Genomic DNA, 57,671 nt, shown 5'->3' with positions numbered 1-57,671 from the left:
GGTTCGAGGTGCACCCGTGGGCGATCGGCGGCGCCACCGGCGAGGCGACGCGCCGCGCCGGCCTCGAGGTGCTCGCCATCATCGATCACGCCATCCAGGACGGTCGCCTGCCCGCCGCGCCTGCCGAGGAGGCCTGCACCTGGTGCGACTTCCGCGCCGTGTGCGGGCCGGACGCGCAGCAGGTGCCCCGCACGAAGGATCGCCGGGCCCTCGAGGAGCTCACGTTGCTCCGGAGGATGAAATGAACGGAACGCGTCCACCGCTGGTCGACCAGGCCGACCGCGACTGCATCCGCACGGCGCTCGACAGCACGCTGGTCGTGGAGGCGGCGGCCGGGACCGGCAAGACCACCGAGCTGGTGGCGCGCATGGTCAACACGCTTGCCGAGGGGCGGGCGCGGATCGGCGAGATCGTCGCCGTGACGTTCACCGAGAAGGCCGCCGGCGAGCTGAAGCTGCGCCTGCGGGAGGAAATCGAGCACGCCCGCGCGATCCGCGAGGGCGAGGCGCGCCAGCGGCTCGAGGACGCGCTGGCCCACCTCGAGGACGCGCACGTCAGCACCATCCACGGATTCTGCGCCGACCTGTTGCGCGAGCGCCCCGTCGAGGCCGACGTCGATCCGCGCTTCGAGGTGCTGCTCGAACCGGTCGCTGCCCAGATCCTCGACGGAGTGGTGGACGAGTGGCTGCGCGAGATCCTCGAGGCGCCTCCGGAGGGCGTCCGCCGGGTGCTGCGGCGCGCCTACCGCGACGATGACGAGGGCGAGGCCGGACCGCGTGCGGCGCTGCGCCGAGCCGTGCAGTCGCTCGCGGAGTGGCGCGACTTCGCCGCGCCGTGGCGTCGCGACCCGATCGACAGGCGCGCGCTCCTCACCGATGCCCTGCAGGCGATCCACGCCTTCGCCGCCCTCAGCGCCAGGGGCAGCGGCGCCGACAACCTGTTCGCCGACACGGCGCCCATCCGACGCTTCGCGCGCCTGCATCCGGGGCCCATTCCGGCAGGAGCGGCCGGCGAGGAGGTGCTCGACGGCCTCGAGGCGCTGCTCGGCCCCCTGTCGCGCGACAAGGCGTTCACGAGGTGTCGCACCGGGTACGGCAGCACGTACGCCGTCGGTGTTCCGCGCGCCGAGGTCAGGGCCCGACACGCCGACCTCAAGGCGCTCCTGCAGCAGACCATGGCGACACTCGAGGCCGACCTGGCGGCGTGCCTGCAGCGGGAACTGCAACCGTGCCTCGAGCGCTACGACGCGGCCAAGCAGGCGCGCGGCGCCCTCGACTTCACCGACCTGCTGGTGCGGGTGCGCGACCTGCTGCGCGACGACCGCGCGGTGCGCGAGGACTTCCAGGCCCGCTATCGGCGGCTGTTCGTCGACGAGTTCCAGGACACCGACCCGATCCAGGCCGAGATCCTGCTGCTGCTCGCCGCCGACGACCCGGCCGAGTCCTCGTGGACCCGGGTGCGGCCGGTGCCCGGCAAGCTGTTCATCGTCGGCGATCCCAAGCAGGCGATCTACCGGTTCCGTCGCGCCGACGTGGAGACGTACTGGCAGGTCAAGCGTCAGCTCGAGGCCGTCGGGGCGTTGTCGTGCCAGCTGCGCACGTGCTTCCGGAGCGTGCCCTCGCTGCAGCGCGCCATCAACCACGTGTTCGCGCCGGTGATGGACGGCGATGCCTCGTCGGCGCAGGCATCGTACGTGGCGCTCGAACCGGTGCGCACCGACGTCGCGACGCAGCCTGCCCTCGTGGCCCTGCCCGTCCCGAGGCCCTACAAGTCGAGGTTCGTCAGCTACGAGGCCATCGAGGCGTCGCTGCCCGACGCGACCGGCGCCTTCGTGCACTGGCTGGTGCACGAGAGCGGCTGGACCGTGTCGGAACGCGCCCCCGGCGGGCGCGAGACGCGGGTGCCGATCCAGGCCAGGCACGTGGCGATCCTGTTCCGGCGCTTCACGAGCTGGGGCGAGGACGTGACGCGGCCGTACGTGGCCGCGCTCGAGGCCAGGCACGTGCCGCACCTGCTGGTCGGCGGTCGCAGCTTCCATGCGCGCGAGGAGGTCGACGCCCTGCGCGTCGCGCTCTGTGCCATCGAGTGGCCCGACGACGAGCTCTCGGTGCACGCGACGCTGCGCGGTGGCTTCTTCGCCTTCGCCGATCACCTGCTGCTCGCGTACCGCGAGGCGCACGGCGGCCGCCTCTGGCCCATCGGCGTCCCCGAGGCTGCCGGGCGTGGCGAGCGCGACCCGGCCGACGACGAGGCCATCGAGGATGCGCTGCGCCTGCTGCGCGACCTGCACCGCCATCGCAACCGCGTTCCCGTGCAGGACACGGTGCAGGCCCTGCTGCGCGCGACGCGCGCGCACGCCGCACTCGCGTTGCGCCCCGGTGGCGAGCAGGCCCTCGCCAACGTGCTGCACGTCGTGGAACTGGCGCGGCAGTACGAAGCGACCGACGGGGCGTCCTTCCGCGGGTTCGTCCAGCGGTTCCTCGACGAGACGCACACCGAGGCGGCCGAGAGCCCGATCCTCGAGGAAGGCACCGACGGCGTGCGCCTGATGACCGTGCACAAGGCCAAGGGCCTCGAGTTTCCTGTCGTCATCCTCGCCGACCCGACCTGCCGGCTCGCCTCGGACCGGCCCTCGCGGGCCCTCGTTGCCGCCCGGGGCCTGTGCGCGCAGGTCCTGGCCGGGTGCACGCCGCTCGAACTCCTGGAACTGCGCGACGAGGAGATCGCCCGCGACCGCGCCGAGGGGCACCGGCTGGCCTACGTCGCCGCCACGCGGGCTCGCGACCTGCTCGTGGTGCCGGGCGTCGGCGACGAGCCGTACCCCAACGCCAAGCAGGGCGAGAAGTGGATCGGCGTGATGAACGCGGCCCTGTACCCGGATCGTCCGTGGCCGGCGCCGGAGGCGGCGGTGGGGTGTCCGCCGTTCGACCGCGACACCGTGCTCGAGCGCCCCGATGAGGAAGCCGCTGCGTACGCGACGCCGATCCGCCCGGGCCGCTACACCCTTGGCGACGCGAGCGCGCCCTTCGACGTCACGTGGTGGGATCCGGCGGTGCTCGGCCTCGGCGTGGAGCTCTCGTTCGGCGAGCGGCAGCGTCTCCTCATCGAGAAGAGCGCCCCCGCCTCTCGTGTGCAGGAAGGTCTCGAGGAGGTCGCCCGCTGGACGCAGCTCCACGAGGCGCGCCTCGCGTCGGGGGCGGTGCCGCACCTGCGCGTCCAGCGCGTCACCGACGCGGCGCGCGAGGCGGTCGTCGCGGCCGACGACGTCCGGGTGGAGCGGGTGGACGGCGCGGCCCGCCGCGCCGGCGGGCGGGCCTTCGGCGCCCTGGTGCACGAGGTGCTCGCGGAGGTGGCGCTCGAGGCGACCGAGCAGGCGGTCGCCGCGCACGTCGCCTTCAAGGCCCGCGTCCTCGACGCGACCGACGTCGATCAGGCGGCGGTGGTGGCCGCGATCCGGGGTACCCTGCAGCACCCGTTGCTGCGCGCCGCGGCGCTGGCGGAGGCGCGCGGGCAGTGCCGGCGCGAGGCGCCGGTGACGCTGCGCCTGCAGGATGGCACGTGGATCGAGGGCCAGCTCGATCTCGCGTTCGAGGATGCCGACGGATGGACCGTGGTGGACTTCAAGACCGACGCCGAACTCGACGAGGTGAGTCTGGACGCGTATCGCCGTCAGGTGGCGCTGTACGCGCGGGCGCTGACCACGGCCACGGGGCGACCGGCGGCCGGCGTCCTGTTGCGTGTGTGACCGGGGCATGCGCCCGGTGACCACCCTGGCGCGCACGATCACCGTCCGCGGGCTGACCGCGAGCCTGTTCAACATGACGGTCGGCGGCGGCATCTTCGCGATGCCGGCGCTGGTCGCGCAGATGCTCGGTGCGTCGGCCGTGCACGCCTATTTCGCCTGCGCGCTCGCCATGCTCTGCATCCTGCTGGCCTATGCCGTGGCGGGCAGCCGCGTGCCACGCGCCGGCGGCGTCGCCGCCTACGCGGATGCGGCGTTCGGCCCGCTGGTGGGGTTCCTCGGCGGCGCACTCAACTGGCTCAGCGACACCCTCGCCGGCGCGGCGGTGCTCGCCGGGCTGACGGCGGCCATCGCCGTGGTGGCGCCGGCACTGGCCTCGCGCGGCGCGCAGGCGCTGGTGCTCGCCGCCATCCTCGGGACGCTGGCGTGGGTGAACGTGCGGAGCGTGCGGCACGGCACCCACGTCGTCGAGATGATGACCGTGGCCAAGCTGCTGCCCCTGCTGGCCCTGGTCGGCGCCGCGGCGTGGGTCGGCGGGACGGGCATGTGGCGTCTCGGGCCGCTGCCGGAACCGACCGCCATCGGCCGCGCGACGCTGGTCCTCATCTTCGCGTTCTCCGGATCGGAGAGCGTGATGGGCCTCTGCGGCGAGGTCCGACGCCCGACGCGCACGATCCCGATCGCCCTCCTCCTCGGGCTGGCGCTCGTGACGTCCCTCTACGTGGCCGTCCACCTGGCGGCACGCGTCGGGCTGGGCGAGGCGCTGCCGACGACCCCCGACGCGACGCTGGCCGCGGCGGCCGGCGCGCTGATGGGACCGCGCGGACGCTGGCTGCTGCTGGTCGGGACGGTCGTCTCGATGGCCGGCTTCGCGAGCGCGGCGGTGATGTCCACCCCGCGCATCCTGTATGCCGTCGCGCAGCGTGGCCTGCTGCCGGCGTGGCTGGCGCGGGTGCACCCGCAGTTCCGCACGCCCCACCCGGCCATCGTCGCGCAGGCGATCGCGCTCTTCGTCGTCGCCTCGTCGGGTACGTTCGACGCCCTCGCCGGCTTTGCCAGCGTCGCCGTGGTATCGGGCTACCTGCTGGCCTGCGTCACCGCGATCACGCTGCAGTGGCGCGGCGTGCGCGTCGTCGATGCCGGCGAAGAGGTCGACAGCGAGTCGCGGCCGCTCCACGTGCCGACGGTCGTGCTGGCGATCGGCGCAGCGTTCTGCGTCGCCCTGTTGGCGCAGGCGACGCGGGCCGAGCTGCTGGTGGAAGTCGGTCTGCTGGCCGCTGCCACCGCCTGGTACGCCGTCCGCGCCCGTGCGCGGCGCGTGTCCACTCCGGCCTCCTGATCCGCCCGAGCCTCGGGACCCGAGCCCCGCATCCTCGACCTCGGGTTGGCCCTGCTCTTGCTCATCCCTGCGCCATGGCCCTGGATGAACCCGTCGTCGAGAAGCCTCCGTCCGGCAGCGCGGACGTGGCGCGGGAAGAGCACATCCCCACCGTGTCGTTCCCGGCCAGTGGCCGGAGCGTGGCGCTGTCGGTGCTCGCCGTCATCGCGGCGACGTGGGGACTGTACGCCGCGCAATCCCTCTTCGTGCCGTTGCTGGTCGGGGTGGTGATCAGCCTGGTGCTCTCCCCGCTGGTCGAGGCGCTCCGGCGGGCACGCCTGCCTCGCGCGCTCGGCGCGACCATCGTGCTCGGTCTACTCCTGGCCACCATCGGCGGGATCGGCTACCAGCTGTCGGCGCCGGCCGCGGACCTGGCCAACGAGCTGCCGCAGGTCGCGCGTCGCGTCCGGCAGGCGATGGTGCGCAGCGCCGTCGATCGTGACAGCGCCGTGGCCAACATCCAGGAGGCGGCGCAGGAGCTCACCACCGCCGCGACGGCGACGCCGCGCGATCGCAGCGGTGCGCAACCGGTGCGCGTCGTCGAGCCGCCGGCGCGCGTGCAGGACTACGTCTTCACGGGCACGGCGCTCGCCGCGCAGGTGCTGCTGGTGCTGTTCCTGGTGTTCTTCCTGCTGTCGGCCGGCGACCTCTACAAGCGGAAGTTCGTCAAGCTCACGGGGCCATCGCTGACGCGCAAGAAGATCACCGTGCAGATCCTCGACGAGATCAAGGACCAGATCGGCGTCTACCTCCGCACGCTGGTCTTCGTGAGCGTCATCGTCGGCACCGCGACGTGGCTGGCCTACCTCGCGGTGGGCATGCCGAACGCGGCGGTGTGGGGGCTGCTCGCGGGGGTGGCCAACGTCGTGCCCTACGTCGGCCCGACGCTGGTGGCCGGCGGGGCCAGCGCCATGGCGTTCGCGCACTTCGGCAACGTCGGCTCGGCCCTGCTGGTGGGTGGCATCCAGTTGGTGATCACCTCGCTCGAGGGCTTCCTGCTCACGCCGATGCTCATGAGCCGATCGGCGCGCATGAACCCGGTCGCGATGTTCGTCGGCCTGCTGTTCTGGGGCTGGCTCTGGGGCACGATGGGCGTCGTGCTCGGCGTGCCGCTGCTGATGGCCATGAAGGTGATCGCCGACCGTGTCGAGGACCTGCACGGGCTCGGCGAACTGCTCGGGGACTGAAGGTCCGCAGTCGGGAGTCGGGAGTCGGGAGTCGGGAGTCGGGAGTCGGCGGCCCGGTCGCGGCACTGGCACGCCGTCTGAGCCCTGAGCCCTGAGCCCTGAGCCCTGAGCCCTGCGCTCTGTGCCGTAAGCCGCAAGCCGATGGCGTCGTCCGCCCGCCGGCTCAGCGCGGGGTCGTTGCGCCGCGCTCGTCGAGCACCCGACCGACCACCTTGATCACCTGGTCGGGCGTGAACGGCTTCTGGATCACGGCCGCCGCGCCCATGGCGCGCGCCACCTCGAGGAACCCGCCGTCGAACGCCCCCGACATCGCCACGACCGGGATCTCCGGGCGTTCCTGCCGCATCCGGCGGATCGTCTCGAGTCCTTCCTGATCGGGCATCACCAGGTCGGTCAGCAGCAGGTCGACGCGGCCGCCCGCGCACAGACGCACCGCCTCGAGGCCGTTGGTGGCCTGCAGCACCTCGTACCCGGCGCCGTTCAGCGTCGCCGCCAGCAGCAGGCGCAGGCCGGGCTCGTCGTCGGCCACGACGATGCGCCGGGGGCCCGGCGCGACGGCGGGCGGGGCGGGCGCCGGACGCTCGACTGCCGCCGGTGACGGCGTGCGTGCCGACAGCACCTCGCGGACGCGCGCCAGCAGTTCGCCCGGCGTGAAGGGCTTGGCGAGGAACTGCAGCCCTGTCTCCAGCGCGCCGTTCTGGACGATGGCGGTCTGCGTGTAGCCGCTCATGAACAGCACGCCGATCCCGGGCACGAGCTTCTGCAGGGCCGTCGCCACGTCGCGCCCGCTCATCCGCGGCATGATGACGTCGGTCAGCAGCAGGTCGATGTGGCCGCCCCGCGCCTCGACCAGCGCGATGGCCTCCATGCCGTGCTCGGCCACGAGCACGTGGTAGCCGTGCGCGCGCAGCACGTCGGCGGCCAGCCGGCGCACCGCCTCGTGATCCTCGACGACGAGCACGGTCTCGTGCCCTGACAGGTCGGAGACGCTGGCCGGCGGGGCCCCCCGCTCCTCGGCCGGCCGTTCGTCGGCCAATGGCAGGTACACCGTGAAGGTGGAGCCCTGGCCTTCGCTGGTGTGCACCACGATGTTGCCGCCGCTCTGCTTGACGATCCCGTACGCGACCGGAAGCCCGAGGCCCGACCCGCGCCCCTTGGACTTGGTCGTGAAGAACGGCTCGAAGATCCGCCCCCGGGTCTCCGGATCCATGCCGACGCCGCTGTCGGCCACCGACACGGTGACGTACAGCCCCTCGGGGATGCCGTCGCGTTCCGCGGTCTCGGCGTCCACGAACGCCTCGCCGGCCTCGATGGCCAGCGTGCCGCCTTCGGGCATCGCATCCGAGCCGTTGATCGCGAGGTTGAGGAGCACCTGCTCGAGCTGGACCGGGTCGACCATCACCGGCGGCAGCGAGGAGGGCAGTGTCGTGCGCACCTCGATGTCCTCGCGGAGGAGGCGGCCGAGCATGGGACGCAGGTTGTCGATGATCGCGCCGACGTCGAGCGCCCGCGGCTGCAGGACCTGCCGGCGGCTGAAGGCCAGCAACTGCTGCGTGAGCGTCGCGGCGCGCTCGCCGGCCTGCAGGATGTGCCCCGCGTCGACGCGCAGCGGGTCGGCATCGTGCAGGCGCGACATGAGCAGCTGCGCGTAGCCGTTGATCACGGTCAGCAGGTTGTTGAAGTCGTGCGCGACGCCGCCGGCCAACTGGCCGATGGCTTCCATCTTCTGCGCCTGCACCAGCTGCTCCTCGAGCTGCTTCTCGGCGCTGACGTCGGTGGCCAGCACCAGGCGCGCGTGGCGGCCCTGGTAGATGGTCGGGTACGACGACAGGCGCACGAAGAGCAGCGAGCCGTCCTTGCGGAGGTGTCGCCACGGGCCGCTGCGGAAGACCGCCTGCGGCGCCGAAGCGATCGAGGCGCGGACCTTCTCGACGTCCTCGCTCGGGCGGATGTCGAGGATGGTCCTGGCCAGGAACTCGTCGTGCGAGTAGCCGTACATGACCTCGGCCGCGGCGTTGACGTCGAGGAAGGCCAGCGTTTCCTGGTCGTAGACCCACATCGGCTGCGGGTTGTCCTGGAACAGCAGGCGATAGCGCTGCTCGCTCTCCTGCAGTTCCTCGAGCTGCCGGTGCCGCTCGCTGGTGTCGCGCTGCACCGAGACCCAATGCGTGTACCAGCCGGTCGGGTCGGCGACCGGCACGATGTTCAGCTCGCTCCAGAACGTCGTGCCGTCCTTCCGGTAGTTCAGCACTTCCTCGCGCACCGGTTCCCAGCGCTGCAGGCTGGCCTTGATGCGATCGAGCGCCCCGCGGTCGCTGCCCGGACCCTGCAGGATACGCGGCGTCTTGCCCAGGATGTCCTCGGGCGCGAACCCGGTGATCTTGGTGAACGCCTCGTTGCAGAAGATCACCTCGGGGCCGTCCGGGCCGTCGATCGGCTCGGCCCTGGTGATCAGGATCGCGTCGAGGCTGGCCCGCGTCGCCATCGACGCGAGCTCGAGCTGCTTTCTGTTCGCCTCGAGTTCCGCGGTACTGCGACGCAACTCCAACTGGTCGACGACGAGGGCCGCGAGATCGCGCAGTTGCTGCTGCTGGTAGGGCGTCAGGCCGTCGACGTGGGCCTTGCGGTCGATGACGCAGAGCGTGCCGAGCCGGTAGCCGTCGGGCGTGGTCAGCGGCGCCCCCGCGTAGAAGCGGATGTCCGGCGACCCGGTGACCAGGGGGTTGGCCGCGAACCGCTCGTCGGCCGTCGCGTCGGGCACTACCAGCACGTCGTCGCCGAGGATGGTGTGGGCACAGAAGGCCTGGTCGCGCGGCGTGTGACGAACGCCGAGGCCCAGTTCCGACTTGAACCACTGGCGCGACTCGTCGATCAACGAGATCAGCGCGATGGGCGTGCCGAGGATCGAGGAGGCCAACCGCGTGAAGCGATCGAAGGTCTCCTCTGGCGCCGTGTCCAGCACGCCGTACCGGCGCAGCGCCTCGAGGCGCGCCTGCTCGTTCTCGGGAAGGGGGGCTGGGGGCACGGACCGTCTCAGCGGCGGGCGCCGCTCAGTTCCTCGTCGATGATCGCGGTGAACGCCTCGATCGGCTGCGCGCCCCGCACCTCACGCCCGTTCACGAAGAATCCGGGCGTGCTGCTCAGGCCCAGTGCCTCGCCCTGCGCCAGGTCGCGGGCCACCGCCTCGCGCGCCTCGGGCCCGGCCAGGCAGGCGTTGAAGGCTGCCGCGTCGAGGCCGGCCGCGGTGGCGTACCGCGCCAGGGTGGCCTCGCTCGCGTCGCTGCTGGCGTCGGCGTAGACCGCGTCGTGGAACGCCCAGAACTTTTCCTGCCTGGCCGCGCAGTACGAGGCTTCCGACACCCGCCGCGCGTTGGGGTGCAGTTGATCGAGCGGCAGGTGCTTGTACACGAGGCGCACCTTGCCCTTGTACTTCTCGAGCAGCGCCGTGAGCGTCGGCTGCACGCGCCGGCAGAACGGGCAGTGGAAGTCGGAGTACTCGATGATCGTCACCGGCGCGGCGACGTCGCCGCGCACCGGGGCGCCGGCGATGTCGACCTCGGCGCGGAACGGCGCCGGCGGGGCGAGGCGCACGTCCACGGTGGCCGCGGTCCGCAGGCCCTCGACGACCGCGGCGCGACGCTGCTGGCGTTTCTGGTCCTGCAGGAACTGGCGGATCTGCGGCCGCAACTGCACCACGTCGCCACGGATGCGCGCCCGGTTGGCCTCGATGAACGCGTCGATCTCGGGCTCGGTGACGACGCCCGCCTTGGCGGCGACCTCGGTCTCCTCGAACTGCTGCGGCGTGACGCCGCGCCGCCTGGCCTCGGCCTCGAACAGCCGCAGCGCGATGAGGCCGTCGAGCTGGTCCTTCCGCATCTGGTAGAGCTGCTCTTCGAGACGCGCGAGCTCGAGGCCCGCGACCTTGCGCAGGTCGGCCTCGGTGATCGGCGCGCCGTTGACGAGAGCCAGCACCTCGGGGGCGGCCGGCGCCGCGGCCGCAGGGCTCTGGGCCCGCGACGCGGAGGGACCGGCGCAGCCAGCGGCCACCAGCACGGCCAACAACAGGGAACTCACACGCATGCCATCTTCGTTTCCCCGGGCCCGCTCACGGCTGGACCCGGCTGATTGCGTACCCCCCGACCTGCAGCAACTGCGGCAGGTTCTCGGGGCCGACCAGGTGAAGGGCGCCGACCGCCACGAACAGCGTCTCGGCGGGCGCCTCCCGCCGCAGGGCGTCCACCCGGGATGCCATGCGGTGATTGCGCTTGACCAGCACCTCGGTCTCGAACTTCTTGGCGAGGGCTTCGTCGTCCGGCGTCCCGGCCAGGGCCGTCGCCAGCTTCTCCGCATCGCCGGCGAGGTACCACTCCACCAACTGTGCGCCCGTTGCCGACTGCCCGGGCGTCTCGAGTTCGTGCAGCGCCTCGTCGAGCAGCCGCCCCTGTTCCTCGGGCGTGAAGGCGTCGAACGTCCCGGCCTGCTCGGCCACGGTCTCCAGGCCGCCGACCGCCTTGCCCGCCTTCTCCGCGTCGGCGTACAGGGTCGCATCCAGCGACGTCCGTCCCGCGAGCAGGTCCGGCAGGTAGTCGAGGGTCGCCAACTGCGCCATCGCCGCCCAGGGCTTCAGGCGATCGAGCATGCCGCCGACCAGGGGCGCGATCTCCGGGGCCTTCGATGCCAGGACCGCGCGCACGCGCGCATGCAGTCGGGCAAAGCGCGCCTCACCGATGATCGCACGCAATCGTTGATCCGGAGGCAGCAGCAGCGCGGTCGCCATCTGGGCCTGCGACTGCGCACTCAAGGGGATCTCGGTCACGACCCGGTCGGCGCGGTCGAACGCGGCCTTGACCGCCGGGGGCAGGGCCAGCACCCGCGCGTCGGGCACATGGATGGTCCCGAACAGCGCCACACGATGGGTGCCCTGCTGGCCGAGCCAGAGAAGCGGCGCCGCTTGCGCCCGGGCCGCCGGCCGAGCCGGCAAGGCCAGCACCAGCGCCAGGATGGCCGCCAGCACGCCTCCCGTCGCGGTGATCCTCGGCATTGGTGCGCTCATCCTGACACAGGTGTGCTCGCGGGCACGATCCGGCTCGCCGCTGCCACACCCGCCGCCGTCCCGCTGGCCCATGCCCACTGGAAGTTGAATCCGCCGATACGTCCGTCCACGTCGCAGAGTTCCCCACACACGAACACGCCGGGGCGCATTCGTGCTTCGAGTCCTGGCGTGAGGGCCGCCAGGGGCACGCCGCCGGCCGTCACCTCGGCCACTTCGAACCCCCGCGTGCCCGTCACCGGCACGCGCCACGCGGTCGCGGCGGCGACCAACCGTCGTCGCGATTCCCGGTCGAGCGTCGCCCCGGATTGATCGGGCGAGACCTCGGCGAGGTGACAGACCGCCTCGGCCAACCGCTCGGGGAGCGGGGCGAGTGCCCGACGCACCGGCTTCGGGCCATGGTCGCGTAATCGGCGATCGAAGGCTTCCGGTCCAACGCCCGGGATCCAGCCGAGGAGGAGGCCGGCCCCGGGGTCGTCCTGGACGGCGGCCTGCCAGTGCCGGCTCACGTCCAGCACGGCCGGCCCCGACAGGCCGGTGTGTGTGCAGAGCACGCTGCCCTCGACCACTCGCAGGTGGCGGCCGGTGCCCGACACCACCGTCAGCCGCGCGTCGGTGGTCAGACCCGAAAGGCTGCGGATGAGATGGCCGTCCGGGAGCAGGAGCGGCACGAGCGCCGGGAAGAGGCGCGGCGTGAGGGGCAGCCCCAGGCTGGTCGCCAGGGCGTAGCCGCTGCCGTCCGAGCCGGTCTTCGGCACGCTGCGGCCGCCGGTGGCCAGGATGACGGTCGCGGCACGCATCGCGCCCTCGGCGGCTGCGCCGCCGGACGCGCCCGAGTGGCGCACGACGAAGCCCTCGTCGTCGGGGGTGATGGCGGCGACGCGGCAGGGATGCGCGAGCGCGACGCCGGCCCGCCGGGCCGCGGCGAGCAGGGCGTCGAGCACGTCACGCGCCCTGTCGGACACGGGGAAGAGCTTGCCCGTCGGCTCTTCCTTCAGCATCACGCCCTCGGCCTCGAAGAAGGCGCGCGTGGCGCCGACGTCGAAGCCGCGCAGGATGCGACGGATGGCGGCCGGCGTGGACCCGTTGAAGTCACGCGCCTCGACCTGCCGGTGCGTGACGTTGCAGCGCCCGCCGCCGGCGATCAGGATCTTGGCGCCGAGGCGCGCCGCGCCGTCGAGGGCACAGACGCGCGCCCCCGGGGCCACCCGGGCCGCCGCGATCGCCGCCATCAGGCCTGCCGCGCCGGCGCCGACCACCGCGATTTCGACATTTTTCATCCTTAACAATCTTTTAGCTGGCCCTTAACCACTCCGGGCCTCCCGGGATCGTCCAATGGAAGCGAGCCCAAGGGAAGGGGCTGGTTCGCGGTGGCGCCTGCGCTCCCCGCGGCTGTCAGGGACGCAGGAGTCCGAGAGGACGAGGGCACAGAGATGCAGACGAAATTCATCACGACGACGGCGATGGCCGCGCTGGTGAGCCTGGGCATGGCGAGCGTGGGCCTGGCGCAGGCCCCGGCGGCCCCGGCCGCCGAGGCGCAGCCGGCTCCGGCCGGCAAGGGCGACCCGGCCAAGGCCCAGGAAGTGCTCAAGGCAGTCGGCAAGGCGCAGGGCGGCGACAAGCTGGCCAAGCTGACGACGTTCACGGCCGAGGGGGAATACCGGCGCGTGATGGGCGAGCGCGAGATGACCGGCGGCCTCGAGATCGCGGGGATGCTCCCGGACGCGTTCCAGGTCACCCAGCAGTTCATGCGCCCTGACGGCATGGCCGGCCCGAGCATGAGCCAGACGATCAAGGGGACCGAGGCCTTCCGCGACATGACCGGCATGGGCGGGGGCGGCGGTTTCATGATGCGCATGGGTGGTCCCGGCGGCCCCGGTGGCCCGGGTGGCCCCGGTGGCCCGGGTGGCCCCGGTGGGGCACCGGGCGCGCCCGCGGCTGGTGGTCCTGGCGGGCCCGGCGGCCAGCGGCAGGACCCGGCGGTGCCGATCAAGGCGGAACTGTACCGGACGCTGCTCGGCATCATGCCGACGTCGCCGATGCTGTCGGGGCTCACCTTCACGCACGTGGCGGAGGCCGAGGCCCCCAATGGCGTGGCCGACGTGATCGACGTCACGGGGCCCGACAACTTCCGGGCTCGCCTGTTCATCGATCAGGCCGAGCATCGCCCTCTGATGCTGAGCTACATGATGCGGCAGCCCCGCATGCGGCAGATGACGCAGCCGCCCCAGTTCAAGAACGACGAGGAGCGTCGCGCCTACTTCGAGGAGATGCGGAAGAAGTTCGAGGCCGAGCCGCCGCCGCCCCTCGTCGAGGCCAACGTCTTCTACAGCGACTACAAGAAGGTCGATGGGGTCATGCTCCCGCACAAGATCACCCGTCAGCTCGAGGGGAAGGTGCAGGAGGAGTGGACCATCGAGAAATACAAGCTGAACGTCCCGCTGAAGGCGGAGCAGTTCCAGAAGAAGTCGAGCAACTGACATGACCACCCTCCGTTCGATCCTGGCGGCGCTGCTGCTCGCCGCCGGGTTCACGTCTGCGGCCGTCGCTCAGGAGCGCCCGGGCTCGATGACGGTCACCGTCTACGACACGACGGGCGCGGCCATCGCCGCGGCCAACGTGAGCCTCACCCGGCCCGATGGGACGGTGGAGCAGCAGCTGGCCGACGACAAGGGCACGTACACGTTCCAGGCCCTCGTGCCGGGGAAGTACCTGGTCGTCGCCGAGTTCCCCGGGTTCGAGGCCAATGCGCCGCTCGAGCTGCAGGTGCGTGCCGGCCGCAACACGAAGCAGGACATCACCCTCGAGATCGCCGGCTTCGTCGAGCAGGTCGACGTCGAGCAGGACACGTCCGATCGGGCGGTGACCGAGTCGTTCTCGACGGCGCTCAGCGCGTCGCAGATCGAGGCGCTGGCCGACGACCCCGACGAGATGCAGCAGCAGCTCGAGCAGCTGGCGGGCCCGGGCGCGCGCATCCGCGTCAACGGCTTCGAGGGCGGGCAGCTGCCGCCCAAGTCGCAGATCCGCGAGATCCGCTTCCGCTTCGATCCGTTCGCCGCCGAGAACCACAACGCCGGCTTCCCGCGCGTCGACATCATCACCAGGCCGGGCAACGGGCCGATCCGCAACAACATGACGTTCGGCTTCCGCGACAACCAGCTGGACTCGGCCAACTACTTCTCCTGCGATCGCTTCGCCTCGCCTGACTGCACCCCCGTCAAGGGCCAGGGGCAGACGTACCGGTACGGCTGGTCGATGGACGGCCCGCTCGTCAAGGGCCGCACCGGGTTCTCGCTGAACGTGCGCAGCAACAACGAGTACGACGTCCAGACGATCGTCGCGGCGACGCCGTCCGGGACGTTCAACGGCCTGGTCAACCAGCCCTCCGATCGCCTCAACATCGACTTCAACGTCGAGCACGTGCTCACCAAGACGCACACGCTGCGGTTCTCCTTCGACCGCGACACCAACAGCGCGGAGAACCTCGGGATCGGCAACTTCGACCTCGAGACGCGCGGCTACGCCCGCGAGGGCTTCACCAACACCATCCGGGTGTCGGACGTCGGTTCGTTCCGCAAGAAGTACCTCAACGAGATCCGCGTGCAGTACTCGTGGCAGGAATCCGACTCGATCTCGGTGAGCGACGCCACCACCATCCGCGTGCAGGACGCCTTCACCGATGGCGGCGCCCAGATCTCGGGTGGCCGGAAGTTCTGGCAGATGCGCGTGGCCGACAACCTCGACATCCCGGTCGGCAAGAAGCACAGCGTGCGCACCGGCATCGAGCTGGAGACGGGCAACTACATCGGCGACGAGCTGCGCAACTGGAACGGCACGTTCACCTTCCCGACGATGCTGTCGTTCGAGCAGGGGCGGCCCAACAACTACACGATCCGGCAGGGCAACCCGTACGTGGAGTACGACAACACCGAGCTCGGCGTGTTCGTGCAGGACGACTACCGCTTCAAGAAGAACCTGCTGCTCTCGTTCGGCGCCCGCTACGAGGCGCAGTCGCTGGTCGACGACAAGAACAACGTCGCGCCGCGCGCCGGGCTCACGTGGTCGCCCTTCAAGAGCAACCGGACGACCGTTCGCGCCGGCGTCGGCATCTTCTACGACTGGTACGAGACCAGCACCTACGAGAACGCGCTGCGCCAGGACGGCACGCGCCAGTTCGACACGATCATCCGCAACCCGGGCTATCCCGACCCGTACGCCGGCGGCTCCGTGGTCGTCACCCCGGCGTCGATCGTGCGCATGGCCGACGAGCTGTCGATGCCGACCGTCCGGCGCTACTCGGTGGGCGTCGAGCAGTCGGTGTTCTCGTGGCTGCGCCTCCGCACCAACTACTTCGACCAGCACGGCTGGAACCAGTTCCGCTCGCGCAACCTCAACGCGCCGATCAACGGCGTGCGCCCCGATCCGACCCTCGGCAACATCACGCTGCTCGAGACGACCGGCGAGGCCGACAGCCGCGGGCTGGACGTCAACTTCAACTTCAACTACCAGCCCAAGCGCCTGTTCGGGGTCTTCGGTTACACGCTCGCCAAGCGGGAGAACTTCACCGACAACCCGCTGAGCCTGCCGGTGGACTCGTCGAATCTGGACGCGGAGTGGGGACCGGCCTCAGACGACATCCGCCACCGCTTCTTCAGCTTCTTCAATACCGAGGTGGCGTGGGGCCTGCGGGTGGGCCTGAACTGGCGCGGCAACACCGGGCGCCCCTACAACATCACGACCGGCCTGGACACCAACCAGGACGGCGTGATCAACGAACGGCCCGGTTCCCGCAACAGCGCGCGCCTGCCCTTCCAGAGCTTCACGGATCTGCGCCTGAGCTGGAGCCGCGGGTTCGGTCCCGCGCGGCAGCCCAGCGGTCCCGGCGGCATGGGCGGCGGTCCGGTGGTGATGCGCGGCGGCCCTGGTGGCGGCGGCATGATGGGTGGCCCGATGGGCGGCGACAACCGCGCCGTGCGCCTCGAGGTCTACCTGCAGACGTTCAACCTGTTCAACCAGGTGAACTACACCAACTACGGCGCCGTCCTCACGTCGCGCTCGTTCGGCCTGGCCACGGCGGCCGCTCAGGCACGACGCTTCGAGATGGGCATGCGCCTGGGCTTCTAGGCACGACCTCTCGACGGGCCCCTTCCCCTTCCCTGGTTCGTCGGAGTACAGCGGGCGAGTCCGGCAGATGTCCGGACTCGCCCGTTGTCGTTCAAGGGACAGGGGACAAGGGGACGAGTCACAAGGGAGACAAGGGACGAGGGACAAGGAGGTCAGACAGGGACGAGGGACAAGAAGATCCGACAGGGACAAGGAACGAGGCACGGGGCAGGGTGCCGGCCTCGTGTCGTCCGTGGGGCGCGTCCCGTGTCGCTTGCCGGTCCCGTTCCCCGGTCCCTTGCAGTCCTTGTGACTCGAGACCTTGTCCCTCGTCCCTCGCGGCCTGGTCCCCGGTCCCTTGCAGTCCTTGTGACTCGCGTACTCGTCGCTGGTCCCTTGCGCTTCAGCTCGGCGGCAGCGTCTCCAGCACGATCTCGACGGTCTTGGCCGAATAGACCTTCCGCTTGACGAAACGGAACATCACCGAGACGTCGGTGTCCTCGCCGGGATCGACTTCCCCGAGGTGGCTGCTCTCGGTGGCGGCGATCAGCGCGCCCCGCTCGTCGTAGAGCGCGATGGCGATGCCGAAGTCGAGCGACCGGTCGCCGGTGTTGCGCACCTTCAGGAAGGCCTGGGGGCCCTTGCCGGCCTTGAACGTGAACGGGTTGAGGTTGACGCCACCTTCCACGCTGAAGCGGACGGTGCTCACCTCGAGTCCATCTGCCACGAGCTTGACCGCCACGGGGTCGCCGGGGTCGAACCGCACCTTCTTCGAGACGGTGTCGGCGTGAGCGGCAGGACCGGCAAGGAGGATGGCGGTCGTGGCGAGGACGACGCGAGCGCAGGCTCGCGCGGCGGGAAGACGAATGAACGAGGTCATGGTCGAAAAGGTAACGTGGCAGGCCGGTTCCTGCGCGCTCGACTGTGACAACGCCGCCGCGCGGCGGGGCGAACGGTAAGATCCGGACATGTCCGACCCGATTGCCCGCTTCCGCGACGCGATGACCCGGGCGGCGCAGAACGCGCCCTTCGATCCCATCGCCGTCTCGCTCGCCACCAGTACCCCCGACGGTCGCCCGTCGTGCCGCATCGTCCTGGTCCACGAGATCGACACGCGCGGCATCGTGTTCCACACCAACTACGGCGGCCGCAAGGCCCAGGAACTCGAGGCCAATCCCTACGCCGCCATCACCGCGTACTGGCCGTGGACCGACGAGCAGGTGCGGCTCGAAGGGAGCGTGGCGCGGGTGTCGTCGGAGGAGTCGGACGGGTACTTCGCGGTGCGGCCCCGCGGTAGCCAGGTCGGGGCGTGGGCATCGCTCCAGAGCCAGCCGCTCGACTCGCGCGAGACGCTCGTGGCGCGCGTCCAGCAGTTCGAGGAGAAGTTCGCCGGCGGCGACGTGCCGCGCCCGGAGAACTGGGGCGGCTATCGCCTCACGCCGCTGCGCATCGAGTTCTGGAAGGCCGGCGAGTTCCGCCTGCACGATCGCGAGTTGTTCGAGCGCGTCGGCGAGACCTGGGCCGTGAAGCGCTTGTATCCGTGAGGTACCGCAGCACACCGGTAGGGCGGCGTGTCCCCACGCCGCCGCTGCCAACAGCGGCGCGGTCGGAAGACCGCGCCCTACCTGAGTGCGGCGCTGAACGCCTCGTACTGGTCGGTGGCCACGAAGTCGACCTTGGCCTCCCGCGCGGCGCGCCAGCGGGCCTGGGCGGCGGCCAGGCTGCCGAAGTTGTAACTCTTCGTCCACCCCTGGGCGTCGGCGTCCGGCGCCGGGTGCCCGTTCAGCGTGTAGAAGCGGATCCACAGCCCATTGGCGTGGGCCCGCCCGACCAGCGCGTCGAGTCGCGCGCGATCGGCGGCCGTCCACTCGCCCGCGTGGTTCTGTCCACCGGCCTCGACGACCGCCCACGGGAAGTTGACCCAGCGACGGTAGTTGGTGGCGCGGGTGGCGATCAGTTGCTCCGGCGTCATCCGCATGAGCGACAACGCCCTGGCGCGGTTGTCGTCGCCCTCCGGCTGGGGCACCGGGATGGCGCCGAACAGGCGCACCTTGTCGCCGACCGGGACGGCGTCGTGGAAGGTGCGCGGCTGCGCGGGGTCGGCGCCCGTGAGCACGAGCATCGGACCGACGGTCAGCGGCGCCGGGACGTCCGGCGTCGACGTCCGCGGCGCCGTCGTCAGCCACGCGTCGTGCCGCGCGAGCACCTCGAGGATGCGCCGGTGGTGCTCGGGCTCGTTGGTCTTGAGGTCCAGGTTCAGCACCACCAGCGGCCATCGGTCGCGGCGGTTCTCGCGAAGGGCCCGCACCATGGTCGGCGCCAGCTGCGTGAAGAAGTAGGCTTCGAAGCTGGGCGCGTCGGCGACCTTGTCGACGTCGTGGCCGACCACCGTTTCACCACCCGCGGCGCCCGCGCCGGGCCGCCAGATCAGGTCCTGCTCGATGGCGACCGGCAGGCCCGTGGCCAGCGCCCGCGGCACGCGGTCGGCGTACTTGCCCTCGTACGGGTAGGCGTTGTGCGCGTCGAGCAACACGCGGCTGCCCGGACCGAATGCGGGCGCCTGGGCGAGCAGGAGCCCCGCCAGCGACGACAGGAGCACGGCGGTGAGGGCGACGCGGGGACGCATGGGCCGGAGTGTACGGTCCGTGGTGGCAATTTGAAATTCGAAATTCGAAATGCTCGGCGGCTCGGCTTCCAGCCTTCGCTCGCGCGCCGGATCCCGGGGGCGACAGGCCGAAGGCCGTCGCCCGCGAGAATTTCAAATTTCAAACTTCAAATTGCCAGCGGAGCCGCAGAGCTCAACCGACCGCCCGCCGCGGCCGATAGAGACAGGGATGGCCACCCCCGCCGCCCCTCCCGTCGTCCAGGAACCCCCGATCAACCGCCTGTTCCGGCTGATGGTGCAGACGGGTGCGTCGGACCTCCACCTGAGCGTGAGCGTGCCGCCCATGGTCCGCAAGGACGGGCGCATGCTGCCGGTGGAGGAGACCGCGCCCCGGCTGACCGCCGAGGACATCCGCCGCCTGCTCGGGCCGATCACGCCCGAGAAGAACCGCAACGAGTTCGAGCGGCGCCACGACACCGACTTCGCCTACGAGATCCCAGGGCTGGCGCGCTTCCGCGCCAACATCTTCATGGACCGGAAGGGCATGGGCGCGGTGTTCCGCGTCATCCCCAGCCAGATCCTCACGGCGGAGCAGCTCGGGCTGTCGCCGCAACTGCTGCAGCTCTGCCACCTCAGCAAGGGCCTCGTGCTGGTCACGGGGCCGACCGGATCCGGCAAGTCGACGACGCTGTGCGCGATGGTGGACTACATCAACCGCACCCGTCACGACCACGTGATCACGATCGAGGACCCGATCGAGTTCGTGCACGACAACAAGAGCTGCCTGATCAACCAGCGGGAGGTGCACACGCACACCGAGTCGTTCAAGGACGCGCTGCGGGCGGCCCTCCGCGAGGACCCCGACATCGTGCTGGTGGGCGAGATGCGCGACCTCGAGACCGTGGCCATCGCGATCGAGACGGCCGAGACCGGCCACCTGGTGTTCGGCACGCTGCACACGAGCACGGCGGCGTCGACCGTCGACCGCATCATCGACCAGTTCCCTGCCGATCGCCAGAGCCAGATCCGCGTGATGCTCAGCGAGTCGCTCAAGGGCGTCATCGCGCAGACGCTGTGCCGCAAGGTCGGCGGCGGTCGCGTGGCGGCGCTCGAGGTCCTGATCGTCAACACCGCGATCAGCAACCTGATTCGCGAGGGCAAGACCTTCCAGATCGCCTCGATGATGCAGGTGGGCAAGGCGCAGGGGATGCAGACGCTCAACGACGCGCTGGCCGACCTGGTGAAGAACAAGCTGGTGGCCCCCGAGGAAGCGTACGTGAAGGCCGTCGACAAGGCCGGGTTCGAGGCGCTCCTCAAGCGCATGGCCATCGACACGAAGTTCCTCGGGCCACAGCCGCTGCCAGGCAAGCCGGCGTAGGGAACGTCGAACGCCGGCCCGACCTTCCGGATTGCCGATTCCCGACTCCCGATTCCCGACTCCCGCATAAACTCTGTGACGTGATTCGCGTCGCCGACCTTCATCACGCCTACGGCGACACACCGGCGGTCCAGGGGCTCTCGTTCGAGGCGGGCGTGGGCGAGGTGCTCGGCCTGCTGGGCCCCAACGGCGCGGGCAAGTCGACGACCGTCAAGATCCTGACCGGGTTGCTGCCGCTGCAGCGCGGCACGGTCGAAGTCGCGGGCTTCGACATCGCCACCCACCCGCTCGAGGTCAAGCGACGCGTCGGCTACGTGCCCGAGACCGGCGCCATCTACGACGCCCTGACGCCCGACGAGTACTTCCGCTTCATCTCGCTGCTCTACCACCTCGAGCCCGACGTCGTGCAGCCGCGGATCGAGGAGCTGCTGCGGATGTTCGACCTGGTGCCGGTCCGCAGCGCGCGCATGGTGACCTTCTCGAAGGGCATGCGGCAGAAGGTGCTGATCGCGGCTGCGCTGCTGCACGCGCCCGACGTGGTCATCTTCGACGAGCCGCTCAACGGCCTCGACGCCAACGCCATGCTCGTGTTCAAGGAACTGCTGCGAGGACTGGCGCTGCAGGGCCGCACCATCCTCTTCTGCTCGCACCTGCTCGACATCGTCGAGCGCCTCTGCCCGCGCATCGTGATCATCGACAAGGGGCGGGCCATCGCCGGCGGCACCCCGGCCGACATCGCCGCCGCCACGGGCGCCACGACCCTGGAGCAGGCGTTCGCGTCGCTCACCGGCGCCCGCAGCGCCGTGGACGCGACGGCCGGCGTGCTCTCGTCGCTCGAGGGACGGCCGTGATCGCCGGCCTGGCGCGCCTGCTCGGGATCGACGCGGTGCAGTGGCGTGCCCTGGTGTGGGTGTCGTTCACGACCGACGTCCGCAACATCAAGGGGACGGGCATCCGACTGGCGCGGGCGGCGGCGGGAAGCCTGGGCGGCGCCCTGCTGTCGCAGCTGCTGTACGGCGGGTTCTGCGCCGCGCTGATCACGGTGCTGCCCAACGTCTTCGCGACGAGCACGATCTACTACACGCTGCTGCTGACCACGATCGGGCTGGCCCTGCTGGTCGACTTCACCAGCGTCGTGCTGTCGCCCGACGATCACGTCCAGCTCGCGCCGCGGCCGGTGGACGGTCGCACCTTCTTCGTCGCGCGGCTCACGTCGGTGGTCGGGTTCTCGCTGATGCTGGCCGCGCCGTTCTCGCTGCTGCCGGCCCTGGCGTACCTGTTCCGCGACGGCGGCGGCTCGATCGCGGCCGCAGTCACCAGCGTGGTCGGGGCGGCCATGTGTGCGGTGCTCGTGCCGCTGCTGGTGATCCTCCTGTTCCTGGCTCTGGTGCAGCTGATCCCCGCAGCCCGGCTGCATCGTGCCCTGGGCTACCTGCAGTTCTCGCTGTCGTTCCTCTTCATCGGCGCGTTCTTCCTGTTGTCGCGCTCGACGCGTGCGCTCGACAGCCTGCGCCTCGAGAAGACCGCCGCTGCGTACCTCAACCCCGCGGCGTGGTTCGCCGCGTGGATCGAGATCGCGGAGCGTCGGGCGACGTCGCTGGACTGGATCGCGGCGGCGGCGCCGCTGGCCCTGCTCGTCGTCGCCGGCGCGCTGGTCCGGAGCCGGCTCTCGCTCGCCTACGCCGACAGGCTGGCGACCATGTTCGTGGACCGGCCAGGCGCCACGGCGACGCGCCGGCCGGTGCCCGTCCTGATCTTCGGGCCCGCCCACCACGCGGTGGGGCTGCTGGCGGGCGCGCAGTTCCGCACCGACCAGAAGTTCCGGCTCGGCGTGCTCGGCATCCTGCCGCTCACCGTGATCTACCTGCTCGCCGGCTTCACCGAGGCCGAGGGGCCGGCGCTGATGAAGCGCGAGCCGCTCCTGGTGTACTACGCCGTGCTGTTCTTCCCGGTGATGCTGCGGCAGTTCCTGGTCTACAGCGAGGCCTGGCGCGGCGCCTGGGTGTTCCACGCGGCGCCGATGCCCTTCGAGGACCTGGTCGTGGGGCTCAAGAACGTCGTCGTCGCGCGGTTCCTCGTGCCCTATCTCCTGCTGGTGATCGCCTTGCTCGGATGGCTCTATCCGCGCCCGCCGCTCGAGCTCCTGATGCACGGGCTGGTGGTCGGTCTGATCTCGCACGCGCTGCTGGCCGCCGACCTGCTGGTGAATCCGTCGCTGCCGTTCTCGCAGCCGACCCGGCAGGGCGCGCGGTCGTTCGCGCTCCTGTTGCTCATGGCGCCGACGATGGTGATCATCAGCACGGTGCCGTTCTGGCGTCCGTGGCTGTACGCCCACGCCGGGCGCACCGTCGGCGGCATCGCCGTGCTGGTCGTGATCAACGTGCTGCTGCACGAAACCCTGCTCACCAGGGTCGCGCGCCTGTCGCGCCTCTGGGCCTGCGCGAGCTGATCGCCATGTGGACCGGACCTCCGACCCTCTCGCCGTTCGTCCCCGTCATCGAGCACCTGCAGGAGGCGGCGTGCCTCGAGACCGCCGACGGCGACGTGGCCGTGGTCAACGCGGCGTGGCTCGCGCTCTTCTCCTCGAAGGGCCCGGCACTGCGCGAGCGCCCGGCGGTCGACGTCTGGGCCCCGGCGCTGGCGGCCTTCGACGAGGCGGCTGGACTGCGAGACCGGCTCGGCACGCGCCGCACCGCCCGCGTCGCCAGCTCGCACGAGACGCTCACGACCATCGACGGCCGGACGCTCGAGTGGGACCACTCGCCGATCCTCACGGGCACCAGCCTCACGGCGCACCTCTGGCGCTTCCGCGATGCGACGCACCAGCGGCGCCTCGAGGAGTCGGTCCGGCAGGCGCAGCGGCTCAACACGGTGGGGCGGCTGGCTGGCGGCATCGCCCACGACTTCAACAACCTGCTCACCGCCGTCGTCGGCTACTGCGACCTGCTCGACACCCAGTTCGACAACGGCGACGCCCGCCGCTTCGACCTGCACGAGATCCGCAACGCGGCGATGCGCGCCTCGTCGCTGACCCGGCAACTGCTCGCCTTCAGCCGCCGGCAGATCATGCAGCCGGAGATCGTCGACGTCGGGATGATGCTCGGCGAGATGCCCAAGATGCTCTCGCGCCTGATGGGCGAGCAGGTCAAGGTGTCGATCACCGTGCCCGACGAGCCGGCGGAGGTCTTCGCCGACCCGGGACAGGTGGAGCAGGCGATCTTCAGCCTGGCGGCCAACGCGCGCGACGCGATGCCCGACGGCGGCACACTGGGCGTGGACGTGCGCGTCGGCACGCTCGACGGGGGGCGCGCCCGGGCGCTCGACATGCGCGCGGGACCGGCCGTCTTCGTGACGGTGTGGGACAACGGCGTCGGCATGGACGAGGCGACGCGAGCCAGTGCCTTCGATCCCTTCTTCACGACCAAGCCGCTGGCCCAGGGACTCGGCCTGCCCACCGTGTATGGCGTGGTGCGCCAGACGGGCGGCGCCGTGACGCTCGAGAGCGCGCCGGGCGAGGGCACGCGGGTCGAGATCGTGCTCCCGCGCTACGCCGACGCCGGCATCGCGCCGGTCGATGCCACCAGCACCCAGGCCGTGGCGCCGGTCGAGCGCGCCGGCCCGGCGGTGGTGCTCGTGGTGGAAGACGAGGCCTCGGTGCTGCGCCTGGTGCGGCGCGTCCTCGAGGCCGAAGCGATGGTGGTCCTGTCGGCGCAGGATGCCGAGGAGGCCCTGCTGCTGGCCGACCAGCACGGCGGCGCGATCGACCTGCTCCTGACCGACGTGGTGATGCCCGGCATGAACGGCCTCGAGCTGGCACAGCGGGTGCTGCCGCACCGGCCCGGCATGCGCGTGCTGTTCATGTCCGGCTACGCCGACCACGCGGTCGTGCAGCGCGACATCATCGACGCCGGCCGGCCGTTCCTGCAGAAGCCGTTCGCGCCGGACCGGCTGCTGGCGAGGGTGAAGGAAGTGCTCACGTAATGCCGCGATGCCCGACATCGCGGCATTACACGCGTCAGTCCCCTAGACGCGCTCGATCTTGATCGACTCGATCACGACGTCCTTCACCGGGCGGTCGCCGCGGCCCGTCGGGACGTGGCCGATGCGCGACACGACGTCCATGCCGGCGATGACCTCACCGAACACCGAGTGGCGGTCGTCGAGGTGCGGGGTCGGGCCGAGCGTGATGAAGAACTGGCTGCCGTTGGTGCCCGGGCCGGCGTTGGCCATCGACAGGATGCCGGCCTTGCTGTGCCGGCGTGCGGGGTGGAACTCGTCGCCGAACTTGTAGCCGGGTCCGCCCATGCCGTTGCCCAGCGGGCAGCCGCCCTGGATCACGAACCCGTCGATCACCCGGTGGAAGATCAGGCCGTCGTAGAACGGCTTGCGGATGGGTTGACGGGTCACCGGATCCTGCCACTCGATGCTGCCCTCGGCCAGGCCGGCGAAGTTGGCGACCGTCTTGGGCGCCTCCTCCTCGAACAGCCTGACCGTGAACGCGCCCTCGGAGGTGGTGACGTGGGCGTAGAGCCCGGGTTGTAAGGTCATGGCCACACCTTACCATCCCCTCCGGGCATAATCGCCCGCATGGAACCCTTCGCCTCGGTCGTCTCCGCCGCCGGCCTCGTGCACGTCTCGGGAGTGATCGCTCGTGATCGCGGGCCGGGCGCCGACGCCGGACGACAGGTCGCCGACGCGCTCGACAGGCTCGACGAGGTGCTGCGCGGCGCCGGCAGCGCGCTCGCCCGGACGGCATCGCTGCACGTGCAACTGCGCGATGCCGCCGATTTCGCCGCGATGAACCGCGCCTGTGCCGACCGGTTCGGCGACGCGCCGCCGGCCCGGACGACAGTGGTCGCGCCACCCGAGGTCGCGGACGCCCTGGTCGAGGTCACGGCGGTGGCGGCGGCGCCGGGCACGGCCCGCGAGGTGGTCCACCCGGCCGGCTGGCCTGCGTCGCCCAACCCCTACAGTCACGCCATCAGATGCGGCGACACCCTGTTCCTGTCGGGCCTGGTGCCCCGCGACGTCCGCACCGGCGTGCCCGTCGAGGGGACCGTCGAGGCGCAGTTCGACGTGATTGCCGACAACGCCACCGAACTGCTCGGCGCGGCGGGACTGAGCCTGGCCGACGTCGTGCTGGCGCGGCTGTTCATCACCGACGTCTCCGACTTCGCGGCGATGAACGCGCGCTATCGGGCGCGGATGCCGGTGCCGCGTCCGGCGCGCGCCACGGTGGTGACCGGGCTGATGAATCCCGCTTACCGCGTCGAGATGACGCTGGTGGCACAGGCCGGCCGGTCGGTGACCGGCGTGGCGACGCCGGTGGCCGCCGACGCGCTGCTGGTGCCGGCCATCGAGGCGCCGCCGCGCGTGTGCCTCTCGGGCGCACTGGGTGAGGATCCGCGCGCGAGCCTCGAGGCACAGACGCGCAGCACCATGGCGCGACTCGGCAACGTGTTGGCGCTGAGTGGCCTGGACTGGTCGCATGTCGTCGACATGACCCTGTACGTGACCGAGGCGTGCGACGCCGCCCCGGCGCGCCGGGTGATGCGCGAGGTGATGGGGAGGCCGCTTCCGGCAGGCGCGACGCTGGTGTGCGGCCTGGTGGTGCCGGACGCGTCCGTGGAGATCCAGGCGACCGCCGTGAGGCCGTGACGAGCGGACACCTGGCGATCGCTGCGTGGCTGGCCTCGGCGTGGGTCGTCGGCGGCGCCGCGAGCCTGCAGCCGGTGGCCACCGGTTGCGCGGATCCCGGCGCCGTGCTGGAGGTCGTCGCCGGGTCGGCGCGCGACGCGTCGGCGCTGATGCTCGCCCGCTGCACGCGGCTCGACATCGAGGCGGGGCGTTGGCGCGCTGCCGACACGCGTCTCGCGGCGTCGCGGAGGGCGGCTGCGCTCCTCGCGGGTCCGGCGCGGGCCGCCTGGCTCGGGGAGGTCGCGCGCCTCGAGGCGCTGCGGCGTGTCGACGCGGCCGACTGGCCGGCGCTCGTCCAACTCCGGCTGCCCGATGAGGAAGGCCTGGCCTGGCTCGGCCCATTGGTGCGTGGGGTTGCGGCGGCGCGGACATCGTGGGCGCGGCAGGACGGCGCGCTGCAGGCGCGGGCGCGCGCCGAACTCCGCCAGCTCGAGGCGCTGGCCAGGCAATCGGGTCCGGTCAGCGAGGCCGAGCGGGCGCGACTTGTCGTGCAGGGCGCGATGGCCGGCGCCCAGTACGAGCGCGACGAGATGCAGATGCTGCTCGACGCGGCGCACGACCTCGAGCAGCGGCTCTACACCCCCGACGACCCGCGCACCCCGGTGCTGCTGGCGTGGGAGGTGGAAGCCGACCTGCTCCGGATCACCGATCGCTACGCCGCCGCCAGCGACCGTTACCGCGACCTGCTCGTGGAGTGGCCCCGCCGCGTCCAGGCCAGGGTCGGCCTGGCCGCCGCCTATCGTCGCCTCGGTTACACCGCGCAAGCCGACGAGACGCTCGCGCAAGCCCGGGCGCTGTGGGCCGAGGCCGATCCCGAGGCGCAGGCGCTGGTGAAGGCGCCGTGAAGCGCCTGCCTCGGAGGGTGGGCCTCGGCTGCCGACCGCCCTTCGACGTCGCTCAGGGCAAGCCGCCTGACGACTGCCGTTCCATCTCGATCAGCCGCCGCTTCCGCTCCATGCCCCACCGGTAACCCGTCAACGAAGCGTTGCTGCCGACCACGCGGTGGCAGGGGACCAGGAGCGACACCTTGTTGGTGGCGCAGGCGCGGGCCGCGGCGCGGATGGCCGTCGGCTGCCCGATCATCGTGGCCAGTTCCGCGTAGGTGCGGGTCTGTCCGCGCGGGATGCTGCGCAGGGCGCGCCACACCCGTTGCTGGAACGCGGTGCCCTGCAGGTCGAGCGGCACGTCCTCGCCCGCCTGCCCGCTCGCGACCGCCACGGCGGCCTCTACCCATTCCTGCCGCGCCACGCCGCGCGACAGCGTCGCGCGCGGGAACTCGGCCTCGAGCGCGTCGCGCAGCGTTGCCTCGTCGTCGCCCAGGTACACCGCGCACACGCCATGCGCCGTCGTCGCCACCAGCAGGAGTCCGAGCGGCGAGGCCACGGTCGTCCACCCGATGGCCACGCCGGCCCCGCCCCGTCGGTACGCCCCCGGCGTCATGCCGAGCGCCGCCTGGCCGCGCTCGTAGAGGCGCGACGAGGAGCCGTAGCCAGCGGCGTAGAGGGCATCGGTCACCTCGTCGCCAGCGAGCAGTCGCTCGCGCAGGTGCGCGATCTGGCGGCCCGTGAGCAACGCCCGCGGGCCGATGCCGATGGTCGCCTCGAGCCGACGACGGAACTCGCCGGCCGGCAGGCCGATGGCGGCGGCCAGCGATGCCACCGACGGGCGCCCGCCCTCGGCGAGGACCTGGTCGATGTGCGCGGCCAGCCGGCGGAGGTCGTCGGCGGCGATACGGGCAGGGGCGGGCCTGTCGGCGGGTGCCAGTCCGGTCATGAACCGGAGCATACTAACCGCCACCCAGGGCCACCATCCGGTTTGTCGGAGCTGCGCATGACGCCGTTCGAGCTGAGCAATGTCGTCGTCCTTCCGTTCTGGGCGCTGATGATCCTGGCGCCGCTGTGGTCGGTCACCCGGCGGCTCATCGGGTCGCCATGGATCGTCGCGCCGCCGGCACTCATCTATCTCGCGACGCTCGTGCCGGTGGCCTCGATCGTCCTGCCCGCCGTGGTCAACCCGGTGCCGGCCGAGATCGCCGCCCTGCTCGGCACCCCGACGGGCACCGCGCTGGCCTGGGCCCATTTCGTCGCCTTCGACCTGTTCGTGGGTCGCTGGATCTATTGCGACAGCCGCAGCCGGCTGTACTCGCCGTGGTGGGTCTCCCCGGTGCTCGTGCTGACGCTCCTCGTGGGGCCTGTCGGGCTGCTGCTGTACCTGTCAGTCCGCAGCATCGTCGGGGGCGGGAATGTCGCTGCCGATCCTGCGTGAGGCGTGGCGCGGTCACCGCGGGCTGGTCACGCTGGCGGCCGCGTGCGTGCCGTGCGCGCTTGCCGTGCTGATGATCGGCGCCGTCGACGCCAGGACGATCACCGGCGCCCCGGCGTGGAACAAGCCGCTGAAGTTCTTCCTGTCGGCCGGGGTCTACGCGGTCACGTTCGCGTGGTACCTGGCCATGTGGCCGCCCGGCGGCAGGGGCGCGCGTCTCCGCGCGATTCTCGGCGACGTGGTCGCCGCGATGCTGGCGCTCGAGCTCCTGCTGATCGCCATGCAGGCCGCTCGTGGTGTCGGCAGTCACTTCAACGTGGGCACGCCGATCGACCGGGCGATCTTCAATGCGATGGGACTGGCGATCCTGACGCTCGCGGTCGCGCACGCGGCGCTGTGGGGCCTGCTGCTGCGGGCCCGCTGGGACGATCGCGCCACGCTCTCGGCCTGTCGCTGGGGTGCGGGCGTGTCGCTCGCCGGCTTGCTCGTCGGGGCGCTGATGGTCGTGCCGACCCCGGCCCAGCGCGAGGCGCTGCGCGCCGGCACGCGTGAGGTGACGCGGGGCGCGCACACCGTGGGCCGTGCGGACGGCGGGCCGGGGCTGCCGTTCGTGGGCTGGAGCACCGAGGCGGGCGACCGGCGCGTACCGCACTTCGTCGGCCTGCACGCGATGCAGGTCGTGCCGCTGGCGCTGCTGCCCGTGTCGGCGATGGCGCCGCGAGCCAGGCAGCGCCTCGTGACGGGGGCAGGCGTCGCGTGTCTCGTGCTCACCGTGCTGGCCTGGCTGCAGGCCGAAGCGGGGCGTCCGGTCAATCGTACCGGTACGATGCTCGGCGTGTTGTCCGTGCTCGCGGTCCTGGCGTGGGGCGTCGCGATGCGCGAGGGGTGGCGAAGGGACAGGAGCACGACGTGATGATGGTCACCAGGCCAGGGTTCGTGCGGCGTGCGGCCGCGTCGGCAGGCACGGTCACCGGGGCGCTGGTGGACGTGCGGCGTGACCTCGGCGGCTTCCAGGAGGCCTGTCGCAGTCGCGGCGTGCTCCGGGCCGTGCGTTCCCGCGGCTCCTCACGCACCAGCGCATCTCGTTCGGCACGCCGGACGAACTCACGCGCGCCATCGAGGCCTTCCCACAGGTGCTGGGCTGAGCGGCCCTCGCCCGCCGATGGCGATCGACCGGGCCGTCGCGGCCAGGGGCGTCAGCCCCGGCCCGGCTCGGGCGCAGGCGCGCTCGTCTCCGGCTGGCAGTGCGGACACCAGTATGTCGATCGGTTGTGCTCGCCGTGGTGGCGCAGCAGGATGGCGGTGCCGCAGGTGCGACAGGGCTCGCCCTGGCGTCCGTACACGTACAGGCGCTCGGCAGGATTGGAGCGGCCGGTGGTGCGACGCATGCCTCGATAGGAGAGCACGCCGGCCTCTCGCGGATCGACCACGTTGGCGCGCAGCAGGGCTCGCGCATCTCTGACCAGTCGCCGCCACGACGCCAGGGGCACGTCGGCGGGCGGCGTGAACGGCCACAGCTTCGCGAGGAACAGCAGCTCGCTCTTGTACACGTTACCGATGCCGGCGACGGCGGACTGGTCGAGCAGCGCCTCGGCTACCGTCGGCCGCGTATCGGCCGAAAGACGGGCGATCGCCTCCACGGCGTCGAAATCCGGCGCGAGCACGTCGGGGCCGAGCCGCGCGATCGGCGTGTGCTGCTCGAGCGCCGCGCCCTCCACGAACTCCGCCACCGGCACGGTGAAGGCCACCGCCACGAACTGCTCCGTGCCGACGACGATGCGGGCGGAGGCGGGGGAGCGCTGCCACGGCTCGCCGACGCGGTAGATGTGCCACGAGCCGGACATGAGCATGTGCGTCCGCAGCACCATCGGGCCATCCACCCGCAAGCGTTTCGTGCTCCCCGCCGCCCGACCCGCGACCGACGTCCCGTGATCCCCGGCGTCACGCGCCGTCCCGATCGGCGATCCGAGATTCGCGATCCCCGAGAAGTGCATCAGCAGGTGCTTCCCGCGTGCCTCGACGCGCTCCACCGTACGGCCGGTGATCGGCGCGTCGTGATGGACGCGCGCCAGCTGCGCGTACTGCGTCTCGAAGCGGGTGACCACGTGCCCCGCGAGGGCCGTCTGCAGCGTCCGCGCCGCGCGGAAGATGGTGTCGCCTTCGGGCATCAGACAGGCTCAGGGCTCACGGCTCATGGCTCACCGATCACCGTGGCCGCCGCGGCCAACGGATCGGTGCGATGTCCTCGTCGGCCATCGGAGGGAGATCCTCGAGCGCGGTGACCGGCTCGAGGTCCTGCCACCGTCCGGGACGACGCTGGCGCGGGGTGGCCGGGCTCGCCGGCGTCGCGTCACGCCATTGCAGGCCCTGCGACGTCGCGACGAACCCGGCGGCCTCGAGGTGCGGCCGTATCGGGCTGTCGAGCGCCGGCCCGCCGTTGATCTCGGCCAGCAGCACGTTGGCCGCCCGACGCTCGCGGTCGGTACCCGTCATCGGCAGCACGCGTGCGAGGGCGTCGGCGTGTCGCGTGCGGTCGGGCTCGTGCTCGGGGAGCCACACGATCAGCGACTTCAAGCCGCGGCCGATCCACGCCGCGAGGTGGCCATCGACCAGCACCACGCGCGCCCCGACGCTGCGCGTGGGACCACGCCCGCTGCCCGTGGGCGCCTCCGGCCATTTCACCAGCGCCCCGTAGGGGTTGGCCGGGTCGGTGGCGGCGAGCACGGCGACCTCGGCCGACTCCGGTGAAGTCCGCAGCGCCCGCAGCAGGTCGACGGCGGCCGGCGTGGCGAACTGCATGGCGCCGACGCCGGTGACGAAGTAGCCCCGGCGGATGCGGCCGCCCTCCTCCAGGGTGCGGAACACGTCGTAGATGGCGCTGAAGCCGCCCGGCAGGTTCTCGGCCGCCGCGACCTCGCGCGTGACCAGGCCGTACCGCGTCAGCAGCTGCTGACCCATGGCGGCGCTCCAGGCGGTTGGCGTGGCGCTGCCGCTCGCCACGGGCAGCCTCGCCCAGCGCCCTTCCGCGGTCGGTGGCGCCACGCGCCGCGAGCGGAACGGGCGGGCGGCGCCTCGCCGCTCCCTGGTGGCGCGGCCGACGTGCGCGCGCAGCGGCTGCAGGGTGTCGTTGGTGAGCAGGCCCTGCCACACGAGGGTCCACAGCGCGTCGACGGTGTCCTGGGGGAAGCCGCCGCCCGCGGCCTCGTGCAGCGCGGCGAAGAACAGCGCGCCGCGGGCCTCGAGCGCCGCGAGGATGGCCTGGGCGCGGGCCTCGAGCGTCCCGGTGCCGGGGGCGGCCAGTGCGCCGCGCCACAGGGTGGGCAGGTGGTCGGTGAGGTACAGCGCCACACGCCCGTCGTGCTCGCCGAGCGGCTCCACGCCGGTCCACACGATCTCGCCCGCCGAGATCAGCGCGTCGAGATCCGAGGGCTGGTAGCGCTCGATGCGGGCCGGCAGGATCTCGCGTTCCAGAAGCGAGGCGGGCAGCGGCACGCCCTGCAGCGTCTCGATCACGTCGAGCAGCGCGTCGAGCCCGCGGCGCGGGCGCGTCACCCCCTGCCACTGGGTGAGCATCCGTCCGAGCACCGGCATCTCGACCGGCTCCACCGCGTGACGGAGCCGCGCCAGCGACCGGCGCCGCACGGTCGAGAGGACCTGTGCGTCACACCACTCCTGGTGCTGCCCGCCGGGGCGGAACTCGCCTTCCAGCAGGCGCCCCTCGCCGAGGAGCGCGCGCAGCGCGAGGTCGGCCGTCGATCGCCCCAGCCCGAAGCGCGCCGCCACGTCGTCGGTCGTGAAGGGACCGTGGGTCCTCGCGTATCGCGACACCAGATCGCGCAGGGCCTGCGGTTGCGCGCCGAGCAGCGACTCAGGCACGCCCTGGGGGAGCGGTACCCCGAGCGCGTCGCGATAGCGTGCCGCATCCTCGATCGCCACCAGGCGCGACTCGCCGCCGATGGTCAGCCACACTGCCCGGCGGGCGCGCACCAACTGGTCGCCGGCGTCGACCGGCACCTCGTCGACCACCCGCGCGCGGACCTGCTGCGGCGAGAGGTCGCCGATCCGGAGCAGCAGGTCGTGGAGGCCGTCGAGCGTCCGGGCGCGGTACTCGGGCAGCAGGCACTGGAGCTGCGCCTCGAGTGCCGAGAGGGCGTCGGCGTCGAGCAGGTCGCGGAGCTCGGCCGATCCGAGCAGCGCCTGCAGCTGCGACTGGTCGATCGTCAGTGCCTGGGCGCGTCGCTCGGCCAGCGGCGCGTCGCCGTCGTACAGGTAGTTGGCGACGTAGCCGAAGAGCAGCGAGGCGGCGAAGGGCGAGGGCGTCGGCGTCTCGACGTGCACCACGCGCACCTGCCGTGCCTGCACCGCCCGCAACGTCTCGATCAGCGCCGGGATGTCGAACACGTCGCGCAGGCACTCGCGATACGTCTCGAGCAGGATGGGGAACGATCCGTAGCGCGCCGCGACGCCGAGCAGGTCCTGCGCGCGCTTGCGCTGTTGCCAGAGCGGCGCGCGCTTGCCAGGGCGGCGCCGTGGCAGCAGGAGGGCGCGACCTGCGCACTCGCGGAACCGCGCCGCGAAGAGCGACGTCGACCCGAGCTGCCGCAGGACCAGCGACTCGACCTCGTCGGCGTCGGGCACCAGCCACTGCGGGTCCGGTGGCTCGTCGCCCTCAGGGAAGCGCACGACGAACCCATCGTCGGCCCACATCGTCTCGACGTCGTAGCCGTACTGCTCGCGCAGGCGGGCCATCACCGCCATCGCCCACGGTGCGAGCACCTGCCCGCCCAGCGGTGAGAGCAGGCAGAGCCGCCAGTCGCCGAGCTCGTCGCGCACCCGTTCGATGACGATCGTCCGGTCGTCGGGCACCGCCCCGGTCGCCTCGTCCTGCTCGGCGAGGTACTGCACGAGGTTGCTGGCGGCGCGCTCGTCGAGGTCGTGTTCCTCCACGAGTCGTGTCGCGGCGGCTTCGGGCGACTCGCGCCGCAGTTGCCGGACCAGCGCGCCGATCTCGCGTCCGAACTCCAGCGGCCGCCCGGGGCCGTCGCCCTTCCAGAACGGCATCTTGCCGGGCTCGCCGGGCGCCGGCGACACCAGCACGCGGTCGTGGGAGATGTCCTCGATGCGCCACGTGGAGGCGCCGAGCAGGAACGTCTCGCCGACGCGACTCTCGAACACCATCTCCTCGTCGAGTTCGCCGACGCGGGCCGTCCCCGCCGACGCGCCGGCGAGGAACACGCCGTACAGTCCGCGGTCGGGAATCGTGCCGGCGTTGGCGATGGCGACGCGCCTGGCGCCCTCTCGCGTGGTGAGGGTCTGCGCGACGCGATCCCACGTGAGCCGCGGGCGCAGCTCGGCGAACTCGTCCGACGGATAGCGGCCCGACAGCATGTCGAGCACGCCGTCGAAGATCGGACGGGCCAGCGACGCGAAGGGCGCCGCCTGCCGAACGCGCGCGAACAACGCGTCGACCGGCCAGTCGTCCATCGCCACCATCGCGACGATCTGCTGGGCCAGCACGTCGAGCGGGTTGCGCGGCATGTGCGTCGCCTCGACCCGACCCTCGCGCATCGCGCGCACCGCGGCGGCGCAGGCAAGCAGGTCGCCGCGGTACTTCGGGAAGATCAGGCCCTCGCTGGTGGCGTCGACCCGGTGCCCGGCGCGGCCGATGCGCTGCAGGCCGCTCGCCACCGACGGCGGCGCCTCGATCTGCACCACGAGGTCCACCGCCCCCATGTCGATGCCGAGCTCCAGCGACGAGGTGCACGCGAGCCCGCGGAGGCGCCCGGCCTTGAGGGCATCCTCGATCTCGACGCGCTGCTCGCGCGCGAGGGACCCGTGGTGCGCGCGCACGAGCGTCTCGCCGGCCAGCTCGTTGATGGCCGCGGCCAGGCGCTCGGCGAGCCGACGGCTGTTCACGAACAGGAGCGTCGACGTGTGTGCGCGGATCACTTCGAGCAGGCGCGGGTGGATCGCCGCCCAGATGGACGGCGCCTGCGGCCCGGCGGCGGCTGGGCCACTGGTGATCGCCTCGACCTGGGTCAGCCGCGCCATGTCCTCGACGGGTACCTCGATGTGCAGGGACAACTGCCGCTTGCGCCCGGCGTCGACGATCGTCACGGGCCGCCACGGGGCCGGCCCGCCTCCGGCGGCGAACTGGTCGTGGATCTCGCCCTCTGCCGACGGGGCGGGAGTCGGGAGTCGGGAGTCGGGAGTCGACGAGGCGGCATCGGCGGCGCCGCCGAGGAAGCGGGCGACCTCCTCGAGCGGGCGCTGCGTCGCCGACAGCCCGACACGCTGGAAGGGCGCGCGCGACACGTGGGCGAGGCGCTCGAGCGACAGGGCGAGGTGCGCGCCGCGCTTGGTGGCGACCATCGCGTGAATCTCGTCGAGGATCACGGTGTGGATGCCCCGCAGCACGTCACGGGCGTTGGACGTGAGCAGCAGGTACAGCGACTCCGGCGTGGTGATCAGGATGTCGGCCGGGTGGCGCTGGAAGCGCGCGCGGTCGGCGGCCGGCGTATCGCCGGTGCGGATGGCCACTTCCGGCAGGTGGTGTGGCACGCCGTCCTCGCGCGCCAGGCGGCTGATGCCGGCCAGCGGCGCCCGGAGGTTGCGCTCGACGTCCACGGCCAGCGCCTTGAGCGGCGACAGGTACAGCACCCGGCAGCGGTCGCGCGTGTCGGGCGGCGGCTCGAACATCAGCCGGTTGATCGCCCACAGGAACCCCGTGAGGGTCTTGCCGCTGCCGGTCGGCGCCAACAGCAGCGTGTGGTCGCCCCGGGCGATCACCGGCCACCCCTTGGCCTGCGGCGGCGTCGGCTCCGGGAACGCCGCGGCGAACCAGCGGGCGACGATGGGGTGGAAGGGACGGAGGGCGGCGGTCGGGTGGGGCATGCGCGTCATGCGCCGGATGGCGGCCGGCCGATTTGGTATGCTCTCACGTTGACCGTGCGCCCGGAGGCGGCACGGGGAGGACACGACTGAATGAGTGACGCTGGTGAAGGGCTCGTCGACGCAGAAGCCCGACTGCAGGAACAACTCGACGCCCGTGAGCACGAAAAGCGCCGTCGTGGCCTGGCTGCCGGGGTCGACCCCGAGAAGCTGCGGGCCAAGGAGTCGCTGCGCCTGGCCAAGGCGGAGCTGACTCGTCAGCTCGACACCACGACGCACCCGATCCGCAAGCAGCAGATCGAGGCGGCGGTGGCCGAGCTCGATCGGCGCCTCGCGGCGCTGTAACCCCGCGGGACCCATGTCCCTGGCCCGGAGCGCTGCCGCCCTCGCCGTCCACGCCTACACGGCGTCGGGCGCCCTGATCGGCTGGCTGGCGCTCCGGAGTGCCTGGGACCACGATCCGCGCACGGCCCTGCTGTGGCTGTGCCTCGCCTGCTTCGTCGATGCCACCGATGGCTTCGCGGCGCGGGCCGTGGAGGTCCGTCGCCACGCCTCGTGGATCGACGGCGCCCGCCTCGACGACATCGTCGATTTCCTGACCTACGTGTTCGTGCCGCTGGCCGTGCTGTGGGACCAGCAACTGCTGGCGGGCCCGCTGGGCCTGATGGCCGTGGGGGCCGTACTCATCGCCAGCGGCCTCGGGTTCTCGAACCTGCACGCCAAGACCGAGGACCACTTCTTCACGGGGTGGCCGTCGTACTGGAACCTCATCGCCGTGTACGCGGTGGCCTGGCAGTGGAACGCGACGGGCACCGCGATCTTCCTGATGGGGCTGGCAGCCCTCGTATTCGTGCCCATCAAGTACGTCTATCCCTCGCGAACCGCCACATTGATGGCGCCGACGCTGGTCTTCGGCGCCATCTGGGCCGTCCAGGTCCTGCTGATCATCTGGTGGCTGCCCGCCCCTCCGGCGTGGCTGATGTGGAGCAGCGTCGCGTACCCGGCGTACTACTTCACGTTGAGCCTTTGGCTCAACGTGGAAGGGCAGAAGAGTAGAAGGGCAGAAGAGTAGAAGGCAGAGCGGGAAGGACGAAGGACGCCAGAAGGTCGACGACCCTGAAGAAGCCGATAAAAGAAGGACGACTCCTTTGCCTTCTTCGTCCTTGCTCTGCCTTCCGCCTTCCCGCTCTGCCTTCTTTCCTTCTACTCTTCTGCTCTTCTTACCTTCCAGTCAGCCACGCGGTACGCGTGGCGATCTGCGCGGTGCTGGCGTTGGGCCGCGCCTGCAGGCGCCACGCGTTGCCCGGCTCCTGGCCGAACGTGACGTCGAGCCTCACCAGCTCGTCGCGGCGCGCCACCAGGATCGAGGCCTTCGTGGTCGGCGGGTACTGGTCGAGGCGCGCATCCCACTGCTCGGCGCGCACCCGGTAGTCACCGATCGCGATGATCTCGTCGTCGACGTTGAGGCCCGCCTGCGCCGCTGGCGTGCCGCGCTGCACCTCGCTGATCACGAGTCGTCCGGCGTCCACCCGCGTGCGGATGCCGAGCCAGCCCCTGGTCGCCCGGCTGTCGCTGGGCGCGAACTGCAGGCCGTAGGCGTCGAGCAGCGGCTGGTAGTCGAGCGGCTGGGTGGTGTCGAGTGCGCGCACGAGGACGTCGCGCAGCGACTCGCCGCCGACCTCCACCACGACGGCCCGGAACTCGGCCTCGGTGAAGCCCTTCGCCCCCGAATAGCGCTGGTAGGCGAGCCGCATCACGTCGTCGAGGGACTTCTGGCTGTTGGTGCCGAAGCGGATGCGGGCGTCGAGCAACGCCGCGATCACCGCGCCCTTGGTGTAATAGCTGATGCCGGTGTTGCCCGAGTTCTCGTCGGGCCGGTACTGCTTGATCCACGCGTCGTAGGACGACTGCGTCACCGGCTGGACGAGGCGCCCGGCCGTGGACTCGAGCGCGCGGATCTGGTTGGAGAGCCCGTTGGCGTACTCGGCGTCGGTCGACAGGCCGGCGCGACGCACCAGCAGGTCGCCGTAGTACGACGTGAAGCCTTCAGAAACCCACAGCGACGGCGAGTAGTTCTCCGTCTCGTAGTCGAACGGCCCGAGCGCCGCCGGGCGCATCCGCTTGACGTTCCACACGTGGAAGAACTCGTGGCTGACCAGACCCAGCCAGCCGAGGTACGACTGGCGCGTGCCCATCGCCCAACGGCTGGTCATGAGCACGGTGGAGTTCTTGTGCTCGAGGCCGCCTCCCGCCTCGGTGATCATGTTGATGAACACGTACTTGTCGTAAGGAAGCGAGCCCCAGAGCTTCTCCTGCTCGGCGACGATCTTCTGCACGTCGCCGACGGCCCGCGCGCCGTCCCAGTTGCCGCCCTCGTTGACGTTGACGAGGTAGTGCGGCTTGCCCGACTGCGTGAACTCGTACACCTTCAGGTCGCCCGCCACGATCGGGCTGTCCACGAGCGTGTCGAAGTCGGCCGCGGTGAACCGCCCGCCCGCCTCCGGGAGCCCGGACATGGCCCGCGTCCAGCCCTGCGGCAGGACCAGCGACACGTGGTGCGGCCGCTGCAGGCCGCCGACCAGCGTGAGGTAGGTGGCCGCGCCGTTGAGCAGCGCATAGCGCGACTCGACCCAGTTGGTGCGGACACTCATCTCGCGGCCGTACACCCGATAGCGGACGGTCACGCGTGCCGCGCCGCCCGTTTCGATGGCCCAGCGGTTCTTGCGGACCTTGACGGGTGCCTTCGCCCCGGCAGGCTCGGTCACCTCGACCGCCTCGACATGGCGCGCGTACTCGCGGACCAGGTAGGAGCCCGGCGTCCAGACCGGCATCATCAACTCGATGCGCGCCTGTCCCGCCGTCGGGTAGGTGGCCTCGACGTCCACGTAGTGCCGCGCGGCGTCAGGGAAGCGGAGTGTGTAGCTGATGGCGGCGTCGGCGTCGGGGCGCACGGGACGGGCGCCGGCGGGCTGGGCGTCGGTGGTCATGGGCGACAGGCAGGAGAGGAACAGGACGAGCGCAAGGAACGGGCGTGGCATCGGGGCTCTGGTACCATGGCGGCGCTGCCGGGAATGGGCAGCGGCACCTGAAATCATAGGAGATTCCGACCGCGTGCTCACGCCCGGCGAGGTCCTCGACGGTCGTTACGAGATCCTCGAACTGCTCGCCCGCGGCGGCATGGGCGCCGTCTACCGCGCCCGCCGCGTCGTCCTCGGCGACGAGGTCGCCGTGAAGATGCTCTCGACCCCGGACGACGCCTCGCTCCGGGAGCGGTTCCTGCGGGAGAGCCGGGCCGCTGCCCAGCTCCGCCACCCGCACATCGTCGGCGTGCTCGACTACGACGTCGACGCGGCCGGCCGTCCCTTCCTTGTGATGGAGTACCTCAACGGCCCGAGCCTGCTGCAGCGGCTGGCCGTCGACCGCGTGCTGCCGCACGAGGAGGTGGTCGACATCGCCGCCCCGCTGTGCAGCGCGCTCCAACTCGCCCACGACGCCGGCGTCGTCCACCGCGACCTGAAGCCGGCAAACGTCGTCAGCCACGAGTACATGCCGGGCCGCTACGTGCACAAGGTCGTCGATTTCGGCCTGGTGAACGTGCGCGAGATCGCCGGCGCCCTGAAGCTCACCCTCGACCGGCAGTTCCTCGGCACGGTGCACTACGCGTCGCCCGAGCAACTGCGGGGCGAGGAGGTCGACGCGCGCGCCGACATCTACAGCTTCTGCGCGATGTTGTACGAACTGCTCACCGGTCGCCCGCCGTTCTCGCACGACGACCCGTTCGTGATCATCACGCACCACCTCACCCGCGAACCGCAGCCGTTGCGCGACTTCGTGCCCGGCGTCCCCGCGGGCCTCGAAGCGGTGATCCTGCAAGGACTGGCCAAGGACCGCGCGAAGCGCCCCGGGTCGATGGAGGTGCTGGCGCGGGCGTTGCGCGAATCGTCGTCGCCGGGGAGCACGGTGGCCGGCGGCGCGGCACCGCGGCCCGCACCGACCGGACCGCCGAGCATTCGCGGCTACGAACTGGGCGCGCCCTTGTCGAAAGGCCGGCTCGGCAGCCAGATCTACCTCGGCACGCATCAGGCGCTCGGCACGTCGGTGGCCATCCGCGTGCTCCGTCGCGAGGACGTGGCCGACTGGGACGCCGCGCGGGAACGGTTCATCCGCGAGGCGCGCGCCATGCAGGTGAACCACCCCAACGTGATGCACGTGCGCGACTTCGGCGAGGAGCCCGACTACGTGTACGTGGTCACCGACCTCGTGCTCGGCGACAGCCTCGCGCAGCGCCTCGAGAAGGACGGTCCGCTCGCCTGGCCCGTGCTGCAGTCGTTCGTGCACCAACTGGTGGACGGTGTCGCCGCACTGCACCGGCGCGGCGCGTTCATCTGCGGGATCACGCCGCTGACGACGCGGCTCACGATCGAGGACGGGGAGGAGCGCCTGCTGGTGTCGTCGGGCGGCGTGAGTCAGGTGCAGGATCTGCTCGACACGGTCAGCGTCGGCGCGCTGCGCGGCACGGAGTTGCGAGAGTCAGAGCTGCCGTTCGTCGCGCCGGAAGTGCTCATGGGCGAACCCCTGTCGATAGCCGGCGACCTGTTCACCATCGGCGCGCTCGCCTACACGATGGCGACCGGATCGCCGCCGTTCGTGGAGCCGTCGCTGCCGCAGTTGCTCGGCGCGATGTTGCGGGAACGACCGGAGCCGCTCGCCACGGTTCGCGCCGACGTGCCTGAGGCCTTCGCGACGGCGATCATGAAGACCCTCTCGCCCGTGCCTGCCGAGCGCCCTGCCGATGCGCGCGCCCTGGGGCTGATGCTGCCGTGAATCTGGCTGAGGTCTCATGACTCATGACTCATGGCTCATGACTCATGGCTCATGGCTCATGGCTCATGGCTCAAGGCTCAAGGCTCAAGACTCAAGACTCAAGGCTCAAGACTCAAGACTCAAGGCTCAAGACTCAAGGCTCAGAAACCATTCTCCCCGTTCAGCATGCTCTCTGGGCCCTGAGCCCTGAGCCCGGAGCCCCGAGCCCGAGCTGAGCCCGAGCTGAGCCCGAGCTGAGCCCGAGCTGAGCCTGTTACCCTCTCCGACGTGTCACGAGCTTCGCGATCGCGGCGTGCGGCCGCGGACGGCCGGGTCGGAGACCCGGGCCTACCCACTCGTCCGGCCCTCGCCATCGCGGCGCTGCTGCTGACGCTGGGCCTCAAGCTCGCGCTCGCGTTCACGCTGGCCGATCACCCGTTGCTGCAGCCGGTCGGCGACCTCGACACCGGCGCGTACTGGCGGTTCGCGGAGCGTGTCGCGTCGGGCGACATCCTGATGCAGCAACAGGCGCTCGACGTGTCACCGCTCTACATCTACTGGCTGGCGCTCGCGCAGGTGCTCACCGGCGCGTCGGTCGCCGGCGTGCTCGCGTTGCAGGCCGTGCTCGGTACGGGCGCCGTGTGGCTGGTCGCCGCAACGACGATGCGGTGGGCCGCGCCTGCACGGGCGTGGCGCGCGGGCCTCGTGGCTGGCGGCGTGCTCGCGCTCACGAGCATCGTGGCCCTGCAGGAGGCGGTGATCCTGCAGTCGGCGCTCGACCCACTGCTGATGGCACTGTTCGCCTGGACGACGACGCGGGCATTGCAGGAGCCGTCCACTCGTCGGTGGGCGTGGAGCGGCGTGGGGCTGGCGCTGCTGGCGACCAATCGGCCGAACGCCTGGCTGCTCGGCGTCGTGGTGCTCGCCGCAGCCATGCTTCGTTCTTCTCGCCACGACAGCGGCGCGGTGGGGACACCGCGCCCTGCCTGGGCGGCGATGAGCCTCCTGCTCGGCGTGCTCGTGGTGCTGGCGCCCTTCGCGCTGCGGTCGCGTCTGGCTGGCTTCGAGTGGTCGCCGCTGCCGACGCACGGCGGGCTGAACTTCTACATCGGCAACCACGCCGGTGCCAACGGCACGTACAGCGTGATCGATGGCATCCGTCCCTCGATCGAGGGCCAGCGGCTCGACATGTACAACGTCGTGACGAAGGCGCTGGGAAGGCCGCCAGACGGTGAGGTGTCCTGGTACTTCATCGGGCTGGCCCTGGACTGGTGGCGCGATTCGCCGCTGCAGGCTACTCGCTTGCTTGCGTGGAAGGTGTGGCTGACCACGCACTCGTGGGAACTACCCGTCAACCTCAGCCACGCATGGTTCCGCGAGCACACGCCGCTGCTGTGGGCGATGCCGTTCGGCGCGTGGCTGCTCGTGCCACTCGGCCTTGCGGTGTCGATCGGCGGGGGCGTGCTGGTCGACGACGAGCGGCGCGCGGCATGGCGCTGGTTCCGCTGGTTGCTGCCCGTGTACCTGCTGAGTGTCGCGATCTTCTTCGTGGTCGATCGCTATCGCATGCCAGCGCTCGTGCTCGGCGCCATCCATGTGGGCCTGCTGGCCTCGACGACGCGCGAGCACCGCGAGCGTGCAGGTCGAAGCGGGTTCGTCGCGCTGGTGGTCGGCGCGGTGGTGTTCGTCGCGGGACTCGTGCCGCTGCCGTTCCAGCGCGGCGAGGCCGACGCCGACACGCAGATGGCAGTGATCGCGATCGACGCCGGTCGTGATGCCGAGGGTGAGCAGTGGCTCGCCAGTGCCGTGGCGCGGCATCCCGCGCCGGGCATCGCGTGGTTCCGGGCCGGCCTGGCCTGGCAGGCGAGAAGCGACATCCCGCGAGCGGAGAAGGCCCTGCGCGAAGCCCACCGTCTCGATCCCGAGGTGTCCGACGTCACGTTCGCCCTGGCCGGCGTGTTGTTGTCGCAAGGCAAGGGCCGCGACGCCTTGCCGCTCCTGGAGCAGTTGCAGGCGACAGGCGATGGCGGGGCGCCAACGGCACGCAGCGAGCGTTATCGTCTCGACATCGCGCTGGCGCACTGGCAGAACGGCGACGAGGCTCTCGCCCGCAACGTACTGGCGGCCGGTGTCACGCCCGAGGGCCTGCCCCTGCTCCGTGCGCGCGCCCTCGCGGCCGTGGAGGCTCGGCACGTCACGCTCGCGGAGTGGCTGCTCTCGGTGTATCGCCGCCACGCGCCAGGAGATGCGGAGGTCGTCGAGAAGCTGGGGCTCATGCGCGCCAGGACGGGCGATGCCGCCGGCGCCGCGTCGTTGTTCGAGGAGGCCGCGCGGCTGGACCCAGCGCGCGCCACCGCCCGCTTCAACCTCGCCGTGCTCCGCGCGCAGCAGGGACGACGCGACGAGGCCATCGCGCTGCTGCAGGAGGCGCTGCGCATCGACCCGTCGTATGCGCAAGCCGCCGGCGCGCTACGGGAACTGCGCGGCGAGGTGCGCTGACAGGGCCTTGGAGGCTGGGCCTTGGGCCTTGGTGCGCGTCGCCCAATGGCGACGCCTACACCCGGGTGTCGCTCCCAGGCCGTCACCCGTCAGCGTGCTCTCTGAGCGTCGAGCCCTGAGCCCCGATGAGCCATGCGCATGCTTTCTGAGCCCTGAGCCCTGAGCCCTGAGCCTGTTCTACGCCGCCAGCGCCTTCCTCACCTGCGGCGCCACCTCGGTGCCGAACAGCTCGATGGCCTTCATCACCTGCGCGTGTGGCATCGTCCCGACGCTCACGTGCAGCAGGAACCGGTCGAAGCCGAGGATCTCGTGCTGGCGGAGAATCTTGTCGGCGACCTGGGTCGGGCTGCCGACAAACAGCGCGCCGTGCGGCTCGCGCATCGCCTCGAAGGCCTGCCGCGTCATGGGGGGCCAGCCGCGTTCCTTGCCGATGCCGGTCATCGCGACCTCGTACGACGGGAAGAACTCGTCGGCCGCCTGCCGCGACTCCGCAGCCACGTAGCCGTGCGAGTGCACCGCGACCGGGACGTGGCCGTGGCCGGCGCGGCGTGCCGCGTCCTGGTGCAGGTCGACGAAGGGCCGGAACCGCGCCGGCATGCCGCCGATGATCGCCAGCGCCATCGGCAGTCCCAGTCGCCCGGCGCGGTCGGCCGACGCGGGTGTGCCGCCGACGCCCACCCACACCGGCAGCGGTGACTGCACGGAGCGCGGGTACACGCCGCGGCCGTCGATCGGCGCGCGGAAGCGACCCTGCCAGGTCACGTGCTCCTGCTCGCGCACCCGCAGCAGCAGGCCCAGCTTCTCGGCAAACAACGCGTCGTAGTCGTGCAGGTCCTGCCCGAACAGCGGGTACGACTCGATGAAGGACCCGCGCCCCGCGATGATCTCGGCCCGGCCGTTGGAGATCAGGTCGACTGTGGCGTACTGCTGGTACACGCGTACGGGGTCCTCGGAACTCAGCACCGTCACGGCGCTGCCGAGCCGGAGGCGCTTCGTGCGCGCCGCCATGGCCGCCAGCACCACGGCCGGCGCCGACACGACGAAGTCCGGCCGGTGATGCTCACCCACGAGGTAGGCGTCGAGGCCGACCTGATCGGCCAGCACCGCCTCTTCGATCAAGTCCTGCATGCGCTGGGTCTCGCTCACCAGGTGCCCCGTCGCCGGATCCGGGAAGCGATCGCCGAAGGTGGTGATGCCGAGTTCCATGAGGACAGGGTACAGAAATGCCGGGAATGCTGCGATGCCGGGAATGACGAAGGGCTCACGGCTCACGGCTCACGGCTCAGGGCTCACGGGAAGGGCGAAGGACCAAGGAGGAAGGACGAAGAGGGAAGAACGAAGAGGGCCGCGTGGCGAGTCGGGCTCGGTGGCAGAATGGCGTCGAGCAGGGGAGCGCGATGGACACACGCTCGAAGGTTCTCGGAGTCGGTGGCGTGGCAATGCTCGTGCTGGCGGCGTGGGCCGCGCCTGCGCAGGGGCAGGGCGGCGTGCGTGGGCGCATGGTGGAACGCGACGTGCGCCTGACGACGTCGCCGCCCGAGTGGCTGGCCATTCCTGCCGAGGGGCGCCTGGCGACCAGCGACGGCGTGGACCTCGCGCCGCTGCAGAACGCGTCGGTGAGCTACGAGAACGCGGCGCTCGGGATGCTGGTCGGCGCGTTCCGCAACACCGGCACCTGTCTTCGCGACGCGTCGGTGCGCCTGCAGTACACCGACGAGCAGGGCGCGCCCATCGGTGATGCCATCGAGAACGAGGCTCGCGTCACGCTGGTCGAGCCCGAGGGTCTGCTGCCGTATCGCTTCCGCTTGAAGAAGAAGGCCGACCTGCCGCGCGTACCGGCCGGCTACGTCGTGCAGGTGGCCGAGGCCGGACGAGCCGTCACGACCGGGCTGCGCTGGGTGGAGGCGGGGAAGGCGCCCGCACGAGAAGCGTGTCCCTCGCGTCCCTACGCGTTCGACGTGTCGATGGGGAAGGCCAGGGCCTCCTGGCAGTCGTTTCGGGTCTCGGGCACGTTGCGCCTCAGGGCCGGCGGTCCACTCCGCCCGGAAGGCCTCACGATCACCGCGCTGCTGCTCGACAAGGACCAGCAGGTGCTCGAGGTGCTCACCGGCACGCCGGACGTCGAGGGCGCGGCGTTGCCAACCGGGTTGCTCGAGAACGACGCATCGTTGCCGTTCACGCTCGCGACACCCGTGCCGCTCGGCAAGTGGGTGGCCGACGTGAAGGTGTTCGCCGAGGTGCTGCCCGACGCGCAGGTGGCAGCGCCGGACAGGTGACGAGAGACAGCCAGTTGAGTGGTCCGCAGGCCACCAGCATGCCGTCGTCGTCCAAGTGCTACCGCCAGTCCCGTGTGTGCCAGTGCCCTGCTGGAGGTGCCTCCCCGCCGCTTCTTGAGTGCCGGAGTGTGAGATGCGTGTCGCCTTCGTGATCTGCTCACTGGCTTTGTGTGCCGTCTTGCCGGCCTCGGCGGCGGCCCAGGCGCCGCGAGGCATCCCGCGGCTCGCGATCCCGGATGTGCCCCAGGAGCGGCAGTTCCCTGACGAGCCCACGTTCAGCGTTACGGTGACACGCGTCGAGGTGAGCGTGCTCGTCGTCGACGACCAGGGGCAGCCCGTGCCCGGCCTGGCCGCCGAGGACTTCGAGGTGCTCGAGGAAGGCGTGCGGCAGAAGGTCCGGTCCTTCACGTCGTTCGTCTTCACCCCTGGCCGCACGGCCGTGCCCGCACCGGTCGTGCCCATAACCACAGGAGCGGCGTCCGTCGTTCCGGTGACACCTCCGGCGACCAATCACTTCGCGGCAGAGTCGCGCGTCTTCGTCCTGATCCTGGACGACCTCCACGTGGACGTGCGCCGAACGGAGGTGGCGCGGTCTGCTGCCAGGCGACTCCTGGCGCAACTCGATCCCAGCGACCTGCTGCTGGTGGCGACCACCAGTTCGACGGACTCGACCGGGTACTTCACCCGGGACCGCTCCCACGCCACGCGGATGATCGACACGTTCACTGGCCGGCGTCTGCTCGACAAGACCCTCCAGTCGAAGCGGTTCAGGGGCGACGACTCCGAGAACGAGCGCCTGGACCACTATCAGCGCCTCTGTGAGCGGCTCCGCGACGTGTCCCTGGCCTTGCGCGACATCTCGGGGCGCCGCAAGACCGTCGTCCTGCTCAGCGAAGGCTCGTCCTACGGTGCCGGCATGTCGGACATGGAGGTCCGGATCCCGAGCGCCAGGGGCACCGAGCGTGTGAATGCCGGCAGCGGTTCCTTGCGACTCATGAACGACGTGCTGGCCGCGACCGCCGTCGGCAACGTCGCCATTTATCCGATCAATCCCAATGGCCTGGACGTGCCCGATGCCGAACTCATCTCGGTCCCAGGGTTGCAGGGAGGTCTTTCCCCTCAGCAGTACAGCGACATCCTCATGGAGGCTCGCCAGTCGCGAGAGATGACGCGAGACCTGGCGGTGCTCACGGGTGGCGTGTCGCTCGTCGACACCAACGACCCGCTGAAGGCCGTCGATCGAGCCGTGCAGGACGCCAGCATGCACTACGTGCTCGCGTACGAGCCCGAGCGTCCCCTCAGGTCGAACGAGTTCAGAAGGATCGACGTCAAGGTGAAGCGCCCCGGCCTTCGCGTGCTCGCGCGTCGAGGGTACAGGGCCGCAGGTGCACGACCCACGCCGCCGCTCAAGGTGCCTGGCAGCCTCTCGGCGCCTCTACGCCGTCTCCTGGCCGGCGTGTTGCCCGAGGACGGCCTGCCGATGAGCGTGGAGGCCGTGCCGGTCGCGCGGACCGGACGCGACGCGACCATCGCGGTGATCGTGGAGATCGACGGCACGCGCATCGGCCAGCGCCCGCCCGATGGCGTGCTGGACCTGGAACAGGGACTCCTGACCGTGAACGAATCGGGCAAGGCGGCCAATGGCACACGGCGCGTGCTGACGCTCAAGCCCACCCCGACGCAGTGGTCGGTCCTGGCGGCCTCGAGCCTGCGCACCATCTGGGCGCTCGACCTGCCCCCGGGACGCCATCAGTTGCGGGTCGGCGCGGTACACGCAGGTACCGGTCGTGGTGGGGCCGTCTACCTCGATGTGACGGTGCCGAAGGAGCCGCAGTGGCCAACAGGCGTGCTCGTGGCCTCCCGCTTCCTCGCCATGATGCCCACGCCGTTCATCGATCCGCGCCTGTCTCGCTGGACCGATATCGCCCCGACGACGGCGCGCGCGTTCCCGAAAGGGGACGTGCTCGCCGTGACCGCTGCGCATGACGGCGCGAAGGGGCCGGCTCAGGCCCGACTCGTCCTGTCTGACGGCACGATTGCGTGGGAGGGCACCGGAGTGCCCATCGAGGGGACGAGCACGGTACGGTTCACGCTCGCCCTGGACGGCGCAGAGGGCACGGGATCGCTGGTGGTGACGACGAGCAGCGGTACCCACCACGTCCCCGTCGGCATCGTTGCGCCCACGCTGCCCGAGGACAATCGCTGAGTCACCGTCATGTACTGGACGAACCGCCATTCTCGCCGGGCGATGCTGCGCGCGGTGTTCGCGCTCGCCAGCGCATGGCCGAACTCACTGCTGGCTCGTGGTCAGGATTCCGATGCTGGGCGAGACACGTGGCAGCGGGTGCCAGACCTGCTCGCAGCGATGCGGATGCGCGAAGGCGCGCATGTCGCGGACGTGGGTGCCGGCGGCGGCTTCATCACACGGAAGCTGTCGGCGGCGGTCGGCCCGACGGGACGCGTGTATGCCGTGGAGATTGACGCGCGGATCGCGGAGCGGCTGCAGCAGCACATGCAGGACGAGGGCCTGGCCAACGTCGAGGTGCTTCGAGGGTCGGCCACGGATCCGGGCCTGCCAGCAGGCAGGCTCGACGCCATCATCGTCGTCGACGCCTACCACGAGTTCACGGAGCACGCGGCGATGCTCGACGCCTTCCGACGTGCGCTGCGCCGCGGCGGTCGCCTGGTGATCTGCGACAACGCCTCGCGGCTACCCACGCGGGATGAACAGGTGAAGTGGCACGGCATCGCCCCGCGCCTGATTGCGGAGGAGTTGGAGCGTGCCGGGTTTCGGATGCTCTCCGTCGACGAGGCCTTCACCATGCGAGGCTCGGGTCGCAAGGGGCTGGTGATTGCCGAGCGCTGAGGCTCCAAACCCGAACCGCGCCGATTCGACGCGAGCGGTGACGCCACCTCGTCCCTTGTCCCTCTCCGTGGCTTCCTCGTCCCTCGTCCCGTGACTCCCTTGTGACTCGCGTACGTGTCCCTTGTCCCTTGTCTTTTGTCCCTGTCGACGCCGCAGCCTCGAAAACGGCGCGGTCGGAGACCGCGCCCTACCCCGGTGAGGATCAGAAATCGACCCGCGCCATCAGCAGCAGTCGCCGCGGCGGCGCGTAGCTGGTGGCCGTGCCGAGCAGCGGGTTGGGCTGGTTCGTGTTGATGATGAGGGCCCGCGTGTAGCTGGCCGGGTCGCCGGCGACCTGCGTGCCGTTGAACTGGCGGGTGCGCGGATCGAGGAACGCGCGGTTGTCGCGGCTCAGCGCCGTCTGCGTGTTGAACAGGTTCAGGATGCGCGCCTCGAGGCGCGTCACCACGCGGCCGCCGATGCGCAGGTTGTACGCGGCCAGCAGGTCCACGTTGGTCCACACGTCGTTGCGGTTGGTGCCGAGCGGCTCGAGCAGCAGCCGGTAGCCCGAGTACCAGTCCTGCACGCGGCGCTCCCACGGCGTGCCGCTCTGCGCGCGCACGTAGCCGCCGAGCGAGAACGCGTCGGTGACCATGTAGGTGCCGAAGATCTTCAGCACGTGCGGGCGATCCTCGCTGAGCGGACCGTACCGGTAGTCGTCCTCCACGAACACGCCGGGCCCGTCCTGCAGGATCGACGACGTGTTGAACACGGCGCCGGCGGCGTAGTCGAGGTCGAAGTTGCCCTTCAGTTCGCTCCACGCGTAGCTGACGGTGGTGCTCCACCGATCGGCCATGCGCCGCGTCAGTTCCACCGTGAGGGCCCTGTAGTCGCGCCGCGCGTTGGCGAGGTTGTCCACCACGAAGGTCGACGCCGGAAGCACGCTCGGCTGGTCCTCGATGAAGTCCTTCGCCGTGCGGTCCATGTAGAACACGTCGAGGCCCCAGTTGCCGCCGAGCGGCGTGGCGTAGCCGACGAGCCACTCGTCGGTGTAGGTCGGCTGCAGGCCGGGCAGGATCACGCGCCCCGTCGTGTTCGGGCTGGTGGTGTCGCTGATCAGCGCGCCGGTGAATGCGTCGAAGAACGGCGTGTTCTGCACCAGGCGCAGCGGCGCGTGGGCGCGGGCGCTGCTCTTCTGGTCGCTGCCGTAGTAGCGCCCGTAGTTGGCGTACACCTTGTCGCCGGCGCCCTTGCGCAGCTGGTAGTTGACGCCGAGGCGCGGCTGCACCTGGTCGCCATAGTCGAAGGTGAGGAAGGTGTTGCGCGCGTCGCCGATCTGCTGCGCGAACTCGTCGCGGTTGATCAGCAGGCCGGCGTTGAACACCAGGCGGCTGCCGACCTGGATGTTGTCCTGGACGAAGAAGCTGTAGGTGCGCGACTTGGACAGCTGCGGGTTCTGCGTCGGGTAGTACTGGCCCTGGTACCGGCGGCCGGCCTCGACGAGCGTGATCGTGCCCCACCCGTTGGCCGTGCGCGTCAGGTCCTCCTCGGTGGTCTCGAACATGAAGCCGGCCCGCAGGTCGTGCGAGGTCTTGCCGAGCCCGAAGTAGGTCCCCGTGTTGGCGCGGAACTCGTTGCGGACGTAGTTCTGCTGGTTCAGCAGCAGGGGAGCGCCGCCATACCGGAAGCCCGTCGCCGGGTCGACGAAATAGCCCATGCGACGCAGGTTGTTGAGGTCGAACGTCGGCCGGTACCCGAGGTCGGTGCGCGCCACCGACTCGTTCTCCTCGTCGAGTCGCAGGTACTTCGCCTCGACGTAGTTGCGCTGCCCGAAGAACCAGTTCCAGGCGGCCGTGGCGACGCGGTTGGTACCCTCGTTGTCGGTGGCGACCTCGGGCGAGTCGTTCACGCCGACACCGGCGAACTCGGCCTTGTTCGGCCGCACCCGGTAGCCGACGTTGAAGAACTGCGACTGCACCGGCGCGAACGTGAGCTTGCCGAAGAACTCGGTCGTCGTCGTCTCGCTGTCGGGCACCGGTCCGAGGTTGTTCACGCGCCCCGAGGTCGTCGACTTGATCAGCTGACCTGACGTGTAGAAGAAGAGCTTGTTCTGCAGGATGGGGCCACCGAGCGCGTAGGCCGGGATCCAGCGATCGGTGGTGTTGCGGATGTTGGTCGCCTCGTTCTTGGCGTTCCACGCCGCCGGGATCGCCTCGAACCGCACGCCGCCCTTGAACTGGTTGGTGCCCGAGCGGGTCACCGCGTTGGTGACGAAACCCGACGACCGGCCGAACTCGGCCGAGATCGCGCCGCGCTTGACGTTGAACTCCGCGATGTCGAACTCGTTGACCTCGGTGCTGAGGTAGCCGAAGCCCGGGTTGGTGATGTTGACGCCGTCGATCAGGTAGGTGTTGTCCTGCCGGCTCGCGCCGCCGCTGACCAGGCCGGTCGTCCCGGCGTTGTTCTCCGCCACGCCGGGAATGAGCTGGAACAGGCCGGCATACGTGCGCTGCAGGGGCAGTTCCTTGATCAACTGCGCGTCGTAGTTGAAGTTGACCTCCGTGGTCTTCAGGTCGACGACGGGCGCCGCGGCACTGACCTCGATGGTCTCGTCGACGTTCAGGCCGAGCACGATGTCGACCTGCGTGTCCACGTCCACCTGCACGGTCACCGCGCGCCTGGCCGTCCCGGTGCCGCTCTTGCTCACCTCGAGGGTATACGCGCCCGGCAACAGCAGCGGGAAGCGATAGGCGCCGGCGCTGTCGGTGGTCGCCACGCGCTCGCCCGGGAGCGGCGCGCCGGTCAGCCGGATCGTCGCGCCCTCCACCAGTTGGCCCCCCTGGTCGAACACGACGCCAGAGATCGAGCCGGTGTCTGCCGCCCGCAGCGACGCGGGCGCGAGGCACGAGAGCACGGCCAGCAGGGTCGCCAGCCAGCGCTTGATCGCCATGAGGAACGCTCCGAGGTTGAAGGCACGCGCGCGGGTCGCACCCCTCCCGGCGCTCCCCCCACACGTCCGTGTGACACCGGTGATGCTACCGATGGGTGGGAGCGATGGCAATGTGGAACGCGCGGACCGGGTGACGAACCGCGGTTGGCCGACGCTCTAGGGGGCCAGCGTCGCCGCGTGGACGGCCGCCCCGAGCAGGCCGGTCTGGCGGTTCAGCACGATGGCCACCGGCATCCGCTCGAGCAGGCGCGTCATCGGCGGCTTGGCGCGGAAGGCATCCATGAAGTGCGGCGTGTCGAAGGCCCGCAGGATCTTGGGCGGGATGCCGCCCCCGAGGTAGACGCCACCGGTGGCGACGCACTGCAGCGCGAGGTTGCCGGCGGCGCTCCCGTAGATGGCGGCAAACAGCTGCACGGCTTCCACGCACTGCGGGTCGGAGCCGTCGAGGCCGCGGGCGGTGATCATCGCCGGCAGTTCGTCCTGATCCCCCTGGTTCAGCAGCGGCGAGGCGTCGTCGCTGACGAAGCGCAGGAGGTTGATGAATCCCTTGCCCGAGAGGACGTGCTCGTAGCTGGCGCGGCCGTAGCGCTCGGTGAGGAACTGCAGCAGGGCGACCTCGCGCGCCGTGCGGGCCCCGAAGTCGGCGTGCCCGCCCTCGGAGGGCGAGGGCACGAGGCGACCGTGCTGCCTCACGAGGATCGCCTGGCCGAGGCCCGTCCCGGCGGCCATCAGGCAGGCGTTGCCGTCGGCGTTGAACTCGCCGGTCTGCAGCACGCGCAGTTCGTCGGGCCGGAGGGCGGGCACGCCGTACGCCATCGCCTCGACGTCGTTGAGGATCCAGACGCGTGGAATGCCCGTCGTGGCCATCAGCTCGCGGGCGTCGATGGCCCAGGGCACGTTGGTGAGCCGGGCCACCTGCTTGATGTTCGGGCCGGCCACGCCCACGCAGGCCACCTTGATCTCCTGCGGCCGCACGCCGGTGGCCGACAGGAACGTGCCGATCATCGACGACAGGCTGGGATGGTCGAGCGTGGCGTACTCGCGCAGGTCCAGGAGTTCCGGCCGGCCACCCGCCGGACGGAACAGTCCGAGTTGCGTCTTGGTTCCCCCGAGGTCTCCGGCCAGCAGCATGGGGCAAGAGCATACACAAGGGACGGGGGAGAAGTACGCCAGTGACAAGGGAGGCCGGGGACAAGGGACGAGGGACCAGTACGCCAGTCACAAGGGCACCCAGGTCCAAGGGACGCGGGAGGAGGGCGCGAGTCACAAGGGAATCCGGGGCCAGGGGACGAGCCAGGAGTGCGCCAGTCACAAGGCACCAGGCGCCGCCGGCGGACCGGAGGCGCGGCGGGTCGCTCGTCACTCTCGTGCTCGTCCCTTGTCCCGTGACGCCCCGTTGACTCGTCCCTTGTCTCCTGGTCCTTTGGCACCAGGCGATCCCCGGTCTGCTAAGGTGCTGTCATGTCCGATGCGCGGGTGCCGGTGCGTGTGGTCCGCACGAGGTTTCCCTCGCTGCGCGACGACCACCTGCGGTCCCTCGCGCAGTGGCGCCTCATCCTCCCGACCCGTGACCAGGGCGAGACCTGGTACTCGTTTGCCGACCTCGCGACGCTGCGCGAGGTGCACGAGGCGCTGCAACAGGGGACACCGCTCAAGGCGATCGTGCGCCACCTGCTGGCCGCACGGCAGGGGCAGTTGACGCTGTTCGGCGGCGAGGCGGCGGCGCGCGACGAGGGACGGGCCCGGGTGGTCACGCTGGCCCCCAGGAGTTCGCGAGGCGAGGCGACGGCCGACCAGTCGCCGGTGGACGTCACGCGTGCCGAGGAAGCCTTCGAGCGCGCCACCGCCCTCGAAGCGACGCCGGGTCACGCGCGGGGCGTGGTCATGCAGGCCTACCGGGACGCGCTGGCCTTCGATCCCACGCTGGTGCCCGCGCTCATCAATCTGGGCAACCTGCACTACGCCTCGGGGCACCTGCCCGAAGCGGCCGCGCTGTACCTGCAGGCCCTGCAGCAGGCGCCGGAGTCCTTCGAGGCGTGGTTCAATCTCGGGCACACCCATCACGACGAGGGACGCTTCGCCGAGGCGGTCCGCTGCTATGCGCGCGCCCTCGAACTCGGGCCGGACTCGGCCGAGGCGTGTTTCTACCTTGCGGTGGCGTACGAGAAGCTCGGGCGGTCGCAGGACGCGCGACCACTCTGGCAGCGCTATCAACGGCTCGCGCCGGAGGGCGAGTGGATCGCGCTGGCCCGGGAGTTCGGGGAGTGAACGAAGGCAGGCTGCAGGCGGCAGCCTGCAGGCTACCTGTCTAGCGCACGCGGAAGGTGATGATGCCGCGGACGGGGTCGTACGGCGACACGCCCACGGTGACGCGGTCGCCCGGCACCACCTTGATGCGGAACCGGCGCATGCGGCCGCTCAGCTGCGCGAGCACTTCCTGGCCGGAATCACACTGCACGCGATACAGCCCGCCGCTGTGCACCGCGGTCACGGTGCCTTGGACGTCAATCAGATCGTCTTTGCTCAATCAGTCGGTCTCCAACGGACCATTGTCACATACTGACGCGGGCAATTCGAAATTGGACAATTTGAAATTCCCGGCGGCTTGGCCTTCGGCCTCCGCCGCGCCAGGCGAAGCCGGCGCGCCTGAATTTCAAATTTCGAACTTCGAATTGCCGAGGGCACGCACCGCTGCCTCCACCTGCCCGGCCAGCGCGGCGTAATCGTCGCCCTCGAGGTACAGCGGCGGCCCGAAGGTCACCCGCACCCGCCCGGGCGTGGGGAACTTCGCCTTCTGGTGCAGCAGGCGGTCGGCGCCCTCGAGCCGCACCGGCACCACGGGCACCCCCAGTTTCGAGCCGATCATCCCGATTCCGGCCCGGAACGGGTTGATCTCGCCGTCCATCGTCCGCTTGCCTTCCGGGAAGATCAGCAACGATTGCCCCTCCTCGAAGAGCTGGCCGATGTAGCGGAGCGTATGGCGCGCTCCCGCCTCGCGCTGCGGGATGGGGAACGCGTTGAAGAACAGCGACGCGAGGTAGTAGTTCGCGCCGTTGGTGAGCCGCCGGCCGATCGGCTGGCCCTCCGGGTGGAAATGGGCCGTGAAGAACTCCTTGGCCATCGCCACCGCGGTCGCGTAGCGCCAGCGCCGGGGGAGGGCCATCAGGAGGATGGGCGTGTCCATGTGGCTCTGGTGCGTCGCCGCGAACACCACGGGGCCGCGCAGCCCCTCCAGGTGCTCGCGCCCCTCCACGTGCACCCATGCGAAGACGCGGCCGAGCGGCAGGATCCACGTCGGCAGGCTGAGGCGCCGCAGCCAGTACGCCCAGGGCGCGCGGTTCCAGCGCGGAAAATCGAAGGGCGTCGCGTCGGCTGTTCCACCGAGCCGGCGCGGTGCGTCCGGTTCGGTGCCGGTCGGGCCGGTCGTCCCAGCCCGGTCGAGCGTCGCCGCGGTGGGCCGTTCCCGATCCGCGATCCCCGATTCCCGATCCCCGACGAGGGTGCGCAGGTCCCCCACCGTGCGGGCGGCCGCGAACGCGCCCTCGTCGACGATGGTCTGGAACTGCTGCTCGAGCGCCATGAGCAGTTCCACGCGTTCGAGCGAGCTGAGGGCCAGCGTCTCGATCGGCGTGTCGTCGTCGACGTCGTCACGCCCCTTGGCGAAGCGGCCGATGACGTGCTGCAGCGGGTCCTCGCCGGTCACCGGCCGTACCGCCGGTTGCTCGCCCGACTCCGCCCAGGCGCGCAGCGCCGTGCGCTTCAACTTGCGCGTGCCCTCGGTCCGAGGCAGGTCGGCGCCGGTCCAGATCGAGGCGCTGCGAATCTTCTGGTGATCGCCGAGGCGACTGTTGGCGCCCTGGACGACGCGGGCCATGGCGGCGGGATCGTCGAGCACCAGCACGGCGTGCACGCGCTCCTCGCCTTCCCAGTGCCGCCCCACGACGGCGGCGTCGCGGACCCCGGTCTCGGCGAGCAGGGCGCGCTCGACGTCCTCCGGGAAGACGTTGAGGCCTTCCGGGGTGACGATCATCTCCTTCTTGCGGCCCCGGATGTAGAGCCGCCCCTGCTCGTCGAGGCCGCCGATGTCGCCGGTGTGCAGCCAGCCGTCGGCACGCGTGCGGGTCGCCTCGGTGGTGCCGCCGAAGTAGCCCTGCGACACGTTGTCGCCGCGCACCAGGATCTCGCCGTCGTCGGCGATCTTCACCTCGACGCCGTGGATCGGCTTGCCGACGCTGCCGCGCCGCGCGTTCAGCGGGTGGTTCAGGGTGACGATCGGCGCCGTCTCGGTGAGGCCGTAGCCCTGCACGACGAGGAAGCCCAGACCGCCCCAGAACGCCTCGAGTTCCGGGTCGAGCGGCGCCGCGCCCACCACCGCACTCCAGAACTTCATCCCGAAGGCGCGGTGCACGCGGCGGAAGCGCCACCACCGCCGGTACCACTTCTCCTTCGGCAGGGGGGCGATGCCCGAATCGGGCGGCGGCTGCACCGCCAGCGTCTCGGGGAACCGGTGCCGTACGTGCTCGCGCAGCACGTCGAGGATCTTGGGCACCGACACGAGCACCGAGATGCGGCGCGCCCGGATCTGGCCGACGATGTCGGCCGGCGCCAGCGATCGCATGAAGACGACCGTGCCCCCGAGCATCGGCGGCACGAACGTCGCCATGGCCTGCCCGAACATGTGGCTCAGGGGCAGCAGGTTGAGGAAGCGGATCGGCGAGAACGGCCGGATGTACCGCTGGTACTTCGCCATCTCGCGCTCGATCGGCACGATGTTGGCGAGCACGTTGCGGTGCGTGATGATCACGCCCTTGGGCTCGGCGGTGGCCCCCGACGTGAAGATGATCTCCGCCGTGTCGTCGGCCGTGATCGGGACCGGCGGCGGCTCGCCGGGCCCGGGGCCCCGGCCCGGTGACTCGCCCTCGGTCTCCCGCAACATGGTGGCGAGCGGCCAGCGTGGCACGTCGAGCGTGACCGCGGCGGCCTCCACGTCCTCACCGGCGAGCAGCAGCCTGGCCTTGACGATGCCGCCGATGTGGTCGACCAGCGCCGGGGCCGAGCGGAAGTCGATCGGCACCACGACGATCCCGCGCAGCAGGCAGGCCCAGAACGCAACGATCCACTCGGGACGGTTCTCGCCCCAGAGCACCACGGCGTCGCCCTTGGCGAGGCCCGCGGCGTGCAGGCGCGCAGCCACCCGCCGGGCGGCTGCGCCGACCTCGTCGTAGCGGTAGGACCACGTCCGGTAGCCGTCGTCGTGCACCAGGAAGGCGCCGGTGCGCCGGGTGGCGTCGTGGAAGAAGTCGAGGAGCGTGGCCCGCGCCGGGACGGGGGCACGCCCTGGCGATGGCGTCTCGCCGGGGCCGTGAGCCATGAGCCGCTTATGATAGTGGACGCCCATGCCAGTGCCGCCGGCCTTTGCCGCGAGCGCGCTCTACGACAGCCTGCTGCAGGGCGCGCTGCAGCGCTTTCTCGCGCGCGCGACCCTCGAGCTCGAAGCTTCGCTCACCGACTCGGACATCCGCTCGCTCTCGATCGAGCCGACCGACGATCCGTGCGAGCTGGTGCTGCGCTGGTTCGGCACGCGCCACATCCTGCACGTGCCGCGCTCGCAGCCCTTCACGGCCCACGAACTGCGCGTCGCGCGCGCCATCGGCGAGGTCCTGGCGGCCCGCTACAGCACCATCTTCGACTCCGCAGTGATGGCGGCGCGCGCCGACCTGTTCCAGGGCCTGATCGAGGACCGGTACGTCGCCGCCTTCCTCGACCGCCGTCCCTATCGGGCCGGCGTCGAACGCAACCGCGCCGACCGCCTGGCGCACTGCATCGAGGTGCTCCGCGTCGCGGCGCTCTCCAGCTACGAGAGCCGCGCGATCTCCTCCGGCGTGCTGGTGCTCGGCGACGATGCCGCCCACGGGCGGCAGGGCGCGGCACGCCTCTACGGGCAGCCGCTGACCGCGGTCAAGAGCTTCTACCGCCTCTGCGACGGCCTGCGGACCGTGTTCCTGGTAGGGGAGGACGGCCTGCTGCTCGACATCATCGACATCACCCATCGCGCCCGCGAGATCCACCCGATGATGGCGATCACCTCGCCCTGCCCCTCGGCGTACCGCCAGCATGCCGCCGCGACGCTCGGAACGCGCGACACCTGCATCGTGCTGAGCCCTTCGCACGAGATCAAGGTCTTTGCCGAGGGCGCGCACGTCTTCACGTTCCGCAACGCCGAGTGGCACCTGCTCGACGTCGAGGCCAAGTACGTCCAGTGGCTGCAGGCGGTCGGCTCGCGCCCGATCGCCGAGAAGCTGTTCCAGTGCGCGCTCGACATGGCCGACGCGCGGCAGGGCGCGCTGCTGGTGGTCCTGCGCGACGTCGAGGCCGCCAACGCGCTGGTGGCGCCCATCGACCGGCTCGACCGGCCGGCCACCGCCGGCCCCACCGGTGACGGCAGCCGTCGGCCATTGCACTACCTGCTGCGCGGTCGCACCCTCGACGATGTGGAGGACAGCGTGCTGATGGCGCTGGCCAGCCTCGACGGCGCGACGGTGGTCGACACGCACGGCCGCCTGATTGCCGCCGGCGCGATCCTGATGCACCCGCAGGGCGAGGTGGGCGACGCCTGGGTGTCGGAGGGGGCGCGCACGACGGCCGCCCAGGCGGCCGGGCGGTTCGGTCCGGTGCTCAAGGTGAGCACCGACGGCATGATGACCTGCTACGACGGCCTGCGCCTCTGGGAAATCTAGGAAACACGGCTGGCGAGCAGGCGCTGGGGGCTGGGCGCTGGGATAGGGACCGGGTACGGCCGAGGTGCGGGGCCCGTCGCCCGGTCATCGGACGGAAGCGGGCTAGAATGACGTCCCCGGTGGGCGGCGCACCCCAGTGCGCGGGCCGGCCGGGCGCGAGAGGAAGGCGACAGCACGTATGCGAGTGTTCGTGACGGGAGCCACCGGCTACATCGGGTCGGCCGTGGTCGACGCGTTGCAGCGCGCGTCGCACGAGGTGGTGGCGCTG

At 71.0% G+C, this 57,671-nt stretch carries 41 protein-coding genes (2 of these 41 cut by a window edge); 25 read left to right on the top strand and 16 right to left on the bottom strand.

The window, feature by feature from the left end:
• The 4 genes from TBR22_RS22835 to TBR22_RS22820 all read left to right on the top strand — a co-directional run.
• On the top strand, positions 1–245 hold the final stretch of the coding sequence (locus TBR22_RS22835; RefSeq protein ID WP_239490147.1) for a PD-(D/E)XK nuclease family protein. Its footprint begins 3,112 nt before the window's first position; only the last 245 of its 3,357 coding nucleotides appear in the window; its start codon lies off the left edge, out of view; its stop codon occupies positions 243–245.
• On the top strand, positions 242–3,745 hold the full coding sequence (locus TBR22_RS22830) for an exodeoxyribonuclease V subunit beta (protein ID WP_239490146.1): 3,504 nt from the start codon (positions 242–244) through the stop codon (positions 3,743–3,745). Before TBR22_RS22835 ends, TBR22_RS22830 begins: the two co-directional genes overlap by 4 nt.
• Before the next feature lie 7 nt (positions 3,746–3,752).
• Complete coding sequence (locus tag TBR22_RS22825) at positions 3,753–5,081, top strand: APC family permease (RefSeq protein WP_239490145.1); 1,329 nt, start codon at positions 3,753–3,755, stop codon at positions 5,079–5,081.
• A 74-nt stretch (positions 5,082–5,155) separates the two neighbouring features.
• Positions 5,156–6,307 (top strand): AI-2E family transporter, encoded by a 1,152-nt coding sequence (locus tag TBR22_RS22820; RefSeq protein WP_239490144.1) that lies wholly within the window; start codon positions 5,156–5,158, stop codon positions 6,305–6,307.
• Positions 6,308–6,470: 163 nt separating this feature from the next.
• On the opposite strand, the gene TBR22_RS22815 is transcribed toward TBR22_RS22820, so the two are convergent.
• Genes TBR22_RS22815 through TBR22_RS22800 form a run of 4 tightly spaced genes read right to left on the bottom strand, consistent with a single transcriptional unit; the run spans position 6,471 to position 12,637 of the window.
• Positions 6,471–9,332 carry a response regulator gene (locus TBR22_RS22815; protein WP_239490143.1) on the bottom strand — a complete coding sequence of 954 codons (2,862 nt, stop codon included), beginning with the start codon at positions 9,330–9,332 and terminating at the stop codon, positions 6,471–6,473.
• A gap of 8 nt (positions 9,333–9,340) precedes the next feature.
• Positions 9,341–10,387, bottom strand: a complete 1,047-nt coding sequence (locus tag TBR22_RS22810; protein WP_239490142.1) for a thioredoxin domain-containing protein — start codon at positions 10,385–10,387, stop codon at positions 9,341–9,343.
• A gap of 25 nt (positions 10,388–10,412) precedes the next feature.
• Complete coding sequence (locus TBR22_RS22805) at positions 10,413–11,348, bottom strand: TraB/GumN family protein (protein WP_239490141.1); 936 nt, start codon at positions 11,346–11,348, stop codon at positions 10,413–10,415.
• Positions 11,349–11,356: 8 nt separating this feature from the next.
• Positions 11,357–12,637, bottom strand: coding sequence for an aminoacetone oxidase family FAD-binding enzyme (locus tag TBR22_RS22800; RefSeq protein WP_239490140.1), 1,281 nt, complete (start codon positions 12,635–12,637; stop codon positions 11,357–11,359).
• Between the two features lie 153 nt (positions 12,638–12,790).
• On the opposite strand from TBR22_RS22800, the gene TBR22_RS26835 reads away from it, so the two are divergent.
• Positions 12,791–13,837: a hypothetical protein gene (locus tag TBR22_RS26835; RefSeq protein WP_305068751.1), complete on the top strand. Its 1,047-nt coding sequence runs from the start codon at positions 12,791–12,793 to the stop codon at positions 13,835–13,837.
• Position 13,838: 1 nt separating this feature from the next.
• Positions 13,839–16,481: a TonB-dependent receptor gene (locus TBR22_RS22790; protein WP_239490139.1), complete on the top strand. Its 2,643-nt coding sequence runs from the start codon at positions 13,839–13,841 to the stop codon at positions 16,479–16,481.
• Between the two features lie 382 nt (positions 16,482–16,863).
• On the opposite strand, the gene TBR22_RS22785 is transcribed toward TBR22_RS22790, so the two are convergent.
• Complete coding sequence (locus tag TBR22_RS22785; RefSeq protein WP_239490138.1) at positions 16,864–17,340, bottom strand: hypothetical protein; 477 nt, start codon at positions 17,338–17,340, stop codon at positions 16,864–16,866.
• Between the two features lie 88 nt (positions 17,341–17,428).
• On the opposite strand from TBR22_RS22785, the gene pdxH reads away from it, so the two are divergent.
• Positions 17,429–18,004 carry a pyridoxamine 5'-phosphate oxidase gene (pdxH, locus tag TBR22_RS22780; protein ID WP_239490137.1) on the top strand — a complete coding sequence of 192 codons (576 nt, stop codon included), beginning with the start codon at positions 17,429–17,431 and terminating at the stop codon, positions 18,002–18,004.
• 77 nt (positions 18,005–18,081) lie between these two features.
• On the opposite strand, the gene TBR22_RS22775 is transcribed toward pdxH, so the two are convergent.
• Positions 18,082–19,086, bottom strand: a complete 1,005-nt coding sequence (locus tag TBR22_RS22775; protein ID WP_239490136.1) for a hypothetical protein — start codon at positions 19,084–19,086, stop codon at positions 18,082–18,084.
• 208 nt (positions 19,087–19,294) lie between these two features.
• On the opposite strand from TBR22_RS22775, the gene TBR22_RS22770 reads away from it, so the two are divergent.
• From TBR22_RS22770 to TBR22_RS22755, 4 genes are all read left to right on the top strand, one after another.
• Positions 19,295–20,443 (top strand): type IV pilus twitching motility protein PilT, encoded by a 1,149-nt coding sequence (locus TBR22_RS22770; protein ID WP_305068750.1) that lies wholly within the window; start codon positions 19,295–19,297, stop codon positions 20,441–20,443.
• 80 nt (positions 20,444–20,523) lie between these two features.
• Complete coding sequence (locus TBR22_RS22765) at positions 20,524–21,294, top strand: ABC transporter ATP-binding protein (protein WP_239490135.1); 771 nt, start codon at positions 20,524–20,526, stop codon at positions 21,292–21,294.
• On the top strand, positions 21,291–22,892 hold the full coding sequence (locus tag TBR22_RS22760) for a hypothetical protein (RefSeq protein WP_239490134.1): 1,602 nt from the start codon (positions 21,291–21,293) through the stop codon (positions 22,890–22,892). Before TBR22_RS22765 ends, TBR22_RS22760 begins: the two co-directional genes overlap by 4 nt.
• Positions 22,893–22,897: 5 nt before the next feature.
• Positions 22,898–24,424: a response regulator gene (locus tag TBR22_RS22755; protein WP_239490133.1), complete on the top strand. Its 1,527-nt coding sequence runs from the start codon at positions 22,898–22,900 to the stop codon at positions 24,422–24,424.
• A gap of 42 nt (positions 24,425–24,466) precedes the next feature.
• On the opposite strand, the gene TBR22_RS22750 is transcribed toward TBR22_RS22755, so the two are convergent.
• Positions 24,467–24,991, bottom strand: a complete 525-nt coding sequence (locus tag TBR22_RS22750; RefSeq protein WP_239490132.1) for a peptidylprolyl isomerase — start codon at positions 24,989–24,991, stop codon at positions 24,467–24,469.
• A 39-nt stretch (positions 24,992–25,030) separates the two neighbouring features.
• On the opposite strand from TBR22_RS22750, the gene TBR22_RS22745 reads away from it, so the two are divergent.
• Positions 25,031–26,101 carry a RidA family protein gene (locus TBR22_RS22745; RefSeq protein WP_239490131.1) on the top strand — a complete coding sequence of 357 codons (1,071 nt, stop codon included), beginning with the start codon at positions 25,031–25,033 and terminating at the stop codon, positions 26,099–26,101.
• On the top strand, positions 26,098–26,985 hold the full coding sequence (locus TBR22_RS22740) for a hypothetical protein (protein WP_239490130.1): 888 nt from the start codon (positions 26,098–26,100) through the stop codon (positions 26,983–26,985). The genes TBR22_RS22745 and TBR22_RS22740 overlap by 4 nt, the downstream gene beginning before the upstream one ends.
• 52 nt (positions 26,986–27,037) lie before the next feature.
• Here the strand turns inward: TBR22_RS22740 and TBR22_RS22735 are convergent, their stop codons facing one another.
• Entirely contained in the window at positions 27,038–27,913 is an 876-nt protein-coding gene (locus tag TBR22_RS22735; protein ID WP_239490129.1) for a bifunctional transcriptional activator/DNA repair enzyme AdaA, read from the bottom strand.
• A gap of 57 nt (positions 27,914–27,970) precedes the next feature.
• Here TBR22_RS22735 and TBR22_RS22730 point away from each other — a divergent pair, with 57 nt between their 5' ends.
• Both TBR22_RS22730 and TBR22_RS22725 read left to right on the top strand, forming a co-directional pair.
• A complete protein-coding gene (locus TBR22_RS22730) occupies positions 27,971–28,405 on the top strand; it encodes an ABA4-like family protein (protein ID WP_239490128.1) in 435 nt (144 codons plus the stop codon).
• On the top strand, positions 28,383–29,315 hold the full coding sequence (locus TBR22_RS22725; RefSeq protein ID WP_239490127.1) for a hypothetical protein: 933 nt from the start codon (positions 28,383–28,385) through the stop codon (positions 29,313–29,315). Before TBR22_RS22730 ends, TBR22_RS22725 begins: the two co-directional genes overlap by 23 nt.
• A gap of 283 nt (positions 29,316–29,598) precedes the next feature.
• Here the strand turns inward: TBR22_RS22725 and TBR22_RS22720 are convergent, their stop codons facing one another.
• A complete protein-coding gene (locus TBR22_RS22720; protein ID WP_239490126.1) occupies positions 29,599–30,570 on the bottom strand; it encodes an Fpg/Nei family DNA glycosylase in 972 nt (323 codons plus the stop codon).
• A gap of 37 nt (positions 30,571–30,607) precedes the next feature.
• A complete protein-coding gene (locus TBR22_RS22715) occupies positions 30,608–35,305 on the bottom strand; it encodes a DEAD/DEAH box helicase (RefSeq protein ID WP_370651371.1) in 4,698 nt (1,565 codons plus the stop codon).
• Positions 35,306–35,386: 81 nt separating this feature from the next.
• Between TBR22_RS22715 and TBR22_RS22710 the strand changes: the two genes are divergently transcribed.
• Positions 35,387–35,638, top strand: coding sequence for a hypothetical protein (locus tag TBR22_RS22710; RefSeq protein WP_239490124.1), 252 nt, complete (start codon positions 35,387–35,389; stop codon positions 35,636–35,638).
• A 13-nt stretch (positions 35,639–35,651) separates the two neighbouring features.
• On the top strand, positions 35,652–36,365 hold the full coding sequence (locus tag TBR22_RS22705) for a phosphatidylcholine/phosphatidylserine synthase (protein ID WP_239490123.1): 714 nt from the start codon (positions 35,652–35,654) through the stop codon (positions 36,363–36,365).
• Positions 36,366–36,513: 148 nt separating this feature from the next.
• Here TBR22_RS22705 and TBR22_RS22700 read toward each other — a convergent pair whose 3' ends face one another.
• A complete protein-coding gene (locus TBR22_RS22700) occupies positions 36,514–38,331 on the bottom strand; it encodes a M61 family metallopeptidase (RefSeq protein ID WP_239490122.1) in 1,818 nt (605 codons plus the stop codon).
• Between the two features lie 73 nt (positions 38,332–38,404).
• Here TBR22_RS22700 and TBR22_RS22695 point away from each other — a divergent pair, with 73 nt between their 5' ends.
• Together TBR22_RS22695 and TBR22_RS22690 are read left to right on the top strand one after the other, a co-directional pair.
• Positions 38,405–40,117: a serine/threonine-protein kinase gene (locus TBR22_RS22695; protein WP_239490121.1), complete on the top strand. Its 1,713-nt coding sequence runs from the start codon at positions 38,405–38,407 to the stop codon at positions 40,115–40,117.
• A 267-nt stretch (positions 40,118–40,384) separates the two neighbouring features.
• Positions 40,385–42,595, top strand: a complete 2,211-nt coding sequence (locus tag TBR22_RS22690; protein ID WP_239490120.1) for a tetratricopeptide repeat protein — start codon at positions 40,385–40,387, stop codon at positions 42,593–42,595.
• A 177-nt stretch (positions 42,596–42,772) separates the two neighbouring features.
• Here the strand turns inward: TBR22_RS22690 and TBR22_RS22685 are convergent, their stop codons facing one another.
• Positions 42,773–43,801 (bottom strand): LLM class flavin-dependent oxidoreductase, encoded by a 1,029-nt coding sequence (locus tag TBR22_RS22685; RefSeq protein ID WP_239490119.1) that lies wholly within the window; start codon positions 43,799–43,801, stop codon positions 42,773–42,775.
• Positions 43,802–43,992: 191 nt separating this feature from the next.
• On the opposite strand from TBR22_RS22685, the gene TBR22_RS22680 reads away from it, so the two are divergent.
• From TBR22_RS22680 to TBR22_RS22670, 3 genes are all read left to right on the top strand, one after another.
• Positions 43,993–44,871: a hypothetical protein gene (locus TBR22_RS22680; RefSeq protein WP_239490118.1), complete on the top strand. Its 879-nt coding sequence runs from the start codon at positions 43,993–43,995 to the stop codon at positions 44,869–44,871.
• 133 nt (positions 44,872–45,004) lie between these two features.
• Entirely contained in the window at positions 45,005–47,077 is a 2,073-nt protein-coding gene (locus TBR22_RS22675) for a VWA domain-containing protein (RefSeq protein WP_239490117.1), read from the top strand.
• Positions 47,078–47,119: 42 nt separating this feature from the next.
• Positions 47,120–47,737 (top strand): class I SAM-dependent methyltransferase, encoded by a 618-nt coding sequence (locus TBR22_RS22670; protein WP_239490116.1) that lies wholly within the window; start codon positions 47,120–47,122, stop codon positions 47,735–47,737.
• A 202-nt stretch (positions 47,738–47,939) separates the two neighbouring features.
• Here TBR22_RS22670 and TBR22_RS22665 read toward each other — a convergent pair whose 3' ends face one another.
• Positions 47,940–50,666, bottom strand: coding sequence for a carboxypeptidase regulatory-like domain-containing protein (locus TBR22_RS22665; RefSeq protein WP_239490115.1), 2,727 nt, complete (start codon positions 50,664–50,666; stop codon positions 47,940–47,942).
• A gap of 156 nt (positions 50,667–50,822) precedes the next feature.
• Positions 50,823–51,797, bottom strand: coding sequence for a glucokinase (gene glk / locus TBR22_RS22660; protein WP_239490114.1), 975 nt, complete (start codon positions 51,795–51,797; stop codon positions 50,823–50,825).
• A gap of 330 nt (positions 51,798–52,127) precedes the next feature.
• On the opposite strand from glk, the gene TBR22_RS22655 reads away from it, so the two are divergent.
• On the top strand, positions 52,128–52,934 hold the full coding sequence (locus tag TBR22_RS22655; RefSeq protein ID WP_239490113.1) for a tetratricopeptide repeat protein: 807 nt from the start codon (positions 52,128–52,130) through the stop codon (positions 52,932–52,934).
• Positions 52,935–52,974: 40 nt separating this feature from the next.
• Here the strand turns inward: TBR22_RS22655 and infA are convergent, their stop codons facing one another.
• Together infA and TBR22_RS22645 are read right to left on the bottom strand one after the other, a co-directional pair.
• Entirely contained in the window at positions 52,975–53,157 is a 183-nt protein-coding gene (gene infA / locus TBR22_RS22650) for a translation initiation factor IF-1 (RefSeq protein ID WP_239490112.1), read from the bottom strand.
• A gap of 162 nt (positions 53,158–53,319) precedes the next feature.
• A complete protein-coding gene (locus tag TBR22_RS22645) occupies positions 53,320–56,037 on the bottom strand; it encodes an AMP-binding protein (RefSeq protein ID WP_239490111.1) in 2,718 nt (905 codons plus the stop codon).
• 25 nt (positions 56,038–56,062) lie between these two features.
• Here TBR22_RS22645 and TBR22_RS22640 point away from each other — a divergent pair, with 25 nt between their 5' ends.
• The gene (locus tag TBR22_RS22640; protein ID WP_239490110.1) at positions 56,063–57,403 is read left to right on the top strand and encodes a hypothetical protein; all 1,341 of its coding nucleotides are present in this window, start codon (positions 56,063–56,065) and stop codon (positions 57,401–57,403) included.
• Positions 57,404–57,581: 178 nt separating this feature from the next.
• A protein-coding gene (locus tag TBR22_RS22635) for an NAD-dependent epimerase/dehydratase family protein (RefSeq protein WP_239490109.1) crosses the window boundary here: on the top strand, positions 57,582–57,671 show its start. It continues 843 nt past the right edge of the window; only the first 90 of its 933 coding nucleotides appear in the window; its start codon is at positions 57,582–57,584; its stop codon lies off the right edge, out of view.

This window comes from Luteitalea sp. TBR-22 (genome assembly GCF_016865485.1).
In the GTDB taxonomy this organism is placed as follows: domain Bacteria; phylum Acidobacteriota; class Vicinamibacteria; order Vicinamibacterales; family Vicinamibacteraceae; genus Luteitalea.
This window is presented reverse-complemented; position numbering and strand designations above follow the sequence as displayed.

Excerpts from the sequence above, each read along its gene's own strand:
- TBR22_RS26835 (WP_305068751.1), top strand. The coding sequence starts at position 12,791 with ATGCAGACGAAATTCATCACGACGACGGCGATGGCCGCGCTGGTGAGC.
- TBR22_RS22770 (WP_305068750.1), top strand. The coding sequence starts at position 19,295 with ATGGCCACCCCCGCCGCCCCTCCCGTCGTCCAGGAACCCCCGATCAAC.
- TBR22_RS22755 (WP_239490133.1), top strand. The coding sequence starts at position 22,898 with ATGTGGACCGGACCTCCGACCCTCTCGCCGTTCGTCCCCGTCATCGAG.
- TBR22_RS22805 (WP_239490141.1), bottom strand. The coding sequence starts at position 11,348 with ATGCCGAGGATCACCGCGACGGGAGGCGTGCTGGCGGCCATCCTGGCG.
- TBR22_RS22645 (WP_239490111.1), bottom strand. The coding sequence starts at position 56,037 with ATGGCTCACGGCCCCGGCGAGACGCCATCGCCAGGGCGTGCCCCCGTC.
- TBR22_RS22680 (WP_239490118.1), top strand. The coding sequence starts at position 43,993 with ATGGACACACGCTCGAAGGTTCTCGGAGTCGGTGGCGTGGCAATGCTC.
- TBR22_RS22800 (WP_239490140.1), bottom strand. The coding sequence starts at position 12,637 with ATGAAAAATGTCGAAATCGCGGTGGTCGGCGCCGGCGCGGCAGGCCTG.
- TBR22_RS22665 (WP_239490115.1), bottom strand. The coding sequence starts at position 50,666 with ATGGCGATCAAGCGCTGGCTGGCGACCCTGCTGGCCGTGCTCTCGTGC.
- TBR22_RS22775 (WP_239490136.1), bottom strand. The coding sequence starts at position 19,086 with ATGCGTCCCCGCGTCGCCCTCACCGCCGTGCTCCTGTCGTCGCTGGCG.
- TBR22_RS22725 (WP_239490127.1), top strand. The coding sequence starts at position 28,383 with ATGTCGCTGCCGATCCTGCGTGAGGCGTGGCGCGGTCACCGCGGGCTG.
- TBR22_RS22675 (WP_239490117.1), top strand. The coding sequence starts at position 45,005 with ATGCGTGTCGCCTTCGTGATCTGCTCACTGGCTTTGTGTGCCGTCTTG.
- TBR22_RS22655 (WP_239490113.1), top strand. The coding sequence starts at position 52,128 with ATGTCCGATGCGCGGGTGCCGGTGCGTGTGGTCCGCACGAGGTTTCCC.
- TBR22_RS22730 (WP_239490128.1), top strand. The coding sequence starts at position 27,971 with ATGACGCCGTTCGAGCTGAGCAATGTCGTCGTCCTTCCGTTCTGGGCG.
- TBR22_RS22825 (WP_239490145.1), top strand. The coding sequence starts at position 3,753 with ATGCGCCCGGTGACCACCCTGGCGCGCACGATCACCGTCCGCGGGCTG.
- TBR22_RS22810 (WP_239490142.1), bottom strand. The coding sequence starts at position 10,387 with ATGCGTGTGAGTTCCCTGTTGTTGGCCGTGCTGGTGGCCGCTGGCTGC.
- TBR22_RS22705 (WP_239490123.1), top strand. The coding sequence starts at position 35,652 with ATGTCCCTGGCCCGGAGCGCTGCCGCCCTCGCCGTCCACGCCTACACG.
- TBR22_RS22710 (WP_239490124.1), top strand. The coding sequence starts at position 35,387 with ATGAGTGACGCTGGTGAAGGGCTCGTCGACGCAGAAGCCCGACTGCAG.
- TBR22_RS22700 (WP_239490122.1), bottom strand. The coding sequence starts at position 38,331 with ATGCCACGCCCGTTCCTTGCGCTCGTCCTGTTCCTCTCCTGCCTGTCG.
- TBR22_RS22820 (WP_239490144.1), top strand. The coding sequence starts at position 5,156 with ATGGCCCTGGATGAACCCGTCGTCGAGAAGCCTCCGTCCGGCAGCGCG.
- TBR22_RS22715 (WP_370651371.1), bottom strand. The coding sequence starts at position 35,305 with ATGACGCGCATGCCCCACCCGACCGCCGCCCTCCGTCCCTTCCACCCC.
- pdxH (WP_239490137.1), top strand. The coding sequence starts at position 17,429 with ATGTCCGACCCGATTGCCCGCTTCCGCGACGCGATGACCCGGGCGGCG.
- TBR22_RS22670 (WP_239490116.1), top strand. The coding sequence starts at position 47,120 with ATGCTGCGCGCGGTGTTCGCGCTCGCCAGCGCATGGCCGAACTCACTG.
- TBR22_RS22790 (WP_239490139.1), top strand. The coding sequence starts at position 13,839 with ATGACCACCCTCCGTTCGATCCTGGCGGCGCTGCTGCTCGCCGCCGGG.
- TBR22_RS22720 (WP_239490126.1), bottom strand. The coding sequence starts at position 30,570 with ATGCCCGAAGGCGACACCATCTTCCGCGCGGCGCGGACGCTGCAGACG.
- TBR22_RS22745 (WP_239490131.1), top strand. The coding sequence starts at position 25,031 with ATGGAACCCTTCGCCTCGGTCGTCTCCGCCGCCGGCCTCGTGCACGTC.
- TBR22_RS22830 (WP_239490146.1), top strand. The coding sequence starts at position 242 with ATGAACGGAACGCGTCCACCGCTGGTCGACCAGGCCGACCGCGACTGC.
- TBR22_RS22685 (WP_239490119.1), bottom strand. The coding sequence starts at position 43,801 with ATGGAACTCGGCATCACCACCTTCGGCGATCGCTTCCCGGATCCGGCG.
- TBR22_RS22640 (WP_239490110.1), top strand. The coding sequence starts at position 56,063 with ATGCCAGTGCCGCCGGCCTTTGCCGCGAGCGCGCTCTACGACAGCCTG.
- TBR22_RS22735 (WP_239490129.1), bottom strand. The coding sequence starts at position 27,913 with ATGACCGGACTGGCACCCGCCGACAGGCCCGCCCCTGCCCGTATCGCC.
- TBR22_RS22785 (WP_239490138.1), bottom strand. The coding sequence starts at position 17,340 with ATGACCTCGTTCATTCGTCTTCCCGCCGCGCGAGCCTGCGCTCGCGTC.
- TBR22_RS22750 (WP_239490132.1), bottom strand. The coding sequence starts at position 24,991 with ATGACCTTACAACCCGGGCTCTACGCCCACGTCACCACCTCCGAGGGC.
- glk (WP_239490114.1), bottom strand. The coding sequence starts at position 51,797 with ATGCTGCTGGCCGGAGACCTCGGGGGAACCAAGACGCAACTCGGACTG.